This is a genomic window from Apilactobacillus waqarii (assembly GCF_019061205.1).
Lineage (GTDB): Bacteria > Bacillota > Bacilli > Lactobacillales > Lactobacillaceae > Apilactobacillus > Apilactobacillus waqarii.
Window position 1 is genome coordinate 57672 of the sequence record NZ_JAHQYH010000001.1, and the last position, 57671, is coordinate 115342.

Consider the following 57671-nt stretch of genomic DNA (forward strand, 5'->3'; position numbering starts at 1 on the left):
AGAATTGTTAAGCAACTAAAGGCCGACAAGATTAGACATGATATTATCGATGCTGCAGGTAACTCAAACAATGATAATATCGAATTTATCTTTAACGTTGCCGACATTCTAGACGAACACAAGGAAGATGATAACTTCAAGGAATCAGTTGAAGCATTAACTCGTGTTCTAAGAATTTCAGAAAAACAAGACTTTGCTTCAGACGACTTAAATGTTGATGAATCATTGTTTGAAAACGATTCTGAAAAGAACCTTCATTCAAACGTTGAAGCAATCTCTGGTGACTTCTTCTCACTAAGTGCAAACGACGAATACAACAAGTTATTCGACTTGAAGGATTCAATTAACGACTACTTTGACCAAACAATGGTTATGGCTAAAGACGAAAACGTTAAGAACAATCACTTACGTGAACTAACTAAGTTATCAAACATGATTAACTGGTTTGCTGATTTAAACCAACTAATCGTAAAATAGAATTGATAGACAAACCTATGATGGGTTGATAAAATACTGTATAATATTTATTCGTATTTTTAACAAAAGTCGCACTAAAAATCGGTGCGACTTTTATCAGTGAAAGGAGATATGCTGACAATGATTCCTGAAGAAGTAATTGATCAGATTAGAAATGAAACCAACATTGCCGATGTTGTTGGTCAATTTGTTTCATTGAAAAAATCTGGTAGTAATCTATTTGGTATATGTCCATTTCATAATGAAAACACTGCATCATTTTCTGTTAATGAACAAAAACAAATCTTTCACTGCTTCAGTTGTGGAAGAGGTGGAAATGTCTTTAAGTTCATGATGGAATTGGAAAATCTTTCATATCCGGAAGCGGTAATGAGAGTTGCTGATATGCAAGGAATTGAAATTCCAGACCAATATAGGCATTCCAATAAAGCTAAATCAAACATCAATCCGGTTGAGAAAAAATTAATCTATATGCATGAGTTAGCCACTGAATTGTACAGTCATATTTTGATGAATACTGAAGTGGGGCAACCAGCATTAGATTACTTGCACGAACGAGGATTGACCGATGAGACCATCAAGTTCTACCGTTTGGGATTTGCACCTAAGGAACAAATCTTAAATAAGTTTTTGGAAAACAAGAAAGTTCAATATGATGACATGAGAAAATCTGGTCTATTTATTGAAACTGACGATGGTAAACTTCGTGATCGTTTCTTTGACCGTATCATGTTCCCAATTAAAAACGAGTTTGGCAATCTGATTGGTTTCTCAGGACGTGTAATGGATAAAAATGCCTCAACGGCAAAATACCTAAACAGTCCTGAAACTGACATTTTCAACAAACGAAAAGTCTTATTCAACCTATCTGACGCTAAGACAACCATTCAAAAGCAAAAGAATGTTATCTTGTTTGAAGGATTCATGGATGTTATATCTGCTTATCAATCAGGTGTAACCAACGGAATTGCTTCAATGGGAACTAGTCTTACCACCGAACAAATCGCTACGATTAAACGTTTAACACCAAGCGTTAGTGTTTGTTATGATGGTGATGCACCGGGACAAAATGCGATTAATCGAGCATTGTCATTACTAGGTAATACAGATTTATCTCTAGGTGTTATTCAAATGCCTGAGGGAATTGATCCCGATGAATATCGTAAACAATATGGTGAGGAAAAGTTTGCTAGTTATATGCATTCTGCCTATGAATCGCCACTTTCGTTTAAGATGCGATACTTCAAGTTGAACCGTAACTTGGATAACGAAACTGACCAGATTAGCTATATTAACGATGTCTTACAGGAAGTTGCTAAGATTTCCGATCCATTGGAAAGAGACATTTATGTTAACCAATTATCTGATCAATTTAACTTGAACAAGTTAGATTTGACTAATCGAATGAATACCTATATTCAAAAGAATAATGTTAACAAGTCGATTCAAAAATCAAGGGATGAACCACAACAAGGTCATCCAGTCATCCAACCAATTGATAACGTCAGATCACACAGCAAGGTTGAATTGGCGGAATTATATCTATTTAATCGCATTTTGATGTCACGTGAAATGTGGCAACATTTGATGAGTAAAGATGGTTTTTCATTTGTGGATGATGATTTTCAACTTCTATACACATTGGCACAAGGCTATATGGCAACACATGACGAATATAAATCAGCAGAGTTTCAAGACTTCATTAAAGAAGAAAAGTTACAAAACATGTTGATTAATATCGAAATGTTACCGTTAAGCGATGCGCCAAATAAAGAAGAGGTTGACGATTATGTTAATATAATAATGAATGAGGCGCCGATCGATGTTCAGCTTAAGAACAAACAGGCTGAATTGAATGATGCCAAGAAGCTAGGGGATGTTGATAAGCAAACCGAACTAGCGATGGAAATCATCAAGTTACAAAGACAAAAACAGTTGAACGACAGATCGTAATTTAGGAGGCACTTTAATGGCTGAAAAGAAGTTAAACAAGAAAGAACTAAAAGAATCAACCAACGCTTTAATTAAGAAGCAAAAGAAAGTTGGACACGTTACTTATGACGATGTTAATGACACAATTGCTGTGCCATTCAAGCTAACTAAGACTGAAATGTATGAATTACTAGAAAAAATCGAAGACGCTGGTATCAGTGTTGTTGATAAAAATGGTGATCCAGATCCACGTGCCCTAGAAGCAGCTAAGAAGGTTACCCAAGCTGAATTGAAGAACTCAGCTTCAGCTCCTACTGGTGTTAAAATTAACGACCCAGTTAGAATGTACCTAAAAGAAATTGGACGTGTTCCACTTCTAACTGCTGACCAAGAAGTTGACTTGGCTCTTCGTATCGAAGAAGGCGATGAAGAAGCTAAACAGGAACTAGCTGAAGCTAACCTTCGTTTGGTTGTTTCAATTGCTAAGCGTTACGTTGGTCGTGGTATGCAATTCTTGGATTTAATTCAAGAAGGTAACATGGGTCTAATGAAGGCCGTAGAAAAGTTTGATTACAGAAAAGGTTTCAAGTTCTCAACTTACGCTACTTGGTGGATTAGACAAGCTATTACACGTGCGATTGCTGACCAAGCTAGAACCATCAGAATTCCAGTTCACATGGTTGAAACAATCAACAAATTAATCCGTATTCAAAGACAATTACTTCAAGATTTAGGTCGTGAACCTACACCTGAAGAAATTGGTGCTGAAATGGATATGCCAACTCAAAAGGTTAGAAGCATTCTAAAGATTTCTCAAGAACCAGTTTCTCTAGAAACACCAATTGGTGAAGAAGATGACTCTCACTTAGGTGACTTTATCGAAGACCAAGATGCAACTAGTCCAGCCGACCACGCTGCATACGAATTACTAAAGGAACAACTTGAAGGTGTCTTAGATACTCTAACTGACCGTGAAGAAAACGTACTAAGATTACGTTTCGGTCTAGACGATGGTCGTACTAGAACCCTTGAAGAAGTTGGTAAGGTATTTGGTGTTACTCGTGAAAGAATTAGACAAATTGAAGCTAAGGCTTTGAGAAAGTTACGCCACCCATCCAGAAGTAAACAACTAAAGGATTTCCTTGAATAATAATTAAAACAGATAGCATTTGCTATCTGTTTTTTATTTTCTATAGCGGTTATAATATAAATAATAACAAAGTAGAAAAGGTGTTTTTATGGACGCAAATAAGTTATCTCAAAGATTGAAAGTAGTTGCAGATTTTGTTCCGCAAAATAGTCGAGTAGCAGACATCGGATCAGACCATGCATACTTGCCAGTTTATTTGATGAAACAAAAACAAATTGAATTTGGAATTGCTAGTGAGGTTGCTAAGGGACCCCTAGACAACGCAATTCAAGAAATTAAAGCTGAAGGTCTAAGTGATCGAATCGACACTAGATTAGCTGATGGATTATTATCAGTACAACCAGAGGACAAAATTGATTGTGTTACCATTGCTGGAATGGGTGGAACTTTAATCAAGAATATCCTAGAGAACGGTAAGTCACACTTATCAGGCGACGAATTATTGATACTTCAACCAAACGTTGGAGAAGATCGATTAAGAACTTGGCTAACGAATAACCAATATGAAATTAGTGATGAAACCATCTTAAGAGAAGATGGTCATACCTATGAAATTATCGTTGCGAAAAAGACTGACAAATCATTTGAATACACAGAACAAGAAATTAAGTTTGGTCCATTTTTACTAAAACAACACTCAGATGTTTTCGTTGAAAAGTGGGAAAACGAAATTGAAAGAATTGAAATGGTAATTGACCAAATGAACTTGGCTAAGCATGACAAACCAGTTGATAAGATTAATTCAATGAAGAAAGAAATTGAGGAAATTAAAGAGGTGTTATAAATGAAAGCATTCGACTTAATTAACCAGTTTGAAAAATTTGCACCAAAGGAGATTGCGGTTGAACACGACCCAATCGGTTTGCAAATCGGATCGATTAATCAAGAAATTCATAAGGTATTAGTAACCTTAGACGTTAGACCAGAAGTGGTTGAAGAAGCGATTGAAAACGACTGTGATATGATTTTTTCTCATCATCCAGCGATGTTTAGACCCGTTAAGAACATGGATTTAGATGTCCCACAAAACAAGATGTATGCCGATATCATTAAGCACAACATCGTTGTTTATTCTGCCCACACCAATTTAGATAATGCCGATGGCGGTATGAACGATTGGTTAGCTGAAGCAATGGACTTAAGAAACGTGGAAGGACTAGTAAGTCAAGGAGACTATAAGGGCGTTGAATACTTCATGGGTCGCATTGGTGAACTAAAGGAAACCACAACAGTCGAACAATTTGCGCATAATTGTAAGGAATACTTTAACGTTTCCGGCCTTCGATTAATTAGTCATGAATTGAATAAACCAGTTAAAAAAGTCGCGGTTTTAGGTGGCGATGGTGGTAAGTTCTATAATATTGCTAAGGATAAAGGTGCAGACGTTTATGTTACCGGGGATGTTTATTATCATGTCGGTCATGATATGATTGCTGACCATATGTCAGTTGTCGATCCTGGCCACCATATTGAAAGTATTTGTAAGCCATATTTGGCAGAAATGTTCAAAGAGTGGGCAAAAGATTATGATTGGCCAATAGATGTGATAGAATCTTCTATAAACACTGATCCATATCAATTTATTTAGGGGGAAACACCATGAGTAAGTATGAAGACTTAGTACCTCGTTTTTTGAGATACGTTAAGATTAACACGCGTTCTGATGAAAGCAGCACTGCTATTCCATCAGCAAACCGTGAAACAGTATTTTTGAACCAATTAAAGGAAGAACTAAAAGAAATTGGATTATCTAACGTAAGAACAAATGAAGAAAGTGCATATGTATTTGCGACTCTACCTTCAAACATCGACAAAGATGTGAAGAAAATTGGTTTCATTTCACATATTGATACTGCTGATTTTAATTCAGAAAATGTGAACCCACAATTTGTAGAAAACTATGATGGAAAATCAAACATCAAATTAGGTGACGGTGAATACAACTTAGATCCAAACGTATTTGAAAGTCTACATAAGTATTCTGGTGATACTCTTATCACAACTGATGGAACCACTTTATTAGGAGCTGACGACAAGTCAGGAGTTTCCGAAATCATTTCATCCATGAAGTACTTAATTGACCATCCTGAAATTAAGCACGGTGAAATCGAAGTTGGGTTTGGTCCGGACGAAGAAATCGGAACCGGTTCATTGAAGTTTGATGTTGAAGATTTTGGTGCTGATATGGCTTACACCGTTGATGGTGGAGCTAAGGGTCAATTACAATATGAAACATTTAACGCTGCTGGTGCAACCGTTGAAATTAAAGGAACCGATGTCCATCCTGGTGAAGCCAAAGATGTTATGGTCAATGCAGCTCTATTAGCAATGGAATTCAATTCTAAACTACCTGCATACGAAAGACCTGAATACACTGATGGTAAGGAAGGATTCTACTTCTTACTTGAAATCAACGGTACTCCAGACAACACTAAGATGTCATACATCATCAGAGATCATGACAGAAATCGTTTTGAAGAAAGAAAACAATACTTCAAAAAGATTGCTGATGAAATGAACAAACAATTTGACTATGACCGTGTTCATGTTGAAGTTAAAGATCAATACTACAACATGGCCGAAGTAATCGAAAAGAACATGGAAGTCGTTGACTTAGCCAAAGAAGCAATGAACAACGTTGATGTTAAACCAGACATTTTCCCAGTTCGTGGAGGGACTGATGGTTCAACAATCTCATTCAAGGGATTACCAACACCAAACTTGTTTGCCGGTGGTGAAAACATGCACGGTCGTTTTGAATACGTATCTGTTCAAACAATGGAAAAAGCATGTGACGTCATTATTGAAATCGCTAAATTAAACGCAGAAAAATAATTAGTCAAAAAAGGTCAAAATAATTTGATTTAATGTGACCTTTTGTTAAAATTTACCTATGAGATGGATTTCTCATAGGTATTTTTTATTAAGTAGGTGAAATAATTGAATCCAGATGAATTAACAGAAGCAGTATCACAAGCGTTAGCTGAAGCACAAAAGGTGGCTGCTAATCGCAAACATCAAGAAATCACTATTACCCATTTATTCAAGGTATTGGTTCAACCAGGTGAATTAGCAAGACAAATTTTTGCTGAAGCAGGGATGAACGTTGATGATTTCGAAAAGCAATTGGATCAACAACTAGATGAAATTGCAACAGTAGATGGCCAAGGCGTGGCCTATGGACAAAATATTTCATCTAGTATGCTCGAACTATTACAAAATGCAGAAAAAGAAAAAACAAACTTGGGTGATGGCTACGTTGCTGTTGATACATTAGTAATCGCATTAATGGATACAACAGGAAACAAAGTTGTCGACTATGTAAAAGACCAAGGAATTACAAAACAAAAGATTGAAGAAGTAGTACAAAATATCAGAGGGGGCGAAAAGGTGACTTCAAAGAATCAAGAAGATAATTATCAAGCACTTAAGAAATATGGTGTCGACTTGGTTGCCGAAGCCAGAGCAGGTAAGTTAGGCCCTATTATCGGAAGAGACGAAGAAATTCTAGACGTAATTAGAATTCTTTCCAGAATGACCAAGAATAACCCTGTTTTGATTGGGGACCCTGGTGTTGGTAAGACCGCCATTGTTGAAGGTTTAGCAAAACGTATTGCCGTAAATGACGTTCCTGAAAACTTAAAGGATAAGTCTTTATTTGAATTAGACATGAGTTCATTGATTGCTGGTGCCAAGTACCGTGGTGAATTCGAAGAACGTTTGAAGGCTGTTTTAAAGGCTGTTAAAAAGTCTGAAGGTCAAATTATCATGTTCATCGATGAAATTCATAACATTGTTGGTGCAGGTAAATCAGAAGGTAGTATGGATGCCGGAAACATCTTAAAACCAATGTTAGCTCGTGGTGAGCTACATTTGATTGGTGCAACTACTGTTGATGAATACAGAAAGTACATGCAAAAAGATAAAGCACTTGAAAGACGTTTTCAAAAGGTTAGCGTTGATGAACCAAGTGTTGACGATACCATCACAATTCTTCGTGGAATTAAGGAACGACTAGAAATTCATCACGGAGTAAGAATTCACGACAACGCCTTAGTTGCAGCTGCTAAGTTAGCAGACCGTTATATTCCAGATCGTTTCTTACCAGATAAAGCGATTGATTTAGTTGATGAAGCATCTTCCACAATCGAAGTTGAAATGAATTCCAATCCAACTGAATTGGATCAAGCCAACCGTAAGTTAATGCGTGCCGAAGTCGAAGAAGCCGCATTAAAGAACGAAGAAGACGATGAATCCAAGGCTCGTTTGGCCAAACTAGAACCAGAACTAGCAAACTTAAAGGAAACCGTTAATAAGTTAAACGCTAGATGGCAACAAGAAAAATCATCCATTAAGACATTAGGTGACAAGAAGGCTGAATTAGACCAAGCTAAAAATGACTTGCAACAAGCCGAAAGTTCATACGACCTAAATAAGGCTGCAATTCTAAAACACGGTACGATTCCAAAGCTTGAAGAAGAACTTGCTAAGATGGAAAACCAAGACCATGAAGATGACTGGTTGGTTAGTGAGTCAGTTACAGAAGACGGCATTGCCGAAGTATTAAGCCGTGAAACTAAGATTCCTGTAGCCCGTTTGATGCAAGGTGAAAGAGAAAAACTACTTCATTTAGACGATAACTTGCACAAGCGAGTAGTTGGTCAAGATGAAGCCGTTGAAGCTGTTTCCGATGCAGTATTACGTTCTAGAGCTGGTCTACAAGACCCAAGCAAGCCATTAGGATCATTTTTATTCCTAGGACCTACCGGTGTTGGTAAGACCGAACTTGCAAAATCATTAGCTGAAAACTTATTTGATTCAGAAGAACACATGGTAAGAATTGACATGTCAGAATACATGGAAAAAGAATCGGTTTCCAGACTTGTTGGTGCTGCTCCAGGATATGTTGGTTACGAAGAAGGTGGCCAATTAACTGAAGCCGTTAGAAGAGACCCATACACCATTGTTTTATTTGATGAAATAGAAAAAGCGCATCCTGATGTCTTCAACGTCTTACTACAAGTGTTAGACGATGGAAGATTAACTGATGGTCAAGGCCACACAGTTGACTTCAAGAATACGCTATTGATTATGACATCAAACCTAGGTTCTGATATCTTATTGAATGGTTTGGATAAAGACGGCAATATTTCTGATAAGGCTAAGAAACAAGTCAATGAATTGTTGAAGAAGAGCTTTAAGCCAGAATTCCTAAACCGAATTGATGACATCATCACATTCAAGCCACTATCCAAGAATGATGTAAGACAAATTGTTAAGCATTTAATCGACCAATTAGGTCAACGTTTAAAAGATCAACAAATCAAGATTGAAGTTAGTGATGAAGCGCTAGACTGGATCACTGATAATGGATACGACCCACAATATGGTGGAAGACCATTACAAAGATTTGTTACAAGAAATGTCGAAACACCATTGGCTAAGTTAATCATTGCAGACAAGGTAAAAGCCAAATCTACAGTTAAGATTGGATTAGCTAACAATGAATTAACATTTGAATAAACAAAAAAGCTCAAGTTAATTAACTTGAGCTTTTATTATTTGACTGAGTGTTTTGAAATAAGTGTTAAAGCGTTAACAGCGATTAATACAACAACGGCTGATACGACACCAATTTCAGTTAAGTTATAGGTTAGTCCAGTTAATTGACTGGCAATGTATCCGATGATTTCACCGAAGATAACAGCCCAGAAAATAACTAATAGATTTGAAATAATGAATTTCATCATATCCACCTCACATTTCATAGAAATTTTACCACAGTTAAGAAGTAAAAAACAGTTATAAATAATCCAACGAATTGATATTTTTGTTATAATTGTTGAAGGAAAGGGATGATTTTTATGGATTATACACCGTTAAACGTAATGAGCTCATACAGTTTGTTGAATAGTACAATCTCAATAGATGAATTAATTTCAACAGCAATTAAACGTGGGTATACTAACCTGGCGTTGACTGATGACAAAGTTATGTATGGTGCAATTGAATTCTATGATAAGTGTATAAAAAATAATATTCATCCAATCATCGGACTTACTTTGTCTGTTGAGAATGTCTCAGCGGATGAAGAGTCGAATCAATTGATTGTTTTAGCAAAGAATAATGATGGATACAGAAACATTATGAAATTATCAACTCTTGCTAAAACAAGAGAAAACGAAAATCTCTCAACAGATGATGTACTTAGTTTTACCAAAGATACTTTTATAATTATTCCCGATTACGGCGAGGTAGCAGCGTTGATTAAACAACACCAAGTCGATACAGTGAGTGATTTTATAGGTAATCTTAAGAATGGGTACCAAGATGATGATATCTTCTTAGCGATTAGTGAAGAAAAACTAGAAGATAATGACTACATTGAACAAGTTAAATCATTATCAGAACAATTAGGGGTTGGCCTAATTGCGTCATCTAGAGTCCAAAATCTAAATAGTGATGATGCATTCGCACTAAAGGTAATGCAATGCATTCGAGATGATAATCGCCGTTTAACCAATCCTCTTGGTGAAAGTCATGAAGAAACCCAGAACTGGTTAAAACAAAGTTCTGACGTGATTAATGACTACCAACTAAAGGGGCTTGAAGAATGCTTAACTAACAACGACAAAGTAGCCAAAAGCTGTCATGTCGAGATTAGTAAAAAACAACCGGTACTACCACACTATGAAAATGGCAAGAACATGTCATCCAAGGATTTCTTGGCAGAGTTATGTATAACTGGTTTAAAGCATCGTTTAGTAGAACTAGCGGTTCCAAAAGACAAATGGCTAGTATATCGTGATCGTCTAAAACACGAGTTACAAGTGATTGATGGCATGGGCTTCAACGATTATTTCCTAATCGTGTGGGATGTTATTAACTATGCCCATCAACAAAATATCATGACCGGTCCCGGACGTGGTTCAGCAGCTGGATCACTTGTTTCATTTTGTTTGTACATTACAGATGTTGATCCGATTGAATACGACCTATTGTTTGAACGTTTCTTAAATGACCAACGTGCTCAAATGCCAGATATTGATTTGGATATTCCAGACGATAAACGAGAAGTAATTCTAAACTATGTTCATGACAAGTATGGACATCAAAACGTTGCCCAAATCGTTACTTTTGATACGATGTCGACCAAACAGGTATTAAGAGATGTTGGTAGAACATTCGGATTATCTAAGTTTGAACAAGACGAGTGGAGTAAAGCAATTCCAAATAAGTTAAAAATTACACTTAAGGAATCTTACGATAACTCACAAAAATTAAGAAACCTGGTTAACGACAATGCCTTGAATAAGTTGATGTATGAAACGGCTACTAAACTAGAAGGTAACCCTAGACATTCATCGACGCATGCTGCCGGATTAGTGTTAAGCCAAAACAAAATTGTTGAGACTTCACCACTTCAATCAGGAAATGAAGAGCTATTGATTACTCAATATTCTAAGAACTACGTTGAAGAAATTGGTTTGTTGAAAATTGATTTTCTTGGTTTAAAGAACCTTTCAATTTTAAACGACATCATTCAACTAGTTAGAAAAGATGTTAACAGTAACTTTGATATCAGAAAGATTAATTTAAACGATTCAAAAACACTGGAATTATTCCAACAGGGTGATACTAATGGAATCTTCCAATTCGAATCTGACGGAATTAAGCGTGTTTTGAAATCATTGCATCCTGATAACTTTAATGAAGTTGCGGCAGTGGATGCATTGTACCGTCCTGGCCCAATGGAAAACATCGATACCTTCATTGCTCGAAAGAAGGGCAAGGAAAAGGTTGAAGGAATTGATTCAACGCTTGTTGATGTGTTAGGTCCAACCTACGGGATCATCGTCTACCAAGAACAGGTAATGCAAGTGGCATCAATCATGGGTGGTTTCACACTTGGTGAAGCCGACTTGTTACGTCGTGCAATGAGTAAGAAAAAGCAAGGCGTAATGGAATCCATGAGAGATAAGTTTATTACTGGAGCCGAAAAGAAAGGTTATTCAAAGCAATCCGCTAGTCAAACATTCGAATACATTGAACGATTTGCTAGTTACGGTTTCAATAAGTCTCATGCCGTCGCATATAGTAAAATGGCGTTTGAATTGGCATACTTAAAGGCTCACTTTAGTCGTCAATTCTTTACCGGATTGTTGAACTCCGTGATGGGAAATCATGACAAGATTAATGTTTATGTTGTAGAGGCCAAGAAACGCAACATTAATGTATTGGCACCCGATATCAATAAGTCGTTTGAAGAGTTTATTGATGACGGGCAAAACATTATCTTTGGCCTAAGATGCATCAAGGGAATCCGTAGTGATTTTATTCGTGAAATTGTTGAAGGTCGTGAACAAAATGGTCCATACAAGGGACTAGAAGAGTTCATTTCCAGAATTTCACCGCAGTTTAGAAAGAATGACTTATTAAAACCACTTATTTACGTAGGTGCTTTTGATAGTTTTAGCGATAATCGCTCTGAATTAGCTAATTCAATCGATGAATACGTTGAATCAGTTAACCTAAGTGGCGGATCTCAAGACTTATTTAAGACATTAAAGCCTAAGAAGCGAGTTGCTGAGGAACTTAGTCTAGTTGATAAATTGGAGTTAGAAAATAAATACGTTGGTGTTTATTTATCAGGTCATCCAGTGGAACAATATCAACAACTACAAAGTGCGATGAAGATTGTTTCTTCAGACGAATTGGGTAGTTATGACGAACCAATTAACTGTCTATTGTTTGTCCAACGAGTTAAGACCATTAGAACCAAAAAGGGTGACAATATGGCATTCGTTGATGGAACCGATGTTGCCGGAGATATTAACGTGACAGTCTTCCCATCAACTTACAAACTTATTGCTAATTGGATTAGAACATCCATGGTAATTTTGGTAAGTGGTAAACCAGAAAAGAGAAACGGTCAGTATCAACTGATTGCCGATAAGATGTACCCAGCAGCAAATGTTTTGAGTAAAATCAAAAAACAAATGCCTAGTGAAAAATGGTATTTGAAGATTGATGAAGCCCACAATTCCAATCAAGTATTGAGAAATGTTTATGAATTGATGAAACAAAATCATGGAACTCATCAAGTCGTTATATATAATTCACAAAACGGTACTAAAAAGCTGTTAAGTACTGACAATAATTTGAATAATAGCAAGGAATTGCACGATAAACTTATTCAATTATTAGGCAATGGCAATGTAGTTTATAAATAATTTTGAATTATTAAAAAATTGCGCAAAAATAAAAGACATAAATTTTAAAAAGTGATACAATTCTAGATGAAACCTAGTTATGCATGATAGTCATCTTTTAGGGATGATTTATCATACAAAATAAAAGGAGAGATTTTTACTTATGAAGAAAACAAAAATCGTAAGTACATTAGGACCTGCTAGTACCGATGTTGACACTATTGTCAAATTAATCGAATCTGGCGCTAATGTTTTCAGATTTAACTTCTCACATGGTGACCATGAAGAACACTTTGATCGTTTAAACAAAGTTCATGAAGCCGAAAAGAGAACTGGTAAGACTGTTGGTCTTATGCTTGATACTAAGGGTGCTGAAATCCGTACTACTATCCAAAAAGATGGTAAGATTGAATTCCACACTAACGACGAATTTAGAATTTCAATGGACGAATCTATTGAAGGTACTAAAGAAAAGATCGCCGTTACTTACCCTGGCTTATTAGCTGACGTTCACGTTGGTGGCCACATCTTATTTGATGATGGTATCCTAGACTCAGTTATCAAAGAAATCGATGAAGCTAACAAAGAACTAGTTGTTGTTGCTCAAAACAACGCTACTCTAGGTTCACGTAAAACTGTTACTGCACCTGGTGTTTCAATTAACTTACCAGGTATTACTGAAAAGGATTCAAGCGACATTCGTTTTGGTCTTTCAGAAATGCACATTAACTTCATCGCCGCTTCATTTGTAAGAAAACCAGAAGATGTTTTAGACATCCGTAAATTACTTGAAGACGAACACAAAGAAGACGTTCAAATCTTCCCTAAGATTGAATCACAAGAAGGTATCGACAACTTTGAAGAAATCATGAAGGTTTCTGATGGTTTGATGATCGCTCGTGGTGACATGGCTGTTGAAATTCCAGCAGAAAATGTTCCAATCGTTCAAAAACACTTAATCCACAGATGTAACGAAATGGGTAAACCAGTTATTACTGCAACTCAAATGTTGGACTCAATGATTGAAAACCCACGTCCTACACGTGCTGAAGCTTCAGACGTTGAATACGCTGTATTAAGCGGTACTGATGCTACTATGCTTTCAGGTGAAAGTGCTAACGGTGACTACCCAGCAGAAGCAGTTGCTACTATGGCTAAGTTAGACGTTAAGGCTGAAAACCACTACGATGAATACGGTGACGCTCGTCCTGCATTCAACAACGGTGACGTTACTGAAGCATTCGGTAAGCAAGTTGCTGAAATGGTTAAGGATCTTGACATCAAGACTATCGTAACTACTACTTCAACTGGTTACTCAGCTCGTATGATTTCTAAGTACCATCCAAATGCTGATATCTTAGCATTAACTTTTGATGACCGTGTACGTCGTGGTCTAATGGTTAACTGGGGTGTTCAACCAATCGTTGTTGACAAGCCAGAAAACAGTGATGGTATGTTCGACTTCGCAGCTAAGAAGGCAGTTGAAACTGGCTTAGCTAAGGAAGGCGACTTAATCCTTGTAGTTGCAGGTCTACCTGTTGGCGAAAAGGGTACAACTAACGTAATGAGCGTTAAGTTGATCGGTTCAGAACTTGCTCAAGGACAAGGTGTTGGCGACAAGACTGTTATCGGTAAAGCTTTTTTAGCAAGTAACGCTGCCGATGCAAACAGCAAGGCTGTTGACGGTGGCGTGTTGGTAGCTAAGAATACCAACAAAGACTTCTTGCCAGCTATTAAGAAGGCAAGCGCAATTATCGTTGAAGATGGTGGTATGACATCACATGCTGCAGTATTAGGTATTTCACTAGGAATTCCTGTTATTGTTAGCGCTAAGGGTGCTACTGAAAACATCTCAGACGGTCAAACTATTACAGTAGATGCACGTCGCGGAATTGTTTACGCAGGCGCTGCTAACTCACTATAATATTTACTCGAAAAGAGGATGCATTTTAAATGCATCCTCTTTTTTTATCGAAATATTATGTAAATTAGTGTAGAATTGACATATAACGATTCGAAATGAGGAATATTAATGAATAACTTTTTAGGCCGTGTTGTTTCTGGTAAAGTAACTGACGAAAATGACAAAAACTATTTTGTTCAAATTGAAGGAACAACATTCCTATTGGATAAGGACGAAATATTAAAGCCACTAAAGATTGGTAGTAACTTTAAGGGATTTGCATATGAAAATGAAAACCACAAGATGCAAATAACAAGAAACATTCCAGATGTCCAAGTGGACCACTATGCATTTGGAACGGTTGTCCAAAGCAAGTATGGATTGGGAATCTTTGTTGATATCGGTTTACCTAACAAGGACATCGCTGTATCAATCGATGATCTTCCCGAATTAACAAAGTTATGGCCTCAACATGGTGATAAAGTCATGATTGCCTTAAAAATCGATAAAAAAGATCGAATTTGGGGTGAATTAGCTGACGAAGAAATCTTCAAAAGTATTTCAATCCCAGCTAATCCCAAGCTAAAGAACCGTAACATGAAGGCGACAACTTATAGATTAAAGCTAGCCGGAACACGTGTTATCACAGATGACTATCGATTAGGATTTATCCATCCGAGCGAACGTGAAATGGAACCACGCTTGGGTCAACAAGTTGATGTAAGAGTGATCGGAATTTTACGAGATGGAACATTAAACCTATCAATGAAACCTCGTGCATACGAAGCAATCAGTGATGATTCAAAAATGATTTTTGCTGTCTTGAAGAGATCAGAAGATGGAAAAATTGCATATACCGACAAGAGTACTCCTGAAGATATCAAGGCCTTCTTTGGTATCAGTAAGGGACAATTCAAACGTGCGGTAGGTAATCTTTTGAAGAACCGTCTGATTGAACAAAAAGATGGCGAAATGTTGTTAACTGAAAAGGGTAAAGAAACTGATATTGAATAAAATCGGGTGATATTATGGACTCCGAAGTTAAGGACTACTTACATTATTTGGTAATTGAACGTGGATTATCAGATAATACGATTAAGAGCTATCATCAAGACATTAAAGGATTTATCAATTACTTAAAAGACAATCATATTAGTGAATTTAAAAAAGTCGATTCAAAGACAATTTTAGATTATATGAAGTACATGAAGGATTGTGGAAAGGCAAGAAATTCCATAATCCGTTTTGTTTCAACGATGAAAAAGTTTTTTAAGTACCTACAAAGATATCACTTCATCATCGAAGATCCGATGGTCAATGTAGATACCCCTAAATCAGCCAATCATTTACCAGATGTATTGACGATGAAGGAAATCGATAAATTACTGGCAGTTCCCGATACAAACGACAAATATGGCATTAGAGATAGGGCAATATTAGAAGTCATGTACGCTACGGGATTGCGTGTTAGCGAAGTAGTTAATTTGAAGATGGATAATTTACATTTGGATATGGGAATTATTCAAACAATTGGTAAGGGAGACAAGGAAAGAATTATTCCGATTGGCTCTCAAGCCATTAAATGGATATACACTTATATGGAAAACAGTCGCAATCTTTTGCTAAAGAGAAGACATTGTGATTATCTATTCTTAAATGCTCATGGATCTGGTTTGAGTAGACAAAGCATTTGGCAAAAGCTTAAGCGTTATGTTGGTTTAGCCGGAATTAAGAAAAAGGTTACTCCGCACACTTTACGTCATTCATTTGCAACTCATATACTAGAAAATGGAGCAGATTTGAGAGTTGTACAAGAGTTATTGGGGCACTCTGATATTTCAACAACTCAAATCTATACGCATGTTTCCCATGAACATCTAAATAAGGCGTTTGATGACTTTCATCCACACGCTTAAAGCACAGATTGGAGGAATTTGGGATGCTACTAAAATATAGAACAGAATATAAAAAAATCGCTATGGATATGCTTTCTTTATTACCAGACATGAATAAGGGAAATCATTTAGAAGATGAAATGAACTGGTATGAAGATAGTGATAACCGTGTTATTTACTTATGGAAAAATCAAGATGACAATTGGGCTGGATTAGTCGCAATTGAACAAAAAAATGATTTATTAGTTCTAAGAAGAGTAGTCTTAACACCTGATTCTTGGAATATTAATAACTGTTGTTCAATGATCGATGATTTAAATAACTTATATATGGGTAAAAAGATTGTCGGAACAATGGATACCACTTCAATCTGTGAAATTTGGGAGAAACGTAATGGAACCAGAGTTCAATAACTCTAACAATATAAATATTCACATTGATGATTTTGATGGCCCCTTAGAATTACTGTTACATCTAATCAAGCAATCTGAAATGGATATCTATGACATCCAAATTGAAAAGATTACCAGACAATACGTTGAATATTTAACTGAGATGAAGAACCTAAACGTTAATATCGCAGGTGAGTACTTTGTAATGGCATCCAATTTGATGGCGATTAAGTCTAAGTTATTGTTGCCTCGAAATGATGAAATTAACGAAGATGACGATTATGAGGATCCACGGGATGAATTAGTAAATCAACTTTTGATTTATCAAGAATATAAAGAAGTATCAAAAGTATTGAAGAAGATGGAAACTAAGACTAGTCAATATCACAGTGTTGATCCCGTTTTACCAAGCGTCGATGAGATGATTGATTTTAACGATAACGAAAAATTCAGTATCGATTTAATTCAACAAGCGTTTGATCGAATTATTGAAAAAATTAAATCAAACGAACCATATGTACATTCAGTGATTGAATGGGAATACACTGTCAAAGGCCAATCAACATATGTTATGGATAGATTATCCAAACAACAATCGGTTGAATTTGATTCCTTATTTGATAAGACTAGTAACGTTGAATTTGTAGTTACTACATTTTTGTCACTACTAGAACTAGTTAAGGAACAAAAAGTCAAAGTCGGACAAATTGACGACAAACTTTATTTAGAAAAAATCGCAAAGCAAGGTGAAGAGTAATTGGTTAGTAAGTTAGCGCAGCTAGAGAGCCTAATATATATATCTGGTGAAGATGGAATAACATACGACAATCTAAGTACATTATTAAAACTAAGTACTAGTGAGCTAGAAACGTTAATGAATCAACTAAAGGAGTCTTTTGAACACGAAGACTCACCATTTACGTTGATGGAATATTCTGATAAGGTTCAACTTGCCACGAAGGAAGAACTAAACGACCTAATTAAGGGATATTTGCAAAGTGATGAAAGCATTTCTTTAACTCAAACAGCGCTAGAAACACTTACGATTATTGCTTATAATCAACCGATTACGAGGGTTGAAGTGGATGACATTAGAGGTGTGAACAGCAGTAAGACGGTCCAAAGATTGTTGAGACAAAGTCTAATTGCCACTGCCGGTTACAAGAAAGTACCGGGTCATCCGAAGCTCTATACAACAACTGATAACTTTTTGAAGTTGTTTGGAATTAAGAGCTTAAACGAATTACCAAAAATTGATAATGAAATTTTACTTCAGGAGGAAGAAAATGGCGGAACGACTACAGAAGATAATGGCTAAAGCCGGGGTTGCTTCAAGACGTAAATCAGAAGAAATTATTTTAGCCGGTCGCGTAAAGGTAAACGGTCAAGTTGTTACTGAACTAGGAACAAAGGTTAAAGTTTCTGATGAAGTGCAAGTTGATGGATTACCAATCAACAAGGAAGCACCAGTATATTACTTGTTATACAAACCAAGAAGAATTATCACTTCAGTGTCTGATGAAAAGGATCGTAAGACGGTCTTAGACTTTTTAGAAGATGTTGAACAAAGAATTTATCCAGTTGGAAGATTGGACTACGATACTTCAGGTCTTTTACTAATGACCAATGATGGAGACTTGGATAACCGTTTAACTCATCCTAAGTACGAAGTTGAAAAAACTTATGTTGCTAAGGTGGAAGGAATTCCAACTAACGATGAATTAAAACAACTAAGACTGGGTGTTAAGATCAACGGTAAGAAGACAGCACCTGCAAAGACAAACGTCTTAGAAACTGATAATGGCAAGAAGACAGCAGTTGTGCAATTAACAATTCATGAAGGTAAAAACCATGAGGTTAAGAACATGTTCAAGGCCATCGGTCATCCGGTTAAGAAGTTAAAACGTGAATCATTTGCTTTCCTAAACCTAAAGGGATTACAACCAGGTGATTACCGACCATTGAAGAAATTCGAAGTTGAAAAGTTATACGAAATGACTGAAAAGAGATAAAAGGCTTGTTTAGAACAAGCCTTTTTTGCTATAATCATTCTTGAAAAAATAGAAATTGGTTTATCTTCAGGGCAGGGTTAGATTCCCGACCGGCGGTTATAGCCCGCTACCTATCTTTTGATAGTTGATTTGGTGAAATTCCAAAGCCGACAGTACAGTCTGGTATAAAGAAGATCTCTTTTTGAGTACGCAAACAAGCTCATTGGTCTTCGATGGATCAATGGGCTTTTTTTGAAGATATTCCTCATATGGAGGATTTATTATGTTAAGTAGTACAAGTAGTCGTTTTAGTTTGAAGAACCTGGTTCAGGTTTCTATTTTAGGAGGATTGGCATATCTATTGACCTATCTTTCGGTGCCTATCTTACCGATGGCACCATACATGAAGTTAGATTTTGGTGATATTCCAATTCTTTTGGCAACTGTGTTATTATCAACTCGTAGTGGTTTGATTGTAGCATTGCTAAGAGCGGTACTATACTTCGTCTTTACCGGTGTTTCATTGATTAATTTGATTGGTATTTCAGCTTTATTAATCGCTAGTTTAACAATCGTATTATCAGTTACATTGGTTAACAAATTAGTTCAAAACAATGCTAAATACGTTATTATGATTCTGTTTGAAACAGTCATGTTAACACTAGTTATGAGTGTATTGAACTATTTCGTGATTACACCACTATACATCAATTTAACAGGATTTAAATTGAGCTTTAGCCTATTGGATTCTGTATTATACACAGTCACACCATTTAACATTATCAAGGGATTATTCATTGGTGTTGTATTCGTGATTGTATATAACAGAAGCAATGCATGGGAAAAATATAAAGAAAAGAGATAAACAATGAACAAAGATTTGCTGTTATTGCTTCTATCGTCGACGCAGCCAAGAAGAATTAAATTAATTCAAAACTTGTTAAATGGAAAAAGAACCGTTTCAACACTTTTCTGGGCAATGCGTTATGGTATCTTGCAATACTCAGCAATTCTAAAGACATATGATCTAAATTCTATCAACGACGCAATCAAAGAGTTAATCGTAGAAGGTTTAGCAAAACAAGTTGATGAATTTCAGTATCAATTGACCATAAAAGGTCAAATTAAAAAGGATTCTGTAAAGGAATCCTTTTACATATTACAGAACACATCGTATCAATATAATTATGATGTGAATGAGTTTAAAGCAAGAATATTATTGGCTATTCAATCAGTGTCAGAATATAGCTATCAAAATAAGAATTATTATCCCGTTAAAACAGATATGAAGAGTGCAATGATTGTAAAAAGATGGTTTATTCAAAATAAAGCAGAAATCGTAAGTCGATTAGAGAATTATTTAACCAAGTATTTGACACAAGTTGATGAGAAGAAGGCTAATATCATCGCTCAACAAATGATTGGCCACGATGTCTATGGGATGACAACCGGTCAATTGGCGGATAGCATGAATATTTCCAAAGTTGAAGCATTCTTCATGGAATATGATGGTTGGGTCGATTTTATTAACTATATTATTAATGACGATGATCAGCTATTATTTCCATTGATAAATGACGTTCGAACTTTAAAGATGAATCATCATGCGATTCAAACATATAAGCAATTTGTTAGTGGTAATACGCTAGATCAAATCGCCAATAACCTAAACGTCAAGCTATCAACTATCCGAGAACATCTATTAGAAATGGCAATTTGGTTACCAGAAAGTAAGTTTCCTTATTCTAAAATCGTAGGTGCTGAAGATGAAAGAACGTTACGCCAAGCTTTTGATAACCAGCCAATTGATGATTGGCAATTTCGTCAAATTAGCGAAAAAACAGATATTAATTTTTTTGAGTTTAGAATTTATCAAATATTAAGGAGCAAACAAGATGTTAAGTGATGAAGCATTAAAGAAACATCTAAAGAAATGGTTTGGCTTTAATGACTTTCGTTCTGGTCAAAAAGAGGTTATTCAATCAATCTTGGATGGTAAAGACACGTTAGGTGTTTTGCCAACTGGTACTGGTAAGACACTTATTTATCAATACGTTGGTAAGATGGTCGATGGGATGGTAATCGTGGTATCACCGTTAATTTCTTTGATGCAAGATCAAGTTGATAGAATGAGATACTTGGGTGAAAAGCAAACGGTGGCGATAACATCTAATCTTTCTTGGTTAGATCGAAAAAGAGTCATCAAGAATTTAAATAACTACAAGTATGTTTATGTTTCACCAGAAATGTTATCTAATTCGGATATATTAGATGCTTTTAAGCAGCACAAAATATCACTGTTTGTGGTAGATGAGGCTCATTGTATTAACCAATGGGGACCGGACTTTAGACCTGAATATCTCAATTTAAAGGATATAATAATTAGTTTAAATCACCCAACTACATTAATGTTGACTGCGACTGCTTCTAATGATGTCGTTTTAGACATTAAAGAAAAAATTGGTTTGCCAAACGTAGAAACGATAAAGTATTCGACAAATCGACCTAACATTGCATTAGCAGTTGATACATTTACTAGTAATGAAGATAAAAATAATCAGCTGCTTTACCTAGTCAATAAATTGATGAAGCCAGGGATTATTTACTTCTCTAGTAAGAAGGTTGCCAACGCGGTTTGCGAGTGGCTAAAAGAGAAAACCAATTTAAACGTTGAGGTTTATCATGCAGATTTAGATGCTGATAGTCGATATCGGATTCAACATCAGTTTATTAGTGACCAAATTGATATCATTTGTGCCACAAGTGCATTTGGAATGGGAATCGATAAGGATAACATCAGATTTGTTATTCATTACCACATGCCCGCTAATTTGGAATCATACGTCCAAGAGATGGGAAGAGCTGGTAGGGATGGTAAACAAAGTATCTCAGTTATCTTGTATAAAGAAAAAGACGAGATTTTACAATATCGATTTATCGATGACACGATTCCCAGTGAAGATATGATTAACTTCTTTTATAATCATTATCAACAACTAAAAAATAATGAATTGGACGAAAAAGCTAATCTCATTAACTATTATTTTCAAAGTGGTTTTACGAAAAACGGAGTAATTAATATATTTGAGGGAAGAAGAAATGAATTAGTAACATCCTTAAACCAAATGTTAGGTTATGTGAAAACAAAGGGATGTAAGCGAGCGTTTTTACTTAGATACTTTAACGAAAATTTTTCTGAACATGATGAAAATTGTTGTAATGGGGATGGGACCCAACTACAATTAGAACAGATGGATTTAGTTCAAGAAAGCAAGAGTCTGAATTCGCGGTCACGAAACATCAAATGGCAAAGTATTATTCAAACTCTTTTTTCTAAATAGTAAAATTCATGTATAATTAAGACATAAGATATTATTAGGAGGTCATTATTTTGAATAATAACGACGATTACAGTAATTTTTCAAGAGTAGAAAATAGAAGAAAACATAGAGGACATAAGACAGTTGCAATCGTTTTAATTACAATCCTAGTAGTAATTGGATTATTTGCGCTAGTATACGGAATGATTAGTAGCCCAAGTGGTAGCAACAACGTTGACTCTACAACAACTACTTCTTCATCATCTTCTTCAATGTCTTCAAAGAAGAAATCTAGTGATAAGGATAAAGAAAGTTCAAGCGCAATGAAGTCTAGCTCAAGTTCAATGAGTAGTTCTTCAGCAATGAGCAGTTCATCAAGCATGAACAACACAATGAATAATTCAAACAATAATACTCAAAGCCAAACTAACGGCAATAACACACAAAATCAAACAACAACTACCAACCAATCAACAACTGCTAACAACAGTGGATATGCTGTTATTGGCCAAGATGGTATGACTGATTTATACCGTGTTGCTAAGAAGTACGGTACAAGTGTTCAAAGTCTAATGAGACTTAACGGTATTGCTGATTCTAACAAGGTTAGAAACGGCCAAAAGATTCTAGTAAAATAAAATTAAGTGGTGTTTAAGTTTATGAATAATAGTAAGTTACAAGTAGCGATTGACGGACCAGCATCTGCTGGAAAAAGTACGGTTGCTAAATTAGTTGCAGCAAGATTTTCATATATTTACTGTGATACTGGTGCAATGTATAGATCAACTACTCTAAAGGCTTTACGATTAGGATATCCTTTGGATGACGAAAAAGTGATTTTAGACATGTTAAATGATACTGAAATTACTTTTGAACCTGGGGAAAAGCAACAAAAAGTTTTCCTTGATGGACAAGAAGTTACTAATGATATTAGACAAGAAGATGTTACAAATAATGTATCAACTGTTGCTAGTCTAGGTGCAGTTAGAAAAGAACTTGTTCAAAGACAACAAGATATTGCAGCTAAAGGTGGTATTGTTATGGACGGTAGAGATATCGGAACAACAGTTTTACCAGATGCTGAAGTTAAAATTTTCTTGATTGCTAGTGTTGATGAAAGAGCTGATCGTCGTTTTAAAGATAATGCCGAAAAGGGTATTCATGTTCCACTAGAACAATTGAAAAAAGAAATTGAAGAAAGAGACTACAAAGACTCTCATAGAGCCGTGTCTCCATTGACAAAAGCCGCTGATGCAAAGGAAATTGACACTACTTCAATGTCAATTGATCAAGTGGTTGATGCCATCTCTGATGAAATAACAAAAAAACAAACACTATAATTTAATCATTAAACTAGATTTTATTAATAACATAGTCTAGAATGTAAGTTATAGTAGTCTCAAGGAGGAAATATCAGATGAGTGAATCAGATGAACAAACAAACAAAGATTTATTAGAAGCCTTGGATAGTGTGGACCAAGTTAATATTAACGATGTTGTCAGTGGTGAAATTTTGGCCTTTGACAAGGATCATCAATTAATTATTGGTATTGACAACACCGGGGTTGAAGGAGTTGTTCCTCGTCGTGAACTATCCTCACAACCTGTCGATGACGTTGAAAGCAAATTTAAAGTTGGGGACAAAGGTAAATTTGTTGTAATTTCACGTATCGGTGATGATAAAGAAGGTGGAAGCTTCCTTCTATCAATTCGTCGTTTAGAAGAACGTAAGGTTTGGGACGAATTAAAGGCAAAAGCTGAAAACAATGAAACTATTACTGTTACTGTTCAAAACGCAGTACGTGGTGGTTTAGTAGTAGACGCTGGTGTACGTGGATTTATCCCTGCATCAATGATCACTAACCACTTTGTAAGAAACTTAAACCAATACAACGGTCAACAATTCGAATGTAAGATTGTTGAAATCGTTCCTGAAAAGAACCGTTTAGTTCTTTCACACAGCGACGTTGTAGCTAAGAACCAAGAAGAAGCTCGTTCAGAAGTTATGGACAAGCTAAATGTTGGTGATGTTGTTGAAGGTAAAGTTGCACGTATGACTGATTTCGGTGCTTTCGTTGACCTTGGTGGTATCGACGGACTAGTTCACGTTTCAGAAATTTCATACGAACGTGTAAACAAGCCTGCTGATGTTCTAGAAAATGGCCAAGACGTTAAAGTTAAGGTTATTGCTATGGACGAAGAACGTGGAAGAATTTCACTTTCAATCAAGCAAACTAAGCCACAACCATGGGATGAAATTGAAGAAAAAGCTCCTCAAGGTAGTACTGTAAAGGCTACTATCAAGAGATTAGTTGACTTTGGTGCTTTTGCTGAAGTAATTCCTGGTGTTGAAGGTTTAATTCACATTTCTCAAATTTCACACAAACATGTTAATACACCTTCTGATGTATTAAAGGTTGGTCAAACTGTTGATGCTAAAGTTCTAGATGTTAACCCAAGTGAACATCGTTTAGCTTTATCATTACGTGCTCTTGAACCTGAACCAGAAAATGCTCAAGATTCAAGTGAACATGTCGAAGCTACTGATAATGCTACTGAAAATGCTCCTGAAGAAGAAAATGGATTCACTTTAGGTGACATTGTTGGTAAAGGATTAGACGAAGATAATCAATAATATATTATAATCTTTAAAAATATCCTTCATTTTTTGGTGAAGGATATTTTTTTCATTATGAAAGAAAGGGTGAATATTAAATGAGTTTACCTACAGTTGCAATCGTTGGAAAACCTAACGTTGGAAAATCAACAATTTTTAACCGTATTGCTGGGGAACGAATTTCTATCGTTGAAGATACTCCTGGTGTTACCAGAGATAGAATTTATTCCCACGGTGAATGGTTAGGACACGAATTTAGTATGATTGATACCGGTGGTATTGAAATCGGTGATCAACCATTCGTAAAACAAATCACTGCACAGGCAGAAATCGCAATTGATGAAGCTGATGTAATTATCTTTATGGTTAATGGAAAAGAAGGAATTACTAACGCTGATGATAATATTGCCAGAATTTTATACAGAACCAATAAGCCAATCGTTTTAGCCGTTAACAAGGTTGATAACTTTGAAAGCCGTGCTAACATCTATGACTTCTATTCATTAGGATTTGGCGATCCATATCCAATTTCTGGTGCCCATGGATTGGGTCTAGGGGACTTATTGGATGAAGTTATTAAGAACTTCGATGAAAAAACAGAAGAAGAAAATGACGACAATATCAAGTTCAGTTTAATTGGCCGTCCTAATGTTGGTAAATCTTCACTTGTTAACGCCATTTTAGGTGAAGATAGAGTAATTGTTTCAAACGTTGCTGGAACAACTAGAGATGCTATTAATACTGAATTTGAACAAGACGGTCAAGAATTCACCATGGTGGATACTGCCGGATTGAGAAAACGTGGTAAAGTTTACGAAAATACTGAAAGATACTCAGTAATGAGAGCGATGAAAGCCATCGATAATAGTGATGTAGCCTTAATCGTTTTAAATGCTGAAGAAGGTATTCGTGAACAAGATAAGCGTATTGCTGGTTATGCCCACGAAGGTGGAAAAGGTGTCATCATCATTGTTAACAAATGGGATACTTTGAAGAAGACCAGTAAGACTCAACAAGAATTTGAAGCAGGGATTAGAAGTCAATTCCAATACCTATCATATGCTCCAATCTTGTTTGTTTCAGCTAAGACTAAGCAACGTTTAAGCCAAATTCCTGACTTGATCAAGCGTGTCTATGACAACCATGCTAAGCGTATTTCTTCATCAATGCTAAACGATGTATTAATGGATGCAATTGCCATGACACCAACACCAAGTATCAATGGTAGGAAGTTACGTATTTACTACGCAACCCAAGTTACTAGTGAACCACCTACCATTGTTATCTTTGTAAATGATGAAGAACTAATGCATTTCTCATATAGAAGATATATCGAAAATCAAATTAGAGAACACTTTGACTTTTCTGGGACTCCGATTAAAATCATTTCTAGAAAACGTAAGTAATAAAGGTTATTTAGTAAAAAAATTTAATATTTTATGCTGAAAAATATTAAAAATCGTTGAATTGCGGGCATTTATGTGATATCTTGAATAAATGTAATGACATTAATTTGTTGTGATTACATAAGTCGAAAAGCATAGATTGTTTTCCGAACATTGTGGGAGGTGAAACACACATGGCTAACAAGGCAGAATTAGTAAGTAGTGTTGCTACTAAAACTGGTTTAACTAAGAAGGATGCAACTGCAGCAGTTGATGCTGTATTTAATTCAATCCAAGGTAGTTTGGCTAAAGGCGAAAAGGTACAATTAATCGGCTTCGGTAACTTCGAAGTACGTGAACGTGCTGCTCGTAAGGGTCGTAACCCTCAAACTGGTGCAGAAATTCAAATTCCTGCAAGCAAAGTACCTGCATTCAAACCAGGTAAGGCTTTAAAGGATGCTGTTAAATAATAACAGTATGCTATAATTAGGCTAGTCCGTTTTACGGACTGGCCTTTTTTATATGTTTTAAATGATAGGAGCGAGATTTTTGAGCTACTCACAAAAAGCACTAGAATTCCTTGAAGAAGGAAAAATCGATGAATTTAATAAACAATATAATCTAGCATTACACCATGATAGCGATGAAATGGTGTATTCACTTGCTGAAGAACTATACTCATATGGTTTCACCAACCAAGCAAAAGAACTATATGAAAAACTCTTGAAGAAGTTCCCTGATGAAGACGAACTAAGAACCGACATCGCTGATATTTTAATCAGTGAAGGTAATACTGATGAAGCTTTGGAACAATTAAGCAAGATTAGCAAAGATTCACCTGCTTACCTTCAATCTTTGATGGTTCAAGCCGACTTATACCAAACTCAGGAGTTATTTGAAGTTAGCCGTGAAAAGCTGCTAGAGGCTAAAAAATTAGCCCCTGATGAGGAAGTAATCACATTTGCGTTGGCGGAATTGTATTACACAATGGGTGAATACAATAAGGCTATTCCTTTGTACTTAAGCTTGATTAAGAAGGGAATCACTAATCTATCAGCTGTTAACATTGTTGAAAGAATTGGGATTTCATACGCTAACGACAGTAACTTTGAAAATGCAATTGGATACCTAAAGCAAATTAAGACAATTGATATGTCTTCAGACGTTAAGTTCGAAACAGCGTTCACTTATCTACAACTAAAGGAATACGACGAAGCAATTGATTTATTTGAAGAACTTCGTGATTCAGATCCTCAATACGCAACACTTTACCCATACTTGGGACAAGCATTAGATGCAGTAAATAAACAAGAAGAAGCATATCGTGTATTGCAAGAAGGGCTAAGCGTTGACCAATACAACGAAAAGCTATTCTTAGCGACAGCTCGTGAAGCACTTAAGCTTTCTGAAAACGACGAAGCATTGGGCTACCTACAGCAGGGAAACGAAATTGATCCAGATGATATTGAAATTGTTTTGGAAATGTCTAACTTATTGGTTGCCAAAGAAGACTATGAAGAAAACATTAAATTGTTGAATAGTTATATTGAAAACCACGAATTGGATCCTCAATTCTACTGGAACCTAGCCGTTTCATACGATAAATTAGACAAACTAAAAGAAGCTCATAAGAATTACCTAGCTGCCAAACCATATTTCTCTGATAATGCTAGTTTCTTGAAACAAGCAGCATTATTCTTCCGTGAATACGGTGACCGTGATAATTCATATGAACTTCTTAAGAAGTATGTTCAACTTCAACCAAATGATGATGAAGCTGCATTTATGCTTGATGAATACATGGATGATTAGTCTTTTTGATTAATCCTTTGTAGTAATTAATCGATGATAAATCCAAATTTAATTGACTTGATAGTTTTGAGTCATTTAGGTCTGGATTTTTTTGATGAAATCAACGACATAACCTTTGAATAGTTCTGATGGGCTAAGTGATAATCCAAGATATTTTTCACTAGGTGTTAAGTATTTATGCAAACCAGCAGAAGTGATGTGTGGATCTTTAGAAAGTCGTTGCTTTAAAAAGATATCTTGACTGTTTTGCTTTAACTGAATTGGTTCAATGAACTTATTAAATAAGTTGAGAAACACCTTTTCCTCATCCGAGAATGTGATTTGATTAAATAGTCGATAAAAACCAGGTTGGAGGAATTCTTCAGATTTGAATCCCTTGCTAATTAGTAGAACGGTCATTCTAGCGTAAAAATGGACGTTTGCGTCAGCTAGAATGGCATTTAGTTTATCTAACCAGGACATATCCAATTCGCTCTTAGCTTCGTGTTTTAAGCCCTTAATATCAATTGTGGGTAAATTGCTGTTCAATTGATGGGTGAATAGGTAATTAAAATAGACATTAATGTGTGATAGAACCTTGTTATAAGTGTTATGGTTGATTTTGCGTTCGTCTAAAAGCATTTGAAGATATTCTTCAATATCACGATTAAACAGGTTGCTAACTTTATGATTTTTTTGATAGCCCTTATTGAAATCTGATAGGTAGTCAAACATGTCAGATAGGATTTTGGTATATTCGTTAATCGTTAATTTTGCTAATCCTTTATTCTGCAAATCAGTCTCAAAAGTATCTTGATATGGATAATCATTAGACATTGGATAGTTCAACTCCTAATAGTTATTTATTCCTATTACAGCACTAAAGTTAGCAAACTTCAATCTGTAAATTGTAATGCTAATCTGTTAATATTTAATATAGATTGTATTGAGAGTAGGTATAAAGATGAAGATAGAAAACTTACCGAACGAATTTGAAAAAGCTCGTCCAGTGATGCAAAAAATTGAAGATGCTGGTTTTGAAGCTTATTTTGTTGGCGGAAGTGTTCGTGACACAATATTAGGACTAGACATTCATGATGTTGATATCGCAACGAGTGCTTACCCAGAAGAAATTAAAAAGATTTTCAAAAAAACGGTTGATACCGGAATTGAACACGGTACCGTAATGGTAATTCATGAAAAAAAAGGCTATGAAATTACCACCTTTAGAACCGAGTCAGGATACCAAGACTATAGACGTCCTGACAAAGTTGAATTCGTAAGATCACTTGCTGAAGACTTAAAGCGTCGTGACTTTACAATTAACGCATTTGCGATGAGAGAAAACGGGGATGTTACCGATTTATTCGATGGTTTAACTGACTTAAAAAATCATTTAATTAGAGCAGTTGGTAATCCTAATGAACGTTTTCATGAAGATGCATTAAGAATGATGCGTGCGGTTAGATTTGCTAGCAAACTGGATTTTGATATCGAATCAGAAACACTAGCGGCAATCAAATCAAACAGTACATTGTTAGAAAAAATTGCGGTGGAAAGAATTTACACCGAATTTGTTAAGATGATGATGGCAAAAAGACCTAAGCAAGGTATTTTGGATATGATTAATACTGATATGTACAAATACGTCCCCGGTTTTGCCAGTCATCAAAGTGAATTGGAAGCAATTGCTAAGATTGATGATTTAAACTTATCAGATGAGGTTTCAGTATGGTCATTACTATCATTTGAGTTTGGTCTTGATCGAACTGGGATTACTAGTTTTCTAAAATCTTGGAAGGCTTCTAACGATATTATTAAAAATACAGAAATTTGTACAAAGGCCGTTGAAAATCTAAGGGATGGCTCTCTAGACAAATGGGCGATGTATGAAACTGGTAAGGACCTTCTAGTTTTGGCTAACCACATTGCTAAGATGTATGGATTTGCCGAATCAGAAGAAGATTTAATATCTCAATACGATGCATTACCAATCAAGAATAAAAAAGAAATTGCAGTCAATGGTGGCGACCTGATTAAGAATGGCATTGTTAAGCCAGGTCCAGCATTGGGTAAAATATTATATGCAATTGAAACTGGAATCGTGAACGGAGAATTCCAAAACGAAAAAGCTGAATTAATTGAAGCTGCGAAAAAAATTGTGAAAGAGTGATTACATGCAAACGTTAAGAGCGGAAGGCTTAACTAAAACATATGGTGAAAAGACCTTATTTAAGGATTTAGATTTCATCATCAACGAACAAGATCGAATTGGTTTAATTGGGACCAATGGTAGTGGTAAGTCATCACTTTTAAATGTTTTATCACAGGAAGATATTGATTCTACTGGTGAAATTATTACCTCAAAGACATACACAATTGGTTACTTAAAACAACAACCTAAATTGGATGAATCATTAACCATTTTAGAAGCTGTGTTTGCCGGAAGTCAGGATATTTTTAACACCATCAGAAGATATGAACAAACCTTGCAAAACTATTCTAATCATCCAGATGATCCAAAGGCGGAAAGGCAATATCTTGATGCCGAAGCCAAGATGAACGAAGAAGATGCATGGAATGCTGAAAACGACGTTAAAACCATCCTAACCCAACTAAAGATTGATGATGTTAACCAAGTAGTTAGCACACTATCTGGGGGACAAAAGAGACGTGTTGGTTTAGCTCAAGTATTAATTCAATCACCTGATTTATTAATCTTAGACGAACCTACCAACCATTTAGATTTTGATTCAATCGAATGGTTACAAGAATACCTAGCTAAGTATAAGGGTGCGTTACTATTCGTAACCCATGATAGATACTTCCTAGATCAAATTGCTAACAAGATTTGGGAATTATCATTTGGAAGTCTATACGAATACACGGGTAACTACCAAGATTACTTGGAACAAAAGGCCGAACGAGTTGATCTAGAAGTTGCTGCCGAACATAAAAAGCAAAAACTTTACAAACAAGAATTAGCTTGGATGAAAAAGGGTGCTAAGGCCAGAACAACAAAACAACAGGCCAGAATTAATCGTTTTAATGACTTAAAGGAAAATGTTGGTAACCTCCAAACAGAAGAAGATATCGACATCAACCTAGGACAACAACGACTAGGTAAAAAGGTTATTGAAATTAAAGATGCTAACCTAACATTAAATAATAAGACGATTTTGAAGAACTTCAGTGACTTGGTTCAACGAAACGAAAGAATCGGTATTTCTGGTGAAAACGGTGCTGGTAAATCATCGCTATTAAACGTAATTACCGGTAAGTTACCACTAGACAGTGGAACTATTGAAATCGGTGAAACAGTTAAGATGGCTTATTACACACAACAAACTGAACCAATTCCAGAAGACAAGCGTGTAATTAACTACTTAACAGATGTTGGTGAACACGTTACTGACAATACTGGAAATAAGATTAGTGTTACTGACTTATTGGAACAATTCCTATTTCCAAAGTTCATGCACGGTACACTAATTCGTAAGTTGTCTGGTGGTGAAAAACGTCGTTTGTATTTACTAAAATTGTTGATGCAACAACCAAACGTTTTACTACTTGACGAACCAACAAATGACTTGGATATCTCCACATTAACAGTGTTAGAAGATTATATTTCACACTTTAGTGGAACTGTAATCACCGTATCTCATGACCGTTACTTCCTAGATAAGGTTGCTAACCGTCTATTAATCTTTAATGGTGATGGCGATATTGAAAGTCATGTCGGATTGTTCACTGACTACTTGAAACAAGCAGCCAATCAAAACAAGACAGAAAAGAAGCAAGCACATGTTGAACATGCTGCAAAGAAAAAAGAAGAACAAAAACCAGCAGAAGAAAAGACTACAAAGAAGAAACTAACTTATGCTGAACAAATGGAATATGATCAGTTAGAAAAAGATATTGATGATTTAGACCAACAAATCAGTCAATTGAAAGAAGAAATGACCCATTTGGGAAATGATTATGATAAACTAGCTGAAACACAATTAAAGATTGACGACTTAAATAAACAGTCCGACGAAAAGATTAGTCGCTGGGAATATTTAAGCGAATATGTTGAATAGGGGTAATGACATGTTAGAAGATGCTTATTTAAATCTTGCCAAGTACGTTTTAGAAAATGGCCATCGTAAGGATGATAGAACTGGAACAGGGACAATTAGTACATTTGGTTACCAAATGCGTTTTGACCTATCAAAAGGTTTTCCTTTATTAACTACCAAGAAGGTTCCTTTTGGCTTAATCAAAAGTGAATTATTATGGTTCTTACGCGGGGATACTAATATTCAATTCTTACTAAAGCACAAAAACCACATCTGGGACGAATGGGCCTTTAAAAACTGGGTTGAATCAGACGAATACACTGGCCCAGACATGACCGACTTCGGTTTGAGAGCCGAAAAGGATGCAGAATTTAAGAAAGAATACCTAGCCGAAAAGAAAAAGTTCTGTCAAAGAATCGTCGAAGATGACGACTTTGCCAAGAAATACGGTGATTTAGGACTTGTTTACGGTAGCCAATGGCGTAAATGGAAGACCACTACTGGTGGCACTATCGACCAAATTCAAAACGTAATTGATCAAATTAAGACAAATCCTGATTCAAGAAGATTAATTGTTTCAGCATGGAATCCAGAAGACATTCCTTTTGTAGCATTACCACCTTGCCACACCATGTTCCAATTCTACGTGAACGACGGTAAGTTAAGCTGTCAATTATACCAACGTTCTGGTGACATCTTCTTAGGAGTACCATTTAATATTGCAAGTTACGCACTATTAACTTCACTAATTGCTAAGGAATGTGGATTAAAACCTGGTGAATTTATCCATACTTTAGGGGATGCTCATATTTACTCAAACCACGTTTCTCAAATTGAAGAACAATTGAGTAGAGAACCATACGAAGCTCCTAAACTATGGTTAAATCCTGACAAGGAAAGTATTTTTGATTACGACATGGACGATATTAAAGTAATCGATTATAAGCACCATGATCCAATTAAGGCACCAGTTGCTGTATAAACAATAAAGGGGACTATTACTAATGATTTCATTTTTATGGGCTGAATCAGATAATCATATAATTGGTTTAAATGGTGGATTACCATGGCATTTACCAGCTGATATGAAGTACTTTAAGGAAACTACCACACACCAAATCATCATGGCAGGAAGAACAACATACGATAGTTTTAAGCGTCCACTACCAAACCGTTTAAACACCGTATTAACTAGTCATGATAAAAGTGAATATCCTAACGACGTTGTTGTCTTTAACACGTTAGACGAATTCCTATCTTTTGCTAAAAAGTTTAGTGATAAGGAAATTTTCGTTGTTGGTGGTGCTAAGATTTTTGCTGAATTACTTCCGTATGTTGATCGTTTATACAAGACCGTAATCGAACACGACTTTGAAGGTGATACTCAAATGCCAGAAATTGATTATAGTCAATTTGATTTAGTATCAACCAAAGAAGGAATCATTGATGATAAGAACATTTATCCATACCGTTTTGAAATATTTGAACGTAAATAAAATAATAAAGAAAGGTTATGGATTGCTACATAACCTTTTTTTATGGGGTGATTATTATGAAAAAAATATTTAAATTCATACTATTTTTGATTGTTGTATTTGGAATTGCCGGTGTGAGCTATCAGGTTTATTCAAACGTTAGGCACAAGACCCAAATCACGAATGTTAACAAGAACAAAAAAGTATCCATTGTTGCGTTAGGTGATTCATTAACACAGGGAGTTGGTGACCCAAAAAAAGCCGGTGGCTATGTATCGAGAACTAAACAAGCATTGAATAAAAAGGGGTATAAGCACGTCACAACAGTTAACTATGGAATTGCTGGACAACGTAGTGATCAAATTGATAAGCGTGTTCAAAACAATGTTAAAGGCCTTTCAAAGAGTTTGAAAAAGGCTAATGTTATTGTTCTAACCGTTGGTGGTAACGACTTACTACAAAGCTTACAAAGTAACGCTTTAGTTGATGGGAAAGCTAAGTTCAATAGTAGGATGAAGCAAGCTTCTATCACTTATCAAGCCAAAGTGAATAGATTAATGAATGATATCAGAAAAGAAAATAAAAAAGCACCAATCTACGTGTTTGGTATCTATAATCCAATTTATGTATACTTTGCAAACGTAAATGTGATTAATCAATACGTTAAGAAGTACAACCAAATTACTTCTGGTGTTGTGTTAAGAAGTAAAAAAGCACATTTTGTTGACATCACACCACTATCATATGGACAATATAAGAGTAAGGCCCAAAAAGAAAAGTTAGTCGAATCAAGTGATGAAGTAACTTTTAATCCGTTGGACATTTTGAAATTAGATGATACAAAGGGCGAGTTGAACAATTATATTTCCCCTGATGATCATTTCCATCCAAATGATAAGGGATATAATTACATGACCGACAGACTTGTATCACAATTATTTAGATTTAATGACTGGAATTAGAGGCAATTGTAATGAAAAAAGCAAAAGAGAAAAAACTATTTAAGTACCTATTCATTTTATTAGTACTTGTATTAATTGGTGGTGCATTCTATGCTTGGAAGCAAATGAATAGTGAAACCGTAAATCCACAAATGGGAACAGCGTCAAAAAACAATACACCAATTAGTGTTAGTTTGAATAAAAAACAAATTAACGCATTATCAAGTTACTACCTAGAAAAGTTCGAAAAGAAAGAAAAAAACATGGATTACAAGTTCTGGGTAGACAAACAAGCATACGTTTATGGTAAGATTACCATCTTAGGTTCCAAAGTTGGATACCTATTAAGTTTGGATCCACACCTATTAAGTAATGGTGATGTGGAATTAACCGCAAGTAAGCTTGAAGTTGGTAAGTTAAACGTACCACCTCGTTTTGTAATTGGTTATGTTGGTAAGCATTACAACATTCCAAAGTGGGTCGAATTAGATAGTAAGAACAGTCGAATCATTTTGCATGTCAACAAATTAGGTGGTAAGAAGGAACTTTCATATCAAGCTAATAAAATTGATATGAATGGTGACGGTGACTTTGAATTTAAAGTCTTAATTCCTAATCAATAAAGGAGCAACTATGAAAAGTTTTTACCAGTATTTAATGACTGAACGTAATCCTAAGAGTACCGAAGCCGTTGCTCAATTTGCAAATAACGCATTTTACGATCAATCATTTCCCAAGCAATCTACTGATTATGATGAAATTTCAGAATACTTGGAAGAAAATGCTAGTTATCTACCAAGTATGACAATTTTTGATGATGCTTGGATGGATTTTCAAAATAGTAAACACTAAAGAAATGAACCTATGAATTTAGGTTCATTTTTTGGTGACTAGTATAGTACAATTAATATATATAAGTTAGGAGCGGATAAAATATGATTCAATGGTTTCCAGGACATATGGCGAAAGCAATTCGTCAATTTGAAGAAAATATTCATTTAGTAGATATTGTATTTGAACTGGTGGATGCAAGATGCCCATTTAGTTCAATCAACCCGGAAGTAGCAAGAATTAGTCAAGGAAAGCCTAGATTAATGATTCTTACAAAGGCTGATTTGGCAAACCCAAACATTACCAACCAATGGTTATCATACTTTAAGAATCAAGGATATGCAGCGATTGCAATTGATTCAAAGAAAAATACTACTGGTAAATACATCACCAAGGTTGTTAAGGCTCTTTTAGCTGATAAGATTGATGATGCTAAGGAAAGAGGATTCGATAAAAAGGTTATTCGTGCAATTTGTGTTGGTGTTCCCAACGTTGGTAAGTCAACATTATTGAACCAAATCGTAAAGAGACGTGCTGCCCAAGTTGGTAACCGTGCCGGAGTTACCAAGGGTCAACAATGGTTAAAATCTAGTGACGAACTAGAATTATTGGATACCCCAGGGATTTTGTGGCCTAAGTTCCAAAATGATGACATTGCTAACAAGCTAGCGATGACAGGAGCAATTAAGGACAGCATTTACCACAGTGATGATGTTGGGTTGTTTGCTCTTCATTTCTTTAGAAACACTAATCCAAAAGAATTAATCGATCGTTACCATCTATCAGAAGATGATATGGAACTATCAGATGTTGATTTACTACTAAAGATTACTAAAAAAGTCGGCATGCAAGATGACTATGAAAGAGCTTCAATGAGAATTATTTTGGATTCCAGAAAAGGTAAGATTGGCCGCTTTACTTTAGATGATGTTAACGACCTATCTACAGAAGAGGAAGAATAAAAATGGCTGAATCAATCAAAGATATCAAAGAAATTTTAAAATCTGTTGATGATATAAATTCGGAACTACTGCAAAAATATAAAGATGATAGCAGAGTCGGCGTTCAAAAATTAATCACACAGCGTGTTAAACAGATTGAGAAAAGAAATCATGAGATAGAGGAATTTAACCAACGCTTAAAGTATGAACATGAATTTTGGAATGAGGGAATTAATGTCATTGCTGGAGTTGATGAAGTTGGAAGAGGACCACTGGCAGGACCAGTTGTGACATGTGCAGTGGTACTACCTCATGACTTTGATGTCTACGAAGTTAATGATTCAAAGCAACTTTCTGAAAGGAAAAGATATGAATTAGCTGAGCAAATTAAAGCTAAGGCAATTGACTATTCATATGGAATTGCTGATAACAAGTTAATTGATGATATTAATATTTATGAAGCAACTAGAGTAGCGATGAAAGAAGCGGTATTAGGGTTAAAAGAATTACCACAGGAAATCATCGTGGATGCAATGCAAATTGATGTTGATATCCATCAACTTAAATTGATCAAGGGAGATGCCAAGAGTGCCAGCGTTTCAGCTGCCAGCATCTTAGCTAAGACCTATCGTGATGACTTAATGAAACAATACGATAAGCAATATCCAGAATACGATTTTGCCAATAATGCCGGATATGGTACCAAGAAGCACTTAGACGCTTTGCACAAGTACGGTGCAACTCCAATTCATCGAAGAAGTTTTAAACCAGTTTCTGATTTATTGTAGTAACTTTTATCGTATATACCTTGTAAAACTGGAGGTATATATGAAAACAAGAGAATTATTATTAAAACTAAAATTAGCTAAGGGCATCAGTATTAAATCAGAATATCGATTTTATCAATGGCTTAAAAGCACTTATGACGTAATTCCTGACGAGTTAAATATAACTGCTGAAGAAATTTCAGAAACATTAATGTTATCTAAAAATAAATCAAAAACATTTATTAATTTCTATAATAGTGATAAATTAAATAGGGAACTTGATCATCATATAAATCATGTTAAATGGATAACCATTATAGATGACTTATATCCGGAGAATTTAAAAGAAGCATATTTGCCACCAATTGTGTTATTTTACTTTGGTGATTTAGGGCTTTTAGAAAATAAAGCATTAGCAATTGTTGGTTCTAGAAATAATACTGAATATTCAGTTGAGGTAATTAGGAGATTAATTCCTGATATTATTAGTAACCAAATAACGATTGTTTCTGGACTAGCCAAGGGAGTCGATAGATTGGCTCACTTGGCAGCAATTGCTAATCATGGTACAACTATTGCTGTGATTGGAACCGGTTTAGATCAATATTATCCACGAGAAAATGAATCGCTACAACGAACGATTGCTAAGAATCATTTGTTGCTAAGCGAATATCCAGTTGGTTGTCGACCAGCTAGGTATCATTTTCCGGAAAGAAATCGAATTATAGCTGGATTGGTACGCTCTGTACTGGTAACGGAAGCCAAGTATAGATCAGGTAGTTTAATCACCGCTAATTTAGCACTACAAAATAACCGAAACGTATTAGCAGTCCCAGGGAGGATTGATAGCGAATTATCGGTTGGTTGTAATGACTTAATTCAAGCTGGTGCCAAACCAGTAATTACTGCCAAAGACATATTAGAAGAATATAAATATTAATAATTAGCCTTTGGGAGATATTAAAAAAAGAAATAAAATGACGAGGGATGTAAATGGCGACTACTACAAAATCAACAACAAAGAAAAAAAGACAGTCGGCAAAAAAGAAACTAGTGATTGTCGAATCTCCAACCAAGGCTAAAACCATTCAAAAATACCTAGGTAGAACCTACCGTGTTATCGCTAGTAAGGGTCACGTTAGAGATTTGCCAAAGAGTAAGATGGGTGTAGACGTCGACAACGATTTTGAACCTCACTACATCTCTATTCGTGGTAAGGGTGATACAATCAAGGAACTAAAGGCTGAAGCTAAAAAAGCCAAAAATGTTTACCTTGCATCTGACCCGGATAGAGAAGGAGAATCTATCGCATGGCATCTATCACACTTACTTGGTTTGAAAGAAGACGATAAGAATCGTGTTGCTTTCCATGAAATTACCAAGGATGCCGTTAAGGAAGCATTTAAGAACCCTCGAGAAATTGACATGAACTTAGTTGATGCTCAACAAGCTCGTCGTGTTTTAGACCGTTTAGTAGGTTATTCCATTTCTCCATTATTATGGAAAAAGGTTAAAAAAGGTCTAAGTGCCGGACGTGTTCAATCAATCGCTTTATGGTTGATTATCCAAAGAGAACGTGAAATCAAAGAATTCGTTCCAAAGGAATACTGGACCATTGACGCCGACATGAAGAAGGGTCGAGAAGCATTCAAGGCCAGCTTTTACGGAGTGAACGCTAAGAAGGCTGAATTAAACAGTAATGATGAAGTTCAAGCTGTGTTAGCTAAATTCGATAAGAGCAAACCATTTGAGGTTCAAAACGTTGTTAAAAAGGAACGTAAGAGACAACCTCAACCACCATTTACTACAAGTACAATGCAACAAGACGCCAACGTTAAGTTGAACTTCAAGACTGGTAAGACAATGATGGCGGCTCAACAATTGTATGAAGGTATCAATATTGGTAAAGATGGTAACCAAGGTTTGATTACTTACATGAGAACTGATTCAACTAGAATTTCTGCTTTAGCTAAGCACGAAGCATCTGAATTTATTCATGATAAGTACGGTGCAGAGTTTGCTGCAACTAAACCAGTTAAGGGTAAATTGCCAGAAGGTGCTCAAGACGCCCATGAAGCAATTCGTCCAACCTCTGTTAAGAGAACACCAGCGAGCCTAAAACAATACTTAACTAATGATCAATACAAGTTATACAACTTGATTTGGTCAAGATTCATGGCTAGTCAAATGACTCCTGCTATCATGGACACCATGACAGTAGACATGGAACAAAATGGTGTTGATTTCAGAGCTAACGGTTCAAAACTTAAGTTCGAAGGCTTCCTAAAGGTTTACAACAAAGGAAAAGAAAAGGACAATATCTTACCTGACCTAGCCAAGGGTGACGAAGTGAAGATGGCTAAGAACAATCCTGACCAACACTTCACTCAACCACCTGCTAGATATAGTGAAGCTAAGCTAATCAGAACACTTGAAGAAAACGGTGTAGGTAGACCATCTACCTTTGCGCCAACTTTGAGTACTATTCAAAAGAGATACTATGTTAAGTTAGTTGGTAGAAGATTCGAACCTACTGAATTAGGTGAAATTGTTAATAACATCATTGAAGAATACTTCCCTGATATCGTTAACATTGAATTTACTGCCGATCTTGAAAATAACTTAGATGAAATCGAAGAAGCTAAGCAAAACTGGGTTGAAGTTGTCGATAAGTACTTCAGACCATTTGAAAAAGAAGTTAAGAACGCTGAAAAGAACATGGAAGATGTTCAAATTAAAGACGAACCAGCTGGTTACAACTGTGAAGTCTGTGGTGCTCCAATGGTGATCAAGATGGGAAGATATGGTAAATTCTATGCTTGTTCTAGATTCCCAGATTGTCGAAACACCCAAGCTATCGTTAAAAAGATTGGCGTTACATGTCCTAAATGTAAGGAGGGCGATGTCATTGAACGTAAATCAAAGAAGAATCGAATTTTCTATGGATGTTCAAGATACCCTGAATGTGATTTTGTTACATGGGATAAACCAATCGGAAGAGACTGTCCTAAGGATGGTAACTTCTTGGTAGAAAAGAAGATTAAAGGTGGTACCCAAGTGGTATGTCCTAACGGTGATTACGAAGAAGCCGTACAAAAATAGTTAATAGCCCCTAAAGATATAAAACTCTTAGGGGCTATTAGTTTAATAAGATAAGAGAGATAGCCAATGAAAAAATATCAAGATGAAGAATTAATTGAATGGTACATGGAATATCTAATCAATGAACGTCAATATTCTGATAACACAGCAATTGCTTATCAATCTGATATCAACGAATTTGTAAAAACATTAGCGGAAGAAGATCGCACCTTACAGCAAACTGATGATTTGGATGTTAGTAACTATCTTACGATTTTGAAGAAACGTGACGAAAGTAGAAATACCGTCATCAGAAAGATTTCATCACTTCGTTCTTTCTTCCATTTTTTGGAACGAAATGATGTCGTCTCACAAAATCCGTTTGATCAGGTGAACTTAAAGAAACATCCTAATCATTTACCTCGCTTCTTTTATCAAAAGGAACTATATGAGCTATTTGAAGCAGCCAAGCATGGTAAAAATGAGATGCTCAGTTATCGAAACTATGCGATTATTGAAATCCTATACGATACGGGGATGCGTGTAAGCGAATGTGTGAACTTGCAGTTTAGCGATATCGATTTTGATAATCGGATTATCAAGGTTATTGGTAAGGGAAATAAACAAAGATACTTACCATTTGGTAACTATTTGATTAAGGCGTTAAAACAATATCAAACTAATTGTCGCGATTTGTTAGTTAATAAGTATCACAAACACCATGATTATGTTTTCGTAAACCAATACGGTGACGAATTAACAAGTCGTGGCGTAGAATACATTTTAGATGAGATTGTTAAGCAAACATCTTTAACAACCAACATTCATCCACATATGTTAAGACATACGTTTGCTACTGAAATGCTTAATAATGGTGCTGATTTAAGAACAGTCCAAGAATTATTAGGCCACAGTAGTTTATCAACGACACAAATTTATACTCACGTTTCTAATGAGCATTTATTACGCGATTATAATAAGTTTTTTCCAAGATCTTAACATAACAATTGCATAATGAAAGCGCTTTATTGTAAAATGTAGTTATAAATTTGTTAGGGGGGAGACTATGATTAAAGCAATTAGTAATGAATACCTAAAAGTGAAAATTAATACGCATGGTGCTGAAATCAGCAGCGTTAAAAGTCCTGATGGATTAGAATACATTTGGTCCGGAGATAAAAAGTATTGGGCTCGTCATGCGCCAATTTTGTTTCCAATTGTTGGACGTCTAAAGGATAATCAATATACTTATGACGGTAAGATTTATGAAATGGGTCAACATGGATTTGCGAGAGATATGGAATTCGATGTTTTAAACCAAGGTAGCGACTGGATTAATTTGCAACTTGTTAGTAACGAAGAAACAAAAAAGATGTATCCTTTTGCTTTCAAACTAGTTATTCACTATCAATTGGATGATCATAAGTTGTCTACTAACATTAACGTGTTTAATACCGACACCAAAGAAATGTACTTTTCAGTCGGTGCCCATCCAGCATTCAACGTGCCATTGGTGAAGGATGGTAGTGAACAATATGATGATTATTCTGTTAAGTTCGCTAATAAAGGAACATATGACCAAATTCAATTTGATGTTCCATATGCCAACCTTGAAAAAGTTGAAAAAATAGAGTTAGATCAACCAATTAAACTATCACATGAATTGTTTTATGATGATGCTAAAGTGGTTGAAATTAAGAATAAAGAGTTTACAACTATTCTATCTAACGACGTTTCAGATCATGGAGTATCTATGACTGCCTACGATATTGAATACGGTGGATTATGGTCTGCAAAAGACGCACCATTCGTTTGTCTTGAACCATGGTGGGGAATCGCAGACGATGTTCATACAGACGGAAAAATTGAACATAAAGTCGGCATTAATAAGATTAGTCCAGACAAAAAGTTCACTGCTAAGTATGATTTATTATTCTTCTAAAAAATATGTAATAAAAAAACACCTTTTTAAAAGGTGTTTTTTGTTTTATCTATTTTGTTTTCCTGAATTACGTTTTCTCAAATCTTCGTGGGTATCATGTTCTTCAACCGTTTCGATTTGTTCAGGTTCATCGGATGAATCTTCTTCTTCTACATCGTGTAAAATGACTTTTTCATCGCTTTGAGCTTGAGCAGCTGCTTGTGCTGCAACTTCTTCTCTAATCTTTGGACGGTACATGTTAATGATTAATGTTTGTAAACAAGCAAACAAACCACTAATGAAGAAGTAAATACCTAATCCAGCAGGAGCACTGAATGTTACCAACACAATCATGATTGGTGTGAAGTATGCCATCATCTTCATTTGTTTCTTTTGATCTTCAGGAAGACCTAAAGTCATCAAGTATCCTTGAAGGACATATGCTAAGAATGACAATACAACCAATATTAGACTCTTATCACCAAGTTTTACACCTAAGAACATAGTGTGTGAAACTTCTGGTGAGAAACGAATTCCATTATATAAGGCAAGGTAAATTGGCATTTGAATGATTAATGGTAGACAACCAATACCACCGGCCATGCTAATGTTGTTATCCTTATATAGTTTCATCATTTCTTGTTGAATCTTCATTTGTTCTTCTTTAGAAGAAGCATTTTTTTGTCTTTCTTGAATTTCTTGCATCTTAGGCTTGATGAAACTCATCTTTTCTTGCATGATAGTAGACTTCTTAGTTTGACTAATCATTGCAGGAAGCAAGATCATTCTAACAATGATAGTTAAAATGATAATCGCCCAACCATATCCACCGAAGAATCTAGCGATAAAGTCTAGAATGTGTTGACCTGGTAGAGCAAGGTATTCATATGTAAGACCATATGGTTTACCGTTTGAATCCACACGTACACATCCTGATAAGACTAAAGCCATTACTCCAATCAAAGATAGGGCACTGAATCTCTTTAATTTTTTCATTACAAAAAACCTTTCCTGTAAATTTCATTTACAATAATACCAGAAAATTGGAATTATATCAGATAAAAACCCGAATTATTTTATTATAAACCCTTTATAGTGAATTTCATTGATATTAGTTATTTTCATATTATCTACTTGTCCATATGGTGTAGGTGAATCTTTAATTTCAGAAACGAATTCATCAACAATTGATTCTTCACCGTTAACGTGAATCAAGACGCTGCCATCTGTTAAGTTTTGGACAAAACCGTTTAAATTCATTCTATCGGCGACTTTCTTGGTGCTGTATCTAAACCCAACACCTTGAACTCTTCCTAAAATGATGATTTCAATATTTTTATTGGTCATATTGATTCCTCCTTACTAAACAATAGTAACATATATGTTTTATTCGATTATTATGCTAAAATAATAGGAAAGATAATTAATTTAAAGGGGTCATATCCAGTAATGGAAAAAATTGTTTCTGCAAAAAATGAACGAGTAAAAAAATGGTCAAAGTTAAAAACCAAAAAGGGGCGTTTAAATAGTAACCAATACATTTTGGAAAGTTGGCATTTAGTATCTGAAGCGATTAATGCTAACCAAAAAGTTGAAGTAGTATTAACTACAAATAAGCAATATGAATTACATCAAAATGAAATTGATGCTTTTGACGGTGAGGTAATTGAAATTACTGATGATGTTTCAAAGGCATTGGGTTCAACATCAACTCCACAAGGAATCTTTGGAATTGTTGAATTGCCAAAAGAAGATCATTTTGATTCACTAGATATGAATGGTTCATGGCTTTTATTAGACCAAATTCAAGATCCAGGTAACATTGGAACAATGGTTAGAACTGCAGATGCTGCCGGATTTGATGGTGTTATCTTTGGTGAAGGAACATCCAGTCAATTTAATCCAAAGGTTTTACGTTCAATGCAAGGTAGTCAATTTCATTTGAAGTTACTGGAAGGTGATTTACTTGATTGGATTGGCAAGTTTAAGGAAAATGATGTGCCAGTTTATGGAACAGAATTAAATCCTCAAGCAGTGAGTTATGATCAGATTGAAAAACAAGATGCTTTTGCCTTAGTAATGGGAAATGAAGGTAATGGTATGCAAGACAAAATACTTGACCAAACCACTAAAAATTTATATATTCCTATCAAAGGAAAAGCAGAATCACTTAATGTAGCGATTGCTGCTGGAATCGCAATGTTCCATCTAAAAAAATAAATTATTGAGTTAGGAGATAGTATATTGAAAGAAGATGCATGGCGAAATGATAAAGAATATGTTAGCTATGTTTCTGATTTACTAAACAGTCCAGAAGTCTTGAGACTAGATAACTATATCCAACATCATTCATCAACTCGTTTACAACATTGTATTCATGTTTCATATGAAAGTTATTTAATCGCTAAAAAATTCGGTTTAGATGCTAAAGCTACAGCACGTGGCGGGTTACTGCATGACCTATTTTTCTACGATTGGCGAGTAAGTAAGTTCCGCTTGGGTTCACATGCTTATATGCACCCTAGAGTGGCACTTAGAAATGCTGAAAAAATAACTAAGCTAGATGATAAGGAAAGAGATATTATCACTAAGCATATGTGGGGATTAACTTTAACAAAGCCTAAATATGCTGAAAGTGTGATTGTATCGCTTATCGATGATTACGATGCTATTCGAGAATATTTTGCGCCAAAATACCAAAATTTAAAAAACAAAATTAAAAATAGACACTATAAAAAGGAGGTTAGTTCATGGCAAAAGAAAGTCAAATGAGCACCACAATTGATTTTCATTTATGTCCTAAGTTTGAACAAACTTTTCAAATGCTAGGCAAGAAATGGAATGGTTTAATTATTGAAACACTATTGGTAAATGGACCACAACGTTTCAAATGTATCGCAAACGTAGTTTCTAAGTGCAGTGATCGTGTGTTAGTTGAAAGACTAAAGGAACTTGAAGAAGACGGTATCATTACTCGTAAAACTTTTTGCGATTCTTCATTAATTCAATATGAATTAACTGAAAAAGGAGAAGCATTGGGTCCAATCATGGAACAAATTCATGACTGGTCAGATCAATGGTGTGATATTAACGATTAGTCTTGACCGACTAATGTTTTTAAGATATTATTTAGTTAAATGTGTTGAAGAAAAATTAGTAGGCGACAAACAATACAGAAAGACTGCATTTGATGAGAGTAGTCACAAGTCAGCTGAATTCATTTTCTGAACTGATATTGGGAGTTACAATTAACGAAAAATAATCCGGTATTCCACCGTTATGGATTTTGAGTGTATGAATTGCGAACCGCAATTTATAAACTAGGGTGGTACCGCGAAGCTTCGTCCCTTTTGGGATGAGGCTTTTTTTGTTGAAATGAGAGGAGAATACTATGTCATTAAAAGATGATTTAACCAAGTTGCGTGATGATGGAATTGCTCAAATCAATCAAGCAACCGACGTTAACGAAATTACTAAAGAAATTAAAGTTAATTTACTTGGTAAAAAAGGTCCAATTACTCAGGCATTAAGAGGTATTAAGGACTTACCAGTTGAAAAAAGACCTGAAGTTGGTAGCTATGCCAACGAAATCAGAGATGAAATTCAAAATGCTTTGGATGCAAAGCTAACAGAATTAGAAAACAAGGCCTTAGAAGCACAACTAGTTGCTGAAAAGATTGATGTTACTCTTCCAAGTACTCCAGTGGCTAAGGGACATCCACATGTTATCCAATCAATCATTGATGAAATATGTGATATGTTCATCGGTATGGGTTACGAAGTTAAAAGTGGTCCAGAAGTAGAAGAAGACAAGTATAACTTTGAAATGATGAACCTACCAAAGGATCATCCAGCCAGAGATATGCAAGATACTTTTTACATTACTAAAGAAATCTTGATGAGAACTCAAACCTCTCCTATGCAAGCAAGAACTCTTGAAAAACACGACTTCAGTAAGGGTCCATTGAAGATGATTTCACCAGGTGTCGTATACAGACGTGATACTGATGATCCTACTCATTCACACCAATTCCACCAAGTAGAAGGAATCGTGATTGATAAGAACATTACAATGGGTGACTTAAAGGGAACTCTTGAATACCTACTACACCAATTATTTGGTAACAAGTACGATATTCGTTTGAGACCAAGTTACTTCCCATTCACTGAACCATCAGTTGAAGCAGATGTTACTTGTTTCAAGTGTGATGGTAAGGGTTGTGATGTATGTAAGCACTCAGGATGGATTGAAGTTCTAGGTGCCGGAATGGTACACCCAAACGTATTGAAGATGGCCGGTGTAGATGCTGACGTATATGGTGGTTTCGCATTTGGACTAGGTCCAGATCGTTTTGCAATGTTGAAATACGGTGTAGAAGATATTCGTGATTTCTACCTAAACGATGTTAGATTTTTATCGCAATTTAATTAAGGAGAGATACTAATGAAAATTTCATACAATTGGCTAAAGGAATACATTGACTTAGATATTCCTGCTGACGAATTAGCCGAAAAAATTGAACGTTCATCAGTCGAAGTTGACTCTGTTATCAAACCTAGCGATGGACTTAAAAAAATCGTTGTAGGTAAGATTGTGGAAATGGAAAACCATCCAGATTCAGATCACTTACACATTTGCCAAGTTGATGTTGGTGAAGACGAACCAGTTCAAATTGTCTGTGGAGCTCCTAATGCTCAAGTAGGCAAGAATGTTATTACAGCATTATCTGGTGCCAGAGTTGCTGATAACATGAAAATTAAAAAATCAAAGATGCGTGGAGTTCAATCCAATGGGATGCTTTGTGCACTAGATGAAATTGGTTACCCTAAAGATGTTGTGCCAAAGGAATGGGCCGATGGTATTTACTTCTTACCAGAAGATGCTACCTTGGGTGACGATGTTTACAAGTACCTTGGTATGGATGATGCACTAATTGATTTAGATGTAACTCCTAACCGTGGTGACATGCTAAGCATTTACGGTACTGTTCATGATTTAGCTGCTATCTACAACAAGCCAGCTAAGTTTGATTTAGATAAGGTTAGCGAAACTTCAGATAAATTAACATCTGATCAAATCCAAAGTGATGTTAATGAGGAAATCGCTTGGACATACCTAAATCGTGTTGTTAATGATGTTGAAGTAAAACCAAGTCCACTATGGATGCAAGTTAGACTTTGGAATGCTGGAATTAAACCAGTCAATAACATCGTTGATATTACAAACTACTCAATGCTTAAGTTTGGTCAACCAATGCATGCTTATGACTTAGATAAACTTTCAGACAATGTATCAGTTAGATACGCTAATGACGGTGAAAAGATTACTACTTTAGATGAAAACGAAGTGGAATTAGATTCAAACGATTTAGTAGTTGCTGATGACAACGGCCCAATCGCAATGGCTGGTGTAATTGGTGGTATGGACAGTTCAATTACTGCTGATACAAAGAACGTATTGTTCGAATGTGCTATCTTTGACCCAATTAAAGTTAGAAAAATGGCTAGAAAACACGTTATTCATACTGAAGCCTCACAACGCTTCGAACGTGGTGTGGATCCAATGGCTGTTGAAGATGTTTTATCTTCAGCTAGTGAAATGGCAAGAGAAATTGCCAACGGTTCAGTTACAAGTGATGTTTTAGTTGGTAGCAAGTACGATGCCAAGAAGGCTGTTATTGAAATCTCAGTTGCACGTATTAACCATGTCCTAGGTATGGAATTAAGTGCCGCTGATGTGACAGACATTTTTGAAAGACTTGGTTTTGAAGTTAAGGCTACTGGTGATAATTTAGTTGTTACAGTTCCAACTAGACGTGGTGACATCCATATCCAAGCTGACTTAATCGAAGAAGTTGCTAGAATTTACGGATACGATAACTTACCAAGTACCTTACCAACAACTACTATGACAACTGGTGGTTTAAATGCTGAACAACAATTAATCAGAGACAGTCGTCATATTCTAGAAGGTTTAGGTTTAACTCATGCCATCTCATATGCTTTAACTACTGAAGAAAAAGCTAAGATGTTCATGATGGGTGAATCAGCACAAACTGATTTAAGTTACCCAATGAGCAGTGATCATACTACATTAAGAATGAACCTAGTTTCAGGACTATTAGATGACATTGCTTACAACAAGGCTAGAAAAGTTGATAACGTTGCCTTATACGAACAAGGACGTGTTTTCCATAAGGAAAATGCAGATGTTGTTAAACCAGATGAAATTGAACATTTAGCTGGTGCAATGACTGGTTCACTAGTTGATAATTCATGGAATCAACCTGCTAAGAACGTTGATTTCTTCCAAATTAAGGGAATTGTTAACGAATACTTGGAAACAATTGGTCTAAACGGTGAAATTAGCTATGTTGCAAACGAATCTTACCCAGAAATGCACCCAGGTAGAACTGCTGATATTTTTGTTCACGGTCACTATGTTGGTTTTGTGGGACAAGTTCATCCAAAGATTGCAAAGCAATTTAAGATTAATGAAACTTATGTCTTTGACCTAAACCTACAAACAATCATTGATTTACCTAAGAAAGAACAAAGCTACGAATTAGTTTCAAAATATCCTTCAATCAAGCGTGATATCGCAATGTTAATCGATAAGGATGTTGAAAACGATTCAATCGTTAAGGTAATTGAAAAACGTGGTGGAGCATACTTAGTAGATGTTAAGTTGTTTGACTTATACGAAGGTGAACATGTTCCTGAAGACAAGAAGTCATTAGCATATTCATTAACATTCCAAAACAAGCATGATACTTTGGTTGATGATGATGTAAATAATGCAATGGACAAAGTGCAAAGAAATCTTGAAAAAGAATTCAATGTAGAAATACGTTAATTTTTAAATGGAGGAAATGGATTTGAATGAAGAAAAGAACTCCAATGATTTCGAAAAGAAGCACACTAATTTAGGCAAAAAGATTTCACTAAGTATTATCGCCATCTTAATAGTTTTGGGAATTTTTATATTTATTCTTGGACATCAATACGTTAAAGAATCACTAAAACCATTGAATCCTAAGGATAAAGAATTAATTCAAGTTCAAATCCCAATGGGTGCTTCCGATAAGAAAATTGGATCAATCTTACAAGAAAGTAAAATTGTCAAAAGTGGTTTAGTATTCGACTATTTTGTTAATAGTCATAACTATTCTGGTCTAAAGGCGGGTTATTATGAACTTTCACCCTCAATGAGTTTACAAAAGATTGCTGACAAGTTGAAAAAGGGTGGAACAGCTCAACCGCTACAAGGTAAATATGGTCGCTTGCTTGTTCGTGAAGGTGATAACATCGATGAAATTGCCCAATCAGTAGAACAAAGCAGTCAATATTCAAGTGCTGATTTCAAAAAGCTAATGAAGGATACTGATTTCTTGAACCAATTAAAGGAAAAATACCCTAAGCTTTTAAATTCAGCATTTAAGGCTAAGAATAGAAAGTATGTGTTAGAAGGATACCTATATCCAGCCACATACAATTCACAAAAGAACGTCACCTTGAAACAAATTGTTAACCAAATGGTTGCAAAGACTAATTATGAATTTAGTCCATATTTCAAGGAAATAAAGAAACAAAACCTAACAGTCGATGAAGCAATTACTTTGGCTTCATTTATTGAACACAATCATGTCGATAAAAAAGATCAAGAAAAGATTGCGGGAATATTATATAATCGTCTAAATAGTAATTTACCTCTTGAAGTGCAATCTTCTATTAGGTATGCTAATGGTAAAGTTTCTGGACAAAAACTTTCAAAGAAAGATTATGATGCTAATACTCCTTATAATTTATATAAGAATACTGGATTCCCACCTAGTGCAATTAATAACCCAACGGTTAAGTCACTAGATTCAATTTTGAATCCAAAGGATATGACTACTTTTTATTTAGCATATAGTGTTAATATGAATGATAAGAAGGTTAAGTATTATAATTCAGATAAAGATGTCGATGACTTAATCGGCAATGATAGTGTTATGAGATAAATCGGTTATGGAGAGATTATTATGGTAGAAAAGAAAAAGCGTCCCGTTGTTATTGGTGTTACTGGTGGTTCAGGTAGTGGTAAAACTACTGTTAGTCGTGCCATCTTTAACCAACTATTGGGTCATTCAATTATGATTTTGCAACAAGATTCTTACTACAAGGATCAATCACATAAGACAATGGCTGAAAGAGAAGAAACTAACTACGATCATCCATTAGCTTTTGATAGTGACTTATTACTAGAACATTTGAATAAGCTTCTAAACTATGAAGCAATTGAAAAACCGGTTTATGACTACACTAAATTAAATCGTAGTACTGAAACAGTTACTCAAGAACCACGTGATGTTATCATCCTAGAAGGAATCTTAATTCTAGACGACAAGCGTCTTAGAGATTTAATGGACATTAAGGTGTTCGTTGATACTGACGACGACATTCGTATTTTAAGAAGAATTCAAAGAGATACCAAGGAACGTGGCAGAACATTGGATGAAGTTATCCAACAATACTTGGAAACTGTTCGCCCAATGTACAACCAATTTGTTGAACCAAGTAAGCGTTATGCAGATATCATCGTTCCAGAAGGTGGTAAGAACCAAGTTGCGATTGATTTATTAACAACTAAGATTCAATCAATCTTGGTAAAACATGGTAACAACAAGGTATTTAATAATATTGATACAACAATCTAATTAATTTAAAGGAGAGTTTATAATGGCTAAAGATGAAAGCTACCCAATGACAGTCGAAGGTAAACAAAAACTTGAAGCTGAATTGGAAGATTTAAGATTAAATCAACGTCCACAAATCATTGAAAGAATCAAGATTGCCAGAAGTTATGGTGATTTATCAGAAAACTCTGAATATGAATCAGCTAAGAACGAACAAAGTATGTTAGAAAGCCGTATTACAACTGTAGAACACATGCTACAATACTCTGACGTTGTTGATAACGACGACGTTGAAAGTGATATGGTAAACGTTGGTAAGAAAGTTACTTTTAAAGAACTACCAGATGAAGACCCAGAAACTTACCAAATCGTTGGTGCTGCTGAAGCAGATCCATTGGAAGGTAAAATTTCAAACGATTCACCAATTGCTAAAGGTCTATTAGGTCACAAGGTTAACGATGAAGTAGTTATCGAAATCCCTGCCGGTGATATGAAAGTTAAGATTATTTCTGTTGAATAATTTTATAAAATAAAAAGGACTCGCTTAGACGAGTCCTTTTTTATTATCTTTTTTTCTTGTAGATATAAAATCCAATTACAAACATTAAGCTTAATACTGAAATTATTATTCCAGCATTTAATCCTGAAGGATAGAATGATAACTTGATCTTGTGTTTACCGACAGAAAGATTATCAAATCCAATGAATTCATCATTTATCACCTTGATAGGGTGTTTCTTACCATCAACAGTCAATGTCCATCCATTTGAGTATGGAATTGAGGTTGCAACGGCCTGACGCTTTGTAGATACGTTAATATCAGCAGAAACGGAATTACCGTTAAGTTTAATATTATTGTTTTGGTTCCTAATGGCCTTTGTTTCACTTAGGAATTTAGGTAGGTTTAAGGAAGCGATATTAAACTCGTTAGTGTATACTTTGCCATTTAATAGTTTAATGGTAATTTTGTTATCTTTATTGTTTGGCAAACTTACGACGAAAGTACTTTGAAATTCACTTGGTAGGTTTAATTCTTCGCCATTAACTTTAATGCTACATTTTTGTTGATTCATTGAAGCTGGCACAATCATGTATGGCACCATGTTATTTTGGTGCTTATATTTGATTACGACTTCGCCGTCTTTTAGTAGATTGTTTTTAGCAATCACTTGGTTGTTTAAACCGGTTAATGCATTAGTGTTTTCTGAAAGGATGGTGTAGTTCATGTTTTCAGAAAACACATTGCTATTATTACCAGTGACTTGTTTTACCATTGAGTTTTGGTATTTGATAGGATCTGATGCAATGATTTTCGAAAATACATTATCAGATGATGTGTAAACTAGTGGGAATGAATTGTTTGATTTAAATGTTTGGAAGATATCAATACTTTGAACATCGTTATTAACGATATCATAACGATTGCTGCTCTTTTGAATCATCGGATATGTCTTATTGTAGTTAATTGTATTAATGAAGTACTTAAATGAAAGTAATGAGTCAGTTACGATGGTACCGTTCGAATAATCAATTGATCCGGTGGTATATGCGTTACCAATCTTTTGATTGAAATCAGGTGTTGATTTTCTGAGCGTTGATGAGAATGTCGAACCACCGTAAAAGTTTGATTCAATCGGATCATCTCTAGTTCGATAGAAGTCCTTACCAATACGGTAGAAACTATCATCCTTTTGTTTAATATCATTCACGTGACGATTTAATGTTGCTGTGTACTTCATATAATCATCATTTGATACATAACTAATGGCGTTTAAGGAGTTAAAAGCATTCATTCCCGTATCACCAATTGCAATAACCACCAAGCAAAGTAGGTAGTACTTATTGTTCTTGTTTGATACATGAATGACGATAAAACTAATGGCCACGAATGCTAATGAAATTAAGTACTTGGTTAGTGATAAGAAGTTAAAGTTATTGATATTTAGTGCTGTATAAATCAAACCGGCAACTAAAATAACGCCTGATATAATAATTTTTTTGACGTTAATATGTCCAGCTTGCTTATCTAAACCAATTGCAGCGATATATATAATCCAAAAACAAAAGATAAATGAAAAACGGTAAGGATACCAAATTGGGAATTGCATTGCATGCCATAGTAAATCTAACGGTTCAAAAAACATCGAAACAATTAGAATAATTGTCATGGCAAGTGCGGTGATTTTTTGTTTTAACTGAATTTGTTTATTGCAGAAGAATATTATGAAACCAATTATGGTGATTGCACCAACAAAGATGTTAGGGTAACCACTTGGCATTTGAGAAAAGTTGAAGCTACCATCGAAAAGTTTACTTATCATTTTTAATGGGTTGTATTCAACTTTCCACTTAAAGGTTGATAGGGTATATGCACCTTTACCATTTTTAAGTTCGATTAGGTTTGGTAAAAAGATGAATGCAGATAGTAGTAACGATACGAAGTAACTAGCGCCAACAGAGATTAATCGACCAAGACGCATCTTTAATGAATGATCATCATTTATTAACTTTCCAATTACATAGATAACTGAAAAAATCGTAATCATATATGCAATGTAGTAGTTAATGACTAACATTGCGGTATAACTAATAATAAATAAGCTATATTTGTTGTTTTTAAAGATTCTATCAATACCCATAACAATAATTGGTAGGAGGATAACACCATCCAACCACATTACATTTAATTGGTTAGCAATCATCCAGCCGTTTAGAGCATAGGCAATTGCCATTGATAAAATAATTAGATTTTTTTTGATACCTTTATGTTTTAGAAAAATGCTGAAAGTTAATCCTGATAAACCGTATTTAAATAGCGTTATCAAAAGAATTGCGAAGTTAATAAACTTCGCAGGGATGATTAACAAAATGATATTAAGCGGACTTAATAGATAATATCCCCAAATTCCAATCATTTCTCCACCATATCCGTTTGAAAATGAGTATAATATGCTATGTAGGTCTAAATATAGAATTGTTCGACGGAAATATGCGAATAAATCTACATATTGTTGACCTAGGTCTACAGTCAAAATGCTACTATTTCCAAATGGAAACATATTGCGGTAAGCAAAATAACATGACATAATAATAAATGGAATAAAAAAGCTTAATAAGTATAAGCGGTGTTTTTTTATGATTTTTTTAATTGAATTAATCATAGTTAATACTTCCTATGTATTTTGATTATTACTTATAAAGTAACCAACTATAGTATACAATAAACCAGACTAAATGACTGATTAACATATAATAATTAAGGAGTTAGATTGTTTTGAATAGTTTTTTGCAAAAAATATTTCACCACAGTGATCGTGGGGAAAATTCAAAGGTACCATTTAGATTAAATATTATTCTGACAGTTGTCGGAGTTTTATTTGCCATTCTAATAATCCAGTTGGGTTATCTACAAGTTATTAATGGAAACCAATATAAGGCTGAAGTTAGCAGATCAGATAATTCCGTTAAGTATGGAAATGTTCAAAGAGGGATGATTTACGATTCTACCGGTCGTGTCCTTGTTGGAAATAAAGCTCACCAAGCTATTCAATACACTAAGGGATTATCAGTAACTAGTGCTGACTTATATAAGATTGCCAACACACTAGGCAAATACTTAACTGTTGATACTTCAGCATTAACTCCTAGACAAGAAGCTGATTTTTACTTAGCTAATGCCGATAACCTTAAGAAAGTAAGCTCCAGTATTACTTTCCCTAAGGGATCAAGTACTAGTGAACAGTACGTTCTAGAACTTCAAAAAGTCATGAATGACAAGCTATACGACACAGATAAAGCAACTAAGAATGCTGCAACAATCTTCCAAAAAATGAGTGGCTCTTATCAATTATCAACTACATACATCAAGACAACCAATGTTACTAATAAGGAAATTGCCGAAATTGGTGAACATTTGGACGAAATGCCTGGTGTCCAAATTGGTGATAGTTGGACAAGAGAATATCCAAACGGTAACGCCATCCAAAGTATTGTTGGAACTGTTTCTTCCGAAAAGGTTGGTTTACCAAGTGACAGAATTAATACACTATTAGCAGAAGGTTACTCCAGAAATGATAGTGTTGGTCAAAGTTACCTAGAAGAAAAATACGAATCTACTTTACGTGGATCAAAATCACAAACCTTAATCAAGGGTGGTAGTTTAGATAAAGCTGTTAAACAATATGGTGGCCAAAAGGGTGATAACCTTCAATTAACCATTAACTCTGAATTTGAAAAGAAGATTCAATCACTAGTTGAAGAAGCTGATCAAGGTACTGGTAATTCAACAGGTGCATACGCAGTTGTCATGAACCCTAATACCGGTGGAATTATCGGTTTAGCTGGGGTTAGTCGTGATCCAGAAACTGGAAAAGAAACTCCAAATGCTCTTGGAACAATTAACAGTTCAATCGTTATGGGTTCTGTTGTTAAGGGTGCCATGATTTCTGGTGCTTTAATGGACAAGGTCATTACACCAACTAACTCTACTTTAACTGATAAGCCAATTTTAACTGGTGGAATCAGAAAGGCATCATGGTTTAACCAAGATGGAAACCATGATATTGCGCTAGATGCTTCAACTGCGCTTGAAGTTTCATCTAACTCATACATGATGCAACTAGCAATGAAAGAAGCTAAGTTCAACTACGTTGAAGGTGGAGCATTAACAATGAATCCAGACGTCTTCAACATTATGAGAGGTTACTTCAACCAATTTGGTTTAGGTGTGTACACTGGAATTGATTTACCTGGTGAAACAAAGGGTATTCAAGGTCCTAGTGGTTCAGCAAATATAGGTAAGGCACTCGATTTATCATATGGTAACTACGATGCCTACACACCAATGCAAATTGCTCAATACATTTCTACAATCGCCAATGGTGGTTACAGAATTGAACCTCACATCGTTCAAAGCATTCGTGCTTCAAGCAAGAGCGGTAAGTTAGGTCGAGTTAAATACACTGTTACACCAACTGTGCTAAACAAGATTGATATGACAGCTGCACAAAGAAAAGTTGTTACTGACGGTTTCTACAAGGTGGTTCATGGTACTAACGAATACAGAACTGGTATCACTTTAAACACTGTTAAACCTTCAATTTCTGCTAAGACTGGTACTGCCCAAACATTCTACTCAAGTGGAAAGAAGGGTTCTAAGCCAGTTGAAACAGTTACTTTGAGTTTAGGATCATTTGCTCCTTCAGATGACCCACAAGTGGTAGTTGTAGTTGCAATTCCAAACTTGCCAAGTAACGCAGAAAGCAATAATATTGACTTAGCTCAAAAGATTTATCAAGCATACTGGAAGTACGTTCAATCCGACAGTGGCTTGAAATAATTGCTGTTAAGTAATTTTCCTTAACAATATTTATATAAACTCTGGTCAAATCGAAGAAAAAATGATAATATATTAAGAGTTGAAAGTTGTTTATATAAAAATTAAAAATACAACTAACTTGGAGGTGTAACTAAGATGAGAGTACACATTACTTTAGAATGTACAGAATGTCACGAACGTAATTACTTATCAACTAAGAGTCGTCGTAACAACCCTGATCGTTTGGAATTAAAGAAATACTGTCCACGTGAAAGAAAAGTTACATTACATCGTGAAACAAAATAAGGATTCGGGTTTAAAGGCCCAAATCCTTTTTTTATATTCTGGGAAGTGAATAGATGGATAAATCAGCAGCTCGAAGTGAAATTTTAAATAAACTTAAAAATTTAGATAATAGAGAAGATGTACAATATTTATATAACCAGTTATTTGAAACTGATGAGTGGATTGCGGCAACTTCAATTGGAATAACCCTTAGTACTGATATTGAGATTGATACCAATCCAATCATTGAAAAAGCGCTAAATGATAACAAGAGAGTATATGTTCCCAAGGTGATTAATAAGAGCGATATGGATTTCATTGAGTATAATCATGAAACCGAGTTGTTCGTTAATAAAATGGGAATTTCTGAACCAGTTGGTGGTCAAGGCATCGACGTCAATGATATTGATTTATTGATTGTTCCGGGGATGGCTTTTGATATGTCTAATAATAATCGACTTGGCTATGGTGGTGGATACTATGACCGAGTTTTAGTTGATTATCCTGGAAATACTATTGCGCTTGCTGATAGAATTAGAATGTATGAAAAATCAATATGGAAAGTAGATGAGTTTGATCAACAAGTTGAAACAATTATTCACTCAAATTTCAAATAATCGTTTATACCGAAAAATAGATGATGTTCCTTTTATGACTGAAGGAATTTTAGCAATAATTATATTCGTATATTTATTTGGTATCGTTACAAATTCAACGGATGCAATTATTAATTATGGTGCTATGTATCGTCCACTAGTCCAATTTGGTCAATGGTGGAGATTCATCACACCAATATTTATTCATCTATCATTTCTACATATTTTAATGAACGGAATTAGTTTGTACTATGTAGGGATTCAGCTTGAAAAGATTTTTGGACACATTAGATTTCTTGTGATTTTCATGTTGTCAGGAATATTTGGTAACATCGCCGGATTTGCATTCTCAAATGGAGCAAGTGCTGGTGCAAGTACCGCCATCTTCGGATTGTTCGGTGTATTTTTGATGTTAGGTGAAACATTTCATGATAATATGTATGTCAGAAGAATGTCGCAAAGTTTTCTATTACTAATCGTTTTAAACATTGGATTCGACTTAATGTCACCAGATATTGATATAATAGGTCATATTGGTGGTTTAATTGCTGGGTTCTTATTACCTTACGTAGTAGGACTACCATCAGAGTTTAAAATTCCAATGGTAAAGAAGATATTGGCATTAATTGTATTGCTAGTATTTGCATATTTTTGCTTAAAAACTGGTTATTTTGCAAATTAATTAGTGCATTTTTCGTTAGGATGTGGCAAA

54 protein-coding genes, 1 riboswitch and 1 other annotated feature (1 of these 56 only partly in view) are annotated in these 57671 nt (G+C 35.2%); of the genes, 49 read left to right on the plus strand and 5 right to left on the minus strand.

Translation table 11 applies throughout. The annotated features are described in order from the left end of the window. The 7 genes from glyS to clpB all read left to right on the plus strand — a co-directional run. On the plus strand, positions 1-477 hold the final stretch of the coding sequence (glyS, locus tag KTJ72_RS00250) for a glycine--tRNA ligase subunit beta (RefSeq protein WP_217303858.1). It extends 1602 nt beyond the left edge of the window; the window shows 477 of its 2079 coding nt (coding positions 1603-2079); the start codon falls outside the window, past its left edge; the stop codon is at positions 475-477. A 111-nt stretch (positions 478-588) separates the two neighbouring features. After that, entirely contained in the window at positions 589-2430 is a 1842-nt protein-coding gene (gene dnaG, locus KTJ72_RS00255; RefSeq protein WP_249419520.1) for a DNA primase, read from the plus strand. Between the two features lie 16 nt (positions 2431-2446). Beyond that, positions 2447-3559, plus strand: a complete 1113-nt coding sequence (gene rpoD, locus KTJ72_RS00260; protein WP_034530776.1) for an RNA polymerase sigma factor RpoD — start codon at positions 2447-2449, stop codon at positions 3557-3559. Positions 3560-3647: 88 nt separating this feature from the next. Then, a complete protein-coding gene (locus tag KTJ72_RS00265) occupies positions 3648-4343 on the plus strand; it encodes a tRNA (adenine(22)-N(1))-methyltransferase (protein WP_217303859.1) in 696 nt (231 codons plus the stop codon). Beyond that, on the plus strand, positions 4344-5147 hold the full coding sequence (locus tag KTJ72_RS00270) for a Nif3-like dinuclear metal center hexameric protein (protein ID WP_094750369.1): 804 nt from the start codon (positions 4344-4346) through the stop codon (positions 5145-5147). Positions 5148-5158: 11 nt separating this feature from the next. Beyond that, the gene (pepT, locus tag KTJ72_RS00275) at positions 5159-6394 is read left to right on the plus strand and encodes a peptidase T (RefSeq protein ID WP_217303860.1); all 1236 of its coding nucleotides are present in this window, start codon (positions 5159-5161) and stop codon (positions 6392-6394) included. A gap of 105 nt (positions 6395-6499) precedes the next feature. Then, positions 6500-9082, plus strand: coding sequence for an ATP-dependent chaperone ClpB (clpB, locus tag KTJ72_RS00280; protein WP_057197903.1), 2583 nt, complete (start codon positions 6500-6502; stop codon positions 9080-9082). 35 nt (positions 9083-9117) lie between these two features. Here clpB and KTJ72_RS00285 read toward each other — a convergent pair whose 3' ends face one another. After that, entirely contained in the window at positions 9118-9309 is a 192-nt protein-coding gene (locus KTJ72_RS00285; protein ID WP_225349239.1) for a DUF2929 family protein, read from the minus strand. A 114-nt stretch (positions 9310-9423) separates the two neighbouring features. Between KTJ72_RS00285 and dnaE the strand changes: the two genes are divergently transcribed. The 17 genes from dnaE to KTJ72_RS00370 all read left to right on the plus strand — a co-directional run bounded on the left by dnaE (position 9424) and on the right by KTJ72_RS00370 (position 28086). Continuing rightward, entirely contained in the window at positions 9424-12792 is a 3369-nt protein-coding gene (dnaE, locus tag KTJ72_RS00290; protein WP_217303861.1) for a DNA polymerase III subunit alpha, read from the plus strand. Between the two features lie 142 nt (positions 12793-12934). Next, complete coding sequence (gene pyk / locus KTJ72_RS00295; RefSeq protein WP_034533926.1) at positions 12935-14695, plus strand: pyruvate kinase; 1761 nt, start codon at positions 12935-12937, stop codon at positions 14693-14695. Between the two features lie 108 nt (positions 14696-14803). Further along, complete coding sequence (locus KTJ72_RS00300) at positions 14804-15688, plus strand: CvfB family protein (protein ID WP_034530787.1); 885 nt, start codon at positions 14804-14806, stop codon at positions 15686-15688. A gap of 14 nt (positions 15689-15702) precedes the next feature. Then, positions 15703-16590 (plus strand): site-specific tyrosine recombinase XerD, encoded by an 888-nt coding sequence (gene xerD, locus KTJ72_RS00305; RefSeq protein WP_034530790.1) that lies wholly within the window; start codon positions 15703-15705, stop codon positions 16588-16590. A gap of 23 nt (positions 16591-16613) precedes the next feature. Next, positions 16614-16982, plus strand: a complete 369-nt coding sequence (locus KTJ72_RS00310; protein WP_034530791.1) for a hypothetical protein — start codon at positions 16614-16616, stop codon at positions 16980-16982. Continuing rightward, a complete protein-coding gene (locus tag KTJ72_RS00315) occupies positions 16963-17718 on the plus strand; it encodes a segregation and condensation protein A (protein WP_051592176.1) in 756 nt (251 codons plus the stop codon). Before KTJ72_RS00310 ends, KTJ72_RS00315 begins: the two co-directional genes overlap by 20 nt. Beyond that, positions 17719-18279 (plus strand): SMC-Scp complex subunit ScpB, encoded by a 561-nt coding sequence (gene scpB, locus KTJ72_RS00320; RefSeq protein ID WP_034530792.1) that lies wholly within the window; start codon positions 17719-17721, stop codon positions 18277-18279. Then, a complete protein-coding gene (locus KTJ72_RS00325; protein ID WP_217303862.1) occupies positions 18248-18973 on the plus strand; it encodes a pseudouridine synthase in 726 nt (241 codons plus the stop codon). The genes scpB and KTJ72_RS00325 overlap by 32 nt, the downstream gene beginning before the upstream one ends. A gap of 58 nt (positions 18974-19031) precedes the next feature. Continuing rightward, positions 19032-19152, plus strand: a riboswitch (FMN riboswitch). A gap of 83 nt (positions 19153-19235) precedes the next feature. Continuing rightward, positions 19236-19817: an ECF transporter S component gene (locus tag KTJ72_RS00330; RefSeq protein WP_094750362.1), complete on the plus strand. Its 582-nt coding sequence runs from the start codon at positions 19236-19238 to the stop codon at positions 19815-19817. 3 nt (positions 19818-19820) lie between these two features. Beyond that, a complete protein-coding gene (locus KTJ72_RS00335) occupies positions 19821-20858 on the plus strand; it encodes a helix-turn-helix domain-containing protein (protein WP_094750361.1) in 1038 nt (345 codons plus the stop codon). Continuing rightward, positions 20848-22293: a RecQ family ATP-dependent DNA helicase gene (locus KTJ72_RS00340; RefSeq protein ID WP_217303863.1), complete on the plus strand. Its 1446-nt coding sequence runs from the start codon at positions 20848-20850 to the stop codon at positions 22291-22293. The genes KTJ72_RS00335 and KTJ72_RS00340 overlap by 11 nt, the downstream gene beginning before the upstream one ends. A gap of 50 nt (positions 22294-22343) precedes the next feature. Further along, positions 22344-22910, plus strand: coding sequence for a LysM peptidoglycan-binding domain-containing protein (locus tag KTJ72_RS00345; RefSeq protein WP_094750359.1), 567 nt, complete (start codon positions 22344-22346; stop codon positions 22908-22910). A gap of 21 nt (positions 22911-22931) precedes the next feature. Next, positions 22932-23612, plus strand: coding sequence for a (d)CMP kinase (cmk, locus tag KTJ72_RS00350; protein WP_034530802.1), 681 nt, complete (start codon positions 22932-22934; stop codon positions 23610-23612). A 77-nt stretch (positions 23613-23689) separates the two neighbouring features. Further along, entirely contained in the window at positions 23690-24907 is a 1218-nt protein-coding gene (rpsA, locus tag KTJ72_RS00355) for a 30S ribosomal protein S1 (RefSeq protein WP_034533923.1), read from the plus strand. An 80-nt stretch (positions 24908-24987) separates the two neighbouring features. Then, the gene (gene der, locus KTJ72_RS00360; RefSeq protein ID WP_034530806.1) at positions 24988-26295 is read left to right on the plus strand and encodes a ribosome biogenesis GTPase Der; all 1308 of its coding nucleotides are present in this window, start codon (positions 24988-24990) and stop codon (positions 26293-26295) included. A gap of 173 nt (positions 26296-26468) precedes the next feature. Then, the gene (locus tag KTJ72_RS00365) at positions 26469-26744 is read left to right on the plus strand and encodes an HU family DNA-binding protein (RefSeq protein ID WP_217303864.1); all 276 of its coding nucleotides are present in this window, start codon (positions 26469-26471) and stop codon (positions 26742-26744) included. Between the two features lie 79 nt (positions 26745-26823). Further along, complete coding sequence (locus KTJ72_RS00370; protein ID WP_053791797.1) at positions 26824-28086, plus strand: tetratricopeptide repeat protein; 1263 nt, start codon at positions 26824-26826, stop codon at positions 28084-28086. 75 nt (positions 28087-28161) lie between these two features. Here KTJ72_RS00370 and KTJ72_RS00375 read toward each other — a convergent pair whose 3' ends face one another. Further along, positions 28162-28902 carry a phage integrase N-terminal SAM-like domain-containing protein gene (locus tag KTJ72_RS00375; protein ID WP_217303865.1) on the minus strand — a complete coding sequence of 247 codons (741 nt, stop codon included), beginning with the start codon at positions 28900-28902 and terminating at the stop codon, positions 28162-28164. 127 nt (positions 28903-29029) lie between these two features. On the opposite strand from KTJ72_RS00375, the gene KTJ72_RS00380 reads away from it, so the two are divergent. The 13 genes from KTJ72_RS00380 to KTJ72_RS00440 all read left to right on the plus strand — a co-directional run bounded on the left by KTJ72_RS00380 (position 29030) and on the right by KTJ72_RS00440 (position 42104). Next, positions 29030-30238, plus strand: a complete 1209-nt coding sequence (locus KTJ72_RS00380) for a CCA tRNA nucleotidyltransferase (RefSeq protein WP_217303866.1) — start codon at positions 29030-29032, stop codon at positions 30236-30238. Between the two features lie 4 nt (positions 30239-30242). Beyond that, positions 30243-32147 (plus strand): ABC-F family ATP-binding cassette domain-containing protein, encoded by a 1905-nt coding sequence (locus KTJ72_RS00385; protein WP_041152319.1) that lies wholly within the window; start codon positions 30243-30245, stop codon positions 32145-32147. Positions 32148-32157: 10 nt separating this feature from the next. Beyond that, on the plus strand, positions 32158-33108 hold the full coding sequence (locus tag KTJ72_RS00390; RefSeq protein ID WP_041152318.1) for a thymidylate synthase: 951 nt from the start codon (positions 32158-32160) through the stop codon (positions 33106-33108). Positions 33109-33130: 22 nt separating this feature from the next. Continuing rightward, positions 33131-33622 (plus strand): dihydrofolate reductase, encoded by a 492-nt coding sequence (locus tag KTJ72_RS00395; protein WP_217303867.1) that lies wholly within the window; start codon positions 33131-33133, stop codon positions 33620-33622. 56 nt (positions 33623-33678) lie between these two features. Beyond that, positions 33679-34563, plus strand: coding sequence for a GDSL-type esterase/lipase family protein (locus tag KTJ72_RS00400; RefSeq protein ID WP_217303868.1), 885 nt, complete (start codon positions 33679-33681; stop codon positions 34561-34563). Between the two features lie 11 nt (positions 34564-34574). Then, positions 34575-35165: a YpmS family protein gene (locus KTJ72_RS00405; RefSeq protein ID WP_217303869.1), complete on the plus strand. Its 591-nt coding sequence runs from the start codon at positions 34575-34577 to the stop codon at positions 35163-35165. Positions 35166-35175: 10 nt separating this feature from the next. Then, the gene (locus KTJ72_RS00410) at positions 35176-35394 is read left to right on the plus strand and encodes a YozE family protein (RefSeq protein ID WP_034530821.1); all 219 of its coding nucleotides are present in this window, start codon (positions 35176-35178) and stop codon (positions 35392-35394) included. Between the two features lie 83 nt (positions 35395-35477). Continuing rightward, entirely contained in the window at positions 35478-36335 is an 858-nt protein-coding gene (gene ylqF / locus KTJ72_RS00415; RefSeq protein WP_217303870.1) for a ribosome biogenesis GTPase YlqF, read from the plus strand. A 2-nt stretch (positions 36336-36337) separates the two neighbouring features. After that, positions 36338-37102: a ribonuclease HII gene (rnhB, locus tag KTJ72_RS00420; protein WP_217303871.1), complete on the plus strand. Its 765-nt coding sequence runs from the start codon at positions 36338-36340 to the stop codon at positions 37100-37102. Between the two features lie 40 nt (positions 37103-37142). Beyond that, complete coding sequence (gene dprA / locus KTJ72_RS00425) at positions 37143-38021, plus strand: DNA-processing protein DprA (RefSeq protein ID WP_057197884.1); 879 nt, start codon at positions 37143-37145, stop codon at positions 38019-38021. Positions 38022-38074: 53 nt separating this feature from the next. Beyond that, complete coding sequence (gene topA / locus KTJ72_RS00430; RefSeq protein ID WP_217303872.1) at positions 38075-40183, plus strand: type I DNA topoisomerase; 2109 nt, start codon at positions 38075-38077, stop codon at positions 40181-40183. Between the two features lie 66 nt (positions 40184-40249). Then, positions 40250-41161, plus strand: a complete 912-nt coding sequence (xerC, locus tag KTJ72_RS00435; protein WP_217303873.1) for a tyrosine recombinase XerC — start codon at positions 40250-40252, stop codon at positions 41159-41161. Between the two features lie 67 nt (positions 41162-41228). Beyond that, positions 41229-42104 (plus strand): aldose 1-epimerase family protein, encoded by an 876-nt coding sequence (locus tag KTJ72_RS00440; protein ID WP_249419521.1) that lies wholly within the window; start codon positions 41229-41231, stop codon positions 42102-42104. A 45-nt stretch (positions 42105-42149) separates the two neighbouring features. Here the strand turns inward: KTJ72_RS00440 and yidC are convergent, their stop codons facing one another. Further along, positions 42150-43079, minus strand: a complete 930-nt coding sequence (gene yidC / locus KTJ72_RS00445; RefSeq protein ID WP_034530833.1) for a membrane protein insertase YidC — start codon at positions 43077-43079, stop codon at positions 42150-42152. A gap of 75 nt (positions 43080-43154) precedes the next feature. Then, on the minus strand, positions 43155-43430 hold the full coding sequence (locus KTJ72_RS00450; RefSeq protein ID WP_094750349.1) for an acylphosphatase: 276 nt from the start codon (positions 43428-43430) through the stop codon (positions 43155-43157). A 102-nt stretch (positions 43431-43532) separates the two neighbouring features. Between KTJ72_RS00450 and KTJ72_RS00455 the strand changes: the two genes are divergently transcribed. The 8 genes from KTJ72_RS00455 to greA all read left to right on the plus strand — a co-directional run bounded on the left by KTJ72_RS00455 (position 43533) and on the right by greA (position 51281). Further along, positions 43533-44303, plus strand: coding sequence for a TrmH family RNA methyltransferase (locus KTJ72_RS00455; RefSeq protein ID WP_217303874.1), 771 nt, complete (start codon positions 43533-43535; stop codon positions 44301-44303). 24 nt (positions 44304-44327) lie between these two features. Then, the gene (locus tag KTJ72_RS00460) at positions 44328-44855 is read left to right on the plus strand and encodes an HD domain-containing protein (RefSeq protein WP_057197878.1); all 528 of its coding nucleotides are present in this window, start codon (positions 44328-44330) and stop codon (positions 44853-44855) included. Continuing rightward, a complete protein-coding gene (locus KTJ72_RS00465) occupies positions 44834-45181 on the plus strand; it encodes a winged helix-turn-helix transcriptional regulator (RefSeq protein WP_034530839.1) in 348 nt (115 codons plus the stop codon). The genes KTJ72_RS00460 and KTJ72_RS00465 overlap by 22 nt, the downstream gene beginning before the upstream one ends. A 35-nt stretch (positions 45182-45216) precedes the next feature. Then, positions 45217-45435: a binding site (T-box leader), on the plus strand. 39 nt (positions 45436-45474) lie between these two features. Next, on the plus strand, positions 45475-46515 hold the full coding sequence (gene pheS, locus KTJ72_RS00470) for a phenylalanine--tRNA ligase subunit alpha (RefSeq protein ID WP_034530841.1): 1041 nt from the start codon (positions 45475-45477) through the stop codon (positions 46513-46515). 12 nt (positions 46516-46527) lie between these two features. Beyond that, positions 46528-48939: a phenylalanine--tRNA ligase subunit beta gene (gene pheT / locus KTJ72_RS00475; RefSeq protein WP_217303875.1), complete on the plus strand. Its 2412-nt coding sequence runs from the start codon at positions 46528-46530 to the stop codon at positions 48937-48939. 22 nt (positions 48940-48961) lie between these two features. After that, positions 48962-50086 (plus strand): endolytic transglycosylase MltG, encoded by a 1125-nt coding sequence (gene mltG / locus KTJ72_RS00480; RefSeq protein WP_051961009.1) that lies wholly within the window; start codon positions 48962-48964, stop codon positions 50084-50086. A 21-nt stretch (positions 50087-50107) separates the two neighbouring features. Next, positions 50108-50782, plus strand: a complete 675-nt coding sequence (gene udk / locus KTJ72_RS00485; protein ID WP_034530846.1) for a uridine kinase — start codon at positions 50108-50110, stop codon at positions 50780-50782. Positions 50783-50804: 22 nt separating this feature from the next. Then, entirely contained in the window at positions 50805-51281 is a 477-nt protein-coding gene (gene greA / locus KTJ72_RS00490) for a transcription elongation factor GreA (RefSeq protein WP_217303876.1), read from the plus strand. 43 nt (positions 51282-51324) lie between these two features. Here the strand turns inward: greA and KTJ72_RS00495 are convergent, their stop codons facing one another. Further along, on the minus strand, positions 51325-53922 hold the full coding sequence (locus KTJ72_RS00495) for a YfhO family protein (protein WP_283249158.1): 2598 nt from the start codon (positions 53920-53922) through the stop codon (positions 51325-51327). Between the two features lie 113 nt (positions 53923-54035). Between KTJ72_RS00495 and KTJ72_RS00500 the strand changes: the two genes are divergently transcribed. The 4 genes from KTJ72_RS00500 to KTJ72_RS00515 all read left to right on the plus strand — a co-directional run bounded on the left by KTJ72_RS00500 (position 54036) and on the right by KTJ72_RS00515 (position 57641). Continuing rightward, the gene (locus tag KTJ72_RS00500; protein ID WP_238337189.1) at positions 54036-56099 is read left to right on the plus strand and encodes a peptidoglycan D,D-transpeptidase FtsI family protein; all 2064 of its coding nucleotides are present in this window, start codon (positions 54036-54038) and stop codon (positions 56097-56099) included. A 135-nt stretch (positions 56100-56234) separates the two neighbouring features. Further along, positions 56235-56384, plus strand: coding sequence for a 50S ribosomal protein L33 (gene rpmG / locus KTJ72_RS00505; RefSeq protein ID WP_034530852.1), 150 nt, complete (start codon positions 56235-56237; stop codon positions 56382-56384). A gap of 53 nt (positions 56385-56437) precedes the next feature. Next, entirely contained in the window at positions 56438-56980 is a 543-nt protein-coding gene (locus tag KTJ72_RS00510; protein ID WP_217303878.1) for a 5-formyltetrahydrofolate cyclo-ligase, read from the plus strand. Positions 56981-57014: 34 nt separating this feature from the next. Further along, the gene (locus KTJ72_RS00515) at positions 57015-57641 is read left to right on the plus strand and encodes a rhomboid family intramembrane serine protease (RefSeq protein ID WP_054608283.1); all 627 of its coding nucleotides are present in this window, start codon (positions 57015-57017) and stop codon (positions 57639-57641) included. The last annotated feature ends 30 nt before the right edge of the window (positions 57642-57671 follow it).

What these genes read in the sequence shown, in the direction of transcription:
- dnaG (WP_249419520.1), top strand. Translation starts at nt 589, where the DNA reads ATGCTGACAATGATTCCTGAAGAAGTAATTGATCAGATTAGAAATGAA.
- rpoD (WP_034530776.1), top strand. Translation starts at nt 2,447, where the DNA reads ATGGCTGAAAAGAAGTTAAACAAGAAAGAACTAAAAGAATCAACCAAC.
- KTJ72_RS00265 (WP_217303859.1), top strand. Translation starts at nt 3,648, where the DNA reads ATGGACGCAAATAAGTTATCTCAAAGATTGAAAGTAGTTGCAGATTTT.
- KTJ72_RS00270 (WP_094750369.1), top strand. Translation starts at nt 4,344, where the DNA reads ATGAAAGCATTCGACTTAATTAACCAGTTTGAAAAATTTGCACCAAAG.
- pepT (WP_217303860.1), top strand. Translation starts at nt 5,159, where the DNA reads ATGAGTAAGTATGAAGACTTAGTACCTCGTTTTTTGAGATACGTTAAG.
- KTJ72_RS00285 (WP_225349239.1), bottom strand. Translation starts at nt 9,309, where the DNA reads ATGATGAAATTCATTATTTCAAATCTATTAGTTATTTTCTGGGCTGTT.
- dnaE (WP_217303861.1), top strand. Translation starts at nt 9,424, where the DNA reads ATGGATTATACACCGTTAAACGTAATGAGCTCATACAGTTTGTTGAAT.
- pyk (WP_034533926.1), top strand. Translation starts at nt 12,935, where the DNA reads ATGAAGAAAACAAAAATCGTAAGTACATTAGGACCTGCTAGTACCGAT.
- KTJ72_RS00300 (WP_034530787.1), top strand. Translation starts at nt 14,804, where the DNA reads ATGAATAACTTTTTAGGCCGTGTTGTTTCTGGTAAAGTAACTGACGAA.
- xerD (WP_034530790.1), top strand. Translation starts at nt 15,703, where the DNA reads ATGGACTCCGAAGTTAAGGACTACTTACATTATTTGGTAATTGAACGT.
- KTJ72_RS00310 (WP_034530791.1), top strand. Translation starts at nt 16,614, where the DNA reads ATGCTACTAAAATATAGAACAGAATATAAAAAAATCGCTATGGATATG.
- KTJ72_RS00315 (WP_051592176.1), top strand. Translation starts at nt 16,963, where the DNA reads ATGGAACCAGAGTTCAATAACTCTAACAATATAAATATTCACATTGAT.
- KTJ72_RS00325 (WP_217303862.1), top strand. Translation starts at nt 18,248, where the DNA reads ATGGCGGAACGACTACAGAAGATAATGGCTAAAGCCGGGGTTGCTTCA.
- KTJ72_RS00330 (WP_094750362.1), top strand. Translation starts at nt 19,236, where the DNA reads ATGTTAAGTAGTACAAGTAGTCGTTTTAGTTTGAAGAACCTGGTTCAG.
- KTJ72_RS00335 (WP_094750361.1), top strand. Translation starts at nt 19,821, where the DNA reads ATGAACAAAGATTTGCTGTTATTGCTTCTATCGTCGACGCAGCCAAGA.
- KTJ72_RS00340 (WP_217303863.1), top strand. Translation starts at nt 20,848, where the DNA reads ATGTTAAGTGATGAAGCATTAAAGAAACATCTAAAGAAATGGTTTGGC.
- cmk (WP_034530802.1), top strand. Translation starts at nt 22,932, where the DNA reads ATGAATAATAGTAAGTTACAAGTAGCGATTGACGGACCAGCATCTGCT.
- rpsA (WP_034533923.1), top strand. Translation starts at nt 23,690, where the DNA reads ATGAGTGAATCAGATGAACAAACAAACAAAGATTTATTAGAAGCCTTG.
- der (WP_034530806.1), top strand. Translation starts at nt 24,988, where the DNA reads ATGAGTTTACCTACAGTTGCAATCGTTGGAAAACCTAACGTTGGAAAA.
- KTJ72_RS00365 (WP_217303864.1), top strand. Translation starts at nt 26,469, where the DNA reads ATGGCTAACAAGGCAGAATTAGTAAGTAGTGTTGCTACTAAAACTGGT.
- KTJ72_RS00375 (WP_217303865.1), bottom strand. Translation starts at nt 28,902, where the DNA reads ATGTCTAATGATTATCCATATCAAGATACTTTTGAGACTGATTTGCAG.
- KTJ72_RS00380 (WP_217303866.1), top strand. Translation starts at nt 29,030, where the DNA reads ATGAAGATAGAAAACTTACCGAACGAATTTGAAAAAGCTCGTCCAGTG.
- KTJ72_RS00385 (WP_041152319.1), top strand. Translation starts at nt 30,243, where the DNA reads ATGCAAACGTTAAGAGCGGAAGGCTTAACTAAAACATATGGTGAAAAG.
- KTJ72_RS00390 (WP_041152318.1), top strand. Translation starts at nt 32,158, where the DNA reads ATGTTAGAAGATGCTTATTTAAATCTTGCCAAGTACGTTTTAGAAAAT.
- KTJ72_RS00395 (WP_217303867.1), top strand. Translation starts at nt 33,131, where the DNA reads ATGATTTCATTTTTATGGGCTGAATCAGATAATCATATAATTGGTTTA.
- KTJ72_RS00400 (WP_217303868.1), top strand. Translation starts at nt 33,679, where the DNA reads ATGAAAAAAATATTTAAATTCATACTATTTTTGATTGTTGTATTTGGA.
- KTJ72_RS00405 (WP_217303869.1), top strand. Translation starts at nt 34,575, where the DNA reads ATGAAAAAAGCAAAAGAGAAAAAACTATTTAAGTACCTATTCATTTTA.
- KTJ72_RS00410 (WP_034530821.1), top strand. Translation starts at nt 35,176, where the DNA reads ATGAAAAGTTTTTACCAGTATTTAATGACTGAACGTAATCCTAAGAGT.
- ylqF (WP_217303870.1), top strand. Translation starts at nt 35,478, where the DNA reads ATGATTCAATGGTTTCCAGGACATATGGCGAAAGCAATTCGTCAATTT.
- rnhB (WP_217303871.1), top strand. Translation starts at nt 36,338, where the DNA reads ATGGCTGAATCAATCAAAGATATCAAAGAAATTTTAAAATCTGTTGAT.
- dprA (WP_057197884.1), top strand. Translation starts at nt 37,143, where the DNA reads ATGAAAACAAGAGAATTATTATTAAAACTAAAATTAGCTAAGGGCATC.
- topA (WP_217303872.1), top strand. Translation starts at nt 38,075, where the DNA reads ATGGCGACTACTACAAAATCAACAACAAAGAAAAAAAGACAGTCGGCA.
- xerC (WP_217303873.1), top strand. Translation starts at nt 40,250, where the DNA reads ATGAAAAAATATCAAGATGAAGAATTAATTGAATGGTACATGGAATAT.
- KTJ72_RS00440 (WP_249419521.1), top strand. Translation starts at nt 41,229, where the DNA reads ATGATTAAAGCAATTAGTAATGAATACCTAAAAGTGAAAATTAATACG.
- yidC (WP_034530833.1), bottom strand. Translation starts at nt 43,079, where the DNA reads ATGAAAAAATTAAAGAGATTCAGTGCCCTATCTTTGATTGGAGTAATG.
- KTJ72_RS00450 (WP_094750349.1), bottom strand. Translation starts at nt 43,430, where the DNA reads ATGACCAATAAAAATATTGAAATCATCATTTTAGGAAGAGTTCAAGGT.
- KTJ72_RS00455 (WP_217303874.1), top strand. Translation starts at nt 43,533, where the DNA reads ATGGAAAAAATTGTTTCTGCAAAAAATGAACGAGTAAAAAAATGGTCA.
- KTJ72_RS00465 (WP_034530839.1), top strand. Translation starts at nt 44,834, where the DNA reads ATGGCAAAAGAAAGTCAAATGAGCACCACAATTGATTTTCATTTATGT.
- pheS (WP_034530841.1), top strand. Translation starts at nt 45,475, where the DNA reads ATGTCATTAAAAGATGATTTAACCAAGTTGCGTGATGATGGAATTGCT.
- pheT (WP_217303875.1), top strand. Translation starts at nt 46,528, where the DNA reads ATGAAAATTTCATACAATTGGCTAAAGGAATACATTGACTTAGATATT.
- udk (WP_034530846.1), top strand. Translation starts at nt 50,108, where the DNA reads ATGGTAGAAAAGAAAAAGCGTCCCGTTGTTATTGGTGTTACTGGTGGT.
- greA (WP_217303876.1), top strand. Translation starts at nt 50,805, where the DNA reads ATGGCTAAAGATGAAAGCTACCCAATGACAGTCGAAGGTAAACAAAAA.
- KTJ72_RS00495 (WP_283249158.1), bottom strand. Translation starts at nt 53,922, where the DNA reads ATGATTAATTCAATTAAAAAAATCATAAAAAAACACCGCTTATACTTA.
- rpmG (WP_034530852.1), top strand. Translation starts at nt 56,235, where the DNA reads ATGAGAGTACACATTACTTTAGAATGTACAGAATGTCACGAACGTAAT.
- KTJ72_RS00510 (WP_217303878.1), top strand. Translation starts at nt 56,438, where the DNA reads ATGGATAAATCAGCAGCTCGAAGTGAAATTTTAAATAAACTTAAAAAT.
- KTJ72_RS00515 (WP_054608283.1), top strand. Translation starts at nt 57,015, where the DNA reads ATGACTGAAGGAATTTTAGCAATAATTATATTCGTATATTTATTTGGT.